The following is a 57671-nucleotide window of genomic DNA, read 5'->3' as shown; positions in this document are numbered from 1 at the left end:
ACGGATTATTACTTTTATAAGAAACCATTTACTGAAAACGCGAATCCTGATGAAGTAGTTGGTTTTGAATAAGCCGTCGTTAATTAAATGTTATTTACGTATTATAGTAACAAAAATTAATTAGATTATTTTCTAATCAATCATACCTACCTTTATCGAATGGATCAATTATGGTCCAATCAGAAGAATTACTCTCGTATTCTTTTATGGGCGCACTTGGATCAAAACCGGGTTGATTAAACTCGGTAGTGTTTCCTATGGTATTATTCAGTGCTTTTTCTTGTCCTACTGTTACGTTATCTTCTGTAAATGTCATATTTCCCTTTCCGGGCAAAAAAGATACATCTGCATTGCTGTCTGACTGACTATCAAAAACTCCTCCTGGACCACTAGAAGCGTATACACTCACACCGATTGCTGCAATTAATGGAGCAATTAAAACCAAAAGCAAAATTCTAAACATATTATTGTTTGTGCATAAATTATTAAATAGTTAGGTATTTTGTTGAATGAAAATATTATTGATATAAAGATGGGTTGATACTTTATTGATCTGGATTTGCTTTTTCTTGATAAGGGTTGGAGGGAGAATCTTTACAAATTAATAAATAACATCAGTATAAATTCTTCCGCGATCCAAAGTTTATTTTTGCATAAAGGTATCGATTATCGGTTAAGTTTATCAAAACAAGATGATGTCAAATGCATAATCGCGTTGTATAATTCAGAAATAATAAAGGCTGTTGATCCTTCTGTGATAACCTAATGCGTTTACAAACCACAATATCTGCTCATTCGATTGCCAAATTATGAATCTCTCTTAGAGTCAGAAATACTCAACAATCAAGCAATTTCTTTTTAACAATCGGAATATCGACTAGATCAAAATTTAAAGCTTCATTAATATGAATATACTAGAATGTTATTACATTTTAATACCACTATTATTTTTCTATGACAATAAACTCTGTATCAACTCATATTGTCTCATGAACTCTAATCCTTTTTGAGAAATGGTGTAGTGAGGAACTTCATTATGGTCCATACTTGACAGCAAGGTTCTGTCTGTAACCTTTCTGACCAATTCGCAGGAGAAGAGAATTGATATCACGGTTTTGTTAGTTGTAATCCTGTATTTTGTTAATGGACCGTGGTGGTTATTCAGATAAACAAGTGCATCATAAAGAGAATCATAATAACTTTTATGCTTTTTTAATTTAGTTTTATAATCTCTTATTATCACTGGCATGATTCAATTAATCATATTTATTATAGTCAATAAATTTTAAATCCTTAGTGTAACTAAAATAGACAATAATGTTATGTAGTAATCATACAGAATATTCTTCTATATTGTAAAAGAGAATAAAGTGAAAAGAGCAATAAGTTAAAACCAAACTACAAAGTTCCTAATGATTTGTCAATCAATCTAAAAAGTATGAACAGTTACAAATGCCTTATGGTAGTATGAAGCTACACAAAATAATGTAACAGGATTTTGTAGACTTTGTTGTGAATGATCTACGAACTCTGCTAGATACTATCATCGGTTTAGCTGAACATCTTAGAGACAAAACCACAAATTTTGATCGAAAAAATTTTAGATGCAACTCGAATTGACTGCAAATTTCATACTCTCAAAATAACACAATTTAGTATCAATCAACTAATCCTGTATGTGGTACGGTAGTTCAAAAATAATATTAAAAAATCTGCAAATACCCTGTGCTTTGAGTATTATAATAACTTGGGCAACACAAATTATGCAATAAATGCAGATAGTGTAAAAATTAGGGCATATAATAAGTAGTCTAATTTAAAATACTATAAAGTTTCGATCAGATAAGGTATCTTGTGTATTCAGATGTATTGAGCAGAAGGAATTGATTAGAGGTGCGAGTCGATCCAAAAGGAATAACTCATCTATTGTTGTTCCTATTTTAGACTATGGTAGAGGAATAGATTCTGAAATCCTTCCAAGGATTTTGCCAAATTTGATTCAAAATCCTGTAGTATAACAGGAATAGGATTGTATTTCTCTAAAAATATTATGAAAGCATATGGAGACAAGATTTGGGCAATAAATAATTTAATGGGGAGGAGCTACTTTTAGTTTTAGTTAGGCTAAAGTTAATTTTATATAAATTTGCAGTTGAATTTGGAATTCCTTAAGAAACAGATATGATCAGGTATCATATCCTCATTTTGCTATTATTACATCGACTGCTGATACTACTGCTGGAAGTAGTCAAACTACTTACGATCCTTCTTTTTTGAACTTGGGGAAATCTCTATTTTCCACCTTCATCCTTCTTAAATTGACTCCTTTTTCAGCTAAAATATTAACGTATAAAAACAATTATTCTCAGTATTTAGATATGAGTCAAAAAGATAATGAACAAATTGATGCATCTTTGCGAAACCTCTTTGAAGACAAAAATCTTGCTTTCGTTGCTACGATTATGAAAGACGGATCTCCACAGATAACTCCTACGTGGGTGGACATAGACAACGACAACCAAATTCTTATCAATACCGCAGTCGGGAGAATAAAACAGAAAAACGTGGCACGAGATCCCAGAATTGCTATATCAATTGCAGATAAGAATAACCCCTATCACATGGTCACTGTTAGAGGAGAGGTAGTCGATCAAATTACTGGGGAACTGGCAAATGAGCATATAAATAAAATGGCCAAAAAGTATCTAAACAAAGATAAATATCCCTTTAGCACTCCGGGCGAAAAAAGAATTCTATTTAAAGTGAAACCTACAAAGGTCGGTTCTATGTAAAAAGTTTCAATATCAACAATAAAAAATTTTTTTAATTTTTTCAATCAACTATCCATGTAATTTTTCATACTATTGCTGCAAAATAAATATCATGAATCAGCGTAGTAAAACAGGTTGTGCATTTACACGCGTTCGAAATAACGTATATGGTTTCATACGTAAATCTTTTCCCCTGTTATAGCGGGCTTGACGATGTAACTGATTAGCAGTGACATATAAGTATCCATCAGTTGCAAGAGAAAGAGTATCTGGCCACAACAATCGCGTGTCATACACTATCGTTTCCCACACTTTATTATAGTAATTAAGCCGAAGGATTGCATTATGCTCATAATTGGTTGAGTATATATTCCCTTCAGAGTCTGATTCTAGGCCATCTGATGCACCACCTCTGTCACCATGATGATGGACAGTTTTTGCCACCTCTTCTTCGGAAAAGTCTCGATTGGCCAATGCATCAGTTTCAACACTAAATAAACTACGGCTTCCAAGTGGACAGTAAAATATTCGAGATCCATCCGAACTTATGGCTATGCCGTCTGCACCCATATTAGCACATTGTTGAATAGTTCCATCAGGCTTGTGTTCCAAAAATGGCCTTCCTTCCACTAGGGGAAGAAAAGTTTGAATGTCCTCCGCTTTGGTAGAAACGTGGTCATTTAACCGACGCCAGCTTTCTCCTGTTGCAAGATCAACAACAATTAGTCCATTTGAACCTTTCTGAGAAGAATCTGTGATAAACGCAAATCCTTCGTTTCCTCTTCTGAGATCAAAACGAATATCATTGAGATAGGTAGTTGGAAGTGCAACTGTTTGAGGAAAGAGAATTTTTTTTATTACTTGATTTGTGTCTAAATTTATGCAAATCAATTTCGGACCTCCAAATTCTGTTGGCTTAAATAGCGGACTACCAGTATCAAGTATCCATAAACGATCTGCTGGATCTACTACTACAGATTGTACAGATACTAAGGTTGACGCCTGATCTTGCTCGTCCGTTTCGTTTATTTCTTGATTAGGATAAGCAATGGTTTGGCCATCTCGAATTTCTGCTACTGTAAACTTGACGTCGTCACCCCATTTTGGAAAATTTACAAAAATTCTTCCTGTATGTGATACTGTCACCCCTGTTGGCATGGCATCATCAAAAAAAGCAACCGGTTCTAAAGCACCTTGCGGTCGGGAGGTTGGTAGTTCATGAGCCGGTATGCCATCAGATTTTACCGGTGTTGCAGTTGAGCCGGCTTTTCCTGACGCAACATTGTTTTTCATGCTTATCTAGGGATAACATCCCTGAAATACCCTAGCAAAATAATAAAACTATTGGTAACGCCTTTCATGTTTAATGCCCATTTCAAGTAGATCTGATTTTGTTTGGATAGTCTTATACAAATCCCGGCTCTGTTCATTTAACGATAAGCCTATAGCTTGAAGATGTCCTATTTCTTTTATGATTATCAGAAACAGAACACCTTCAAAATATGTGTATTATGGGTTGCATTTGTATTTTTCAGGTCTATCTTTAAGGAAAACCTCTGAAAGATTATCTGAGCTGTATAAACGAAATCATGTTTCTATTTGGAACTGGATTCAAAAGTACCAGCCCAAAAAGTTGCAGTCAACTAGAAGAAAAGTCCTAGAGTATATAGTAGATGAGACTATGTTAAAGGTAGGTTCCGAGTTAATCTGGCTGTGGGTCGCAATTGAGCCTGACAACAGGCAAATTCTCGCACTATCTGTATCTAAGGAGAGAAACATGTTTGTTGCTGAAAGATTCATTTCAGGTTTAGTCAAGATTCATGGGAAGCATCCAGTTTCTACTGATGGTGGAACATAGTACCCAATGGCTAATAGATTCTTGAATCTTAATCATCATATTCATTCTCCTCTGGAGAAAAGCCTTATTGAAAGAACTATGCAATACATAAAGGATAGGACCGAGATATTTCGATGACTACTTTCCCTGTCAGAGTAAAGAATTGTAAACTGAAACATGTGACGGAATTGGCTACGGTCTCTTTGTCAGATTATCATAACAAGGAGTTAAAATCAGTTAACTGAACACAGCCCAAATCCCCTATTGATCATGTTTTAAGTCTAAAGAAGACAACCTCAAAATGTGTTGTTGATTTATTTGAGTTATTATATGATACATACAATATCGAATATTCTCGGAGACCAGTAGTCGATATTTTGTGACTAGTATCTTCAAAAGATACCACTTAGACTATTTAATATCTAAATCCAAACGAGTGCTCTAATCTTATGTAAGGTTATTTAATGCTTTTTAATAAAAACTGTAATTTTTCCATTTTTGATCAAAGAATAGATCTCTATATCTACTATCAATTAAACAAATGTCATTTAAGCAAGGCAGATAAATGTCATATCAAACTTGATCCAAATCAAAATAATGATGCTTTCTTGAACCATATCTATTGTGGTATACCAAAGCTAAAGGTACATCCCCTCATGTCATGATTATTCTTAGCCCAAATTCTACCTCCATGAGCCTCAATAATTTTTTTACACAAATACAATCCAATACCAGCACCATAGTACCGAATCAGAGGCAAATTTCGTAAATAATCGTGCTAGAATTTCTGGTTTGAGGGATTCTCCGTCATCAGTTACGTTTAATTCTACTACATCTTTAGAATGGATTCTTTTCTCACTCATTGTTAGTATTATTTTTCCTCTGTTCCTAACAAATCTCATAGAATTGTCGATTAGATTTTGGATTACCTGACTCATCCTAAATTTGTCGGCGAATACAAAATACTCTTTGTCAAAATTTCGGTATTCAAAAGTTACAACCCTGTTGTATTCAATGTTGTTAACAAAGTCTATAACGATGTATGTTACTAATTGATTGAGACTAAATTTTTCTTTATTTAGGTAAAGTATATTACCTTCGAGTCGCGTTATATCTAATATGTTTTCAGATAACCTGTGAAGTTTTTTTGCATTAGATATGGCAATACGCAACAAGAAGTTTTGATCGTTATTTTTGATTTCATTCTTTAGAATTTCTGTAATCCCTAAAATCGATTGCAAAGGGGTACGTAACTCATGAGCCACCAAATCCATAAATCTGCTCTGCATTTTGCCTTGGCCTTTTAGTTTTTCATGTGCATCCTTAAGTCGTTTATGTATTTCTGATTGATTCCAAAGGTTATTGAAAATCGCAGTAATAGTTTCAGATGTCTTGATACTTTCAACAAATACGGCCATTCCCAATGCCTGTGTAAATTTTTGTTGATTATCGTCTACTACTTCCCACATAACCGTAGTCTTGTTATCAAAAACTAGGATCCTATTAAACGATGCCATTGTCGGTTCAAGATCCTTGAATACAATATTTTGATATTTAGATTTTATTTTGTTCGTTTCATGTGCATTCTCCGAGTCCGGAATAGTTAAAACTCTTAGTTTAACCCCTTTAAACCCTAGTTCATTTAGCATTCTAAAGCCACCCTCCAGCTCAGAGCGATAAAATCCATTTGTAGAAGGAAGTAGAATGAGAACCTCCTTTTTGGCCAATGCAAATAATTCATAAATTCTGTGCATTACATCACTTGAGTCGTATACTATGTCGATTTTATCGTCTGTTTCATTTTCTATCTCGTTTATCCTTGCCTCAAAATCCATTCCATTTTTCCAAAGTTTTTCAAATATCATGCTATAGAAACTCAGATTTGCTTGATCATCATTTAGAAATAAATTGTCCATTACCATCCTGCCGTCATTAATTCTTTCAATCGTTGATGCAAAAAACCGATCTGATATAGCAAAATCAAAAGCTGGTTTCTCATGGATATGGCGTATCTTTAATCCACTTTTAGCAAGTGATCTTACTAGATCTATATCATTTTTGTTTCTAATCGATGTTAGCCACCTAACCCCTCCATGTTTGCCACTTTTTTCCTTTGCTACAATTGAATTGAAATTTTCAAAGTAATCTTGAAATTCAAATAACATTCCACCAATTGATGAATAAATACAAATGAATTCAGAGTTATCTACAAAATAAGATAGTTTATCTGCAATTTTCTTATCGATTTTAAATCTTGATGCTGATGTAGCAGGAGTAGTAATAGTAACAAGATCATTTAAATCGAGGTCATTGACTGTACCTTCATTTTGAGTTTTATAATAAACACCGTTTGAAAATAATGCTTCAAAAAAAGTATGTGAGGCTGACAAGAGGTCTTCACTATTGCTGTAAGTACCATTTAAGATAATTGTGCCGGATGTGTTGCAATTGAGTTTAATATATTCTGATTCTGAAGTTGCAATTATTCCTCTGATGTTATCGAGTTGTTTTATTTCTGTAAATGAATTAAGAATAGATTGAAAATCAGGATAGTTTTGTATAGGGCTTTTGATAATGCCTCTAATGACACCACCTTGTTTCTTTAGTTGTTCGCAGAGTTCCGAGAATTCTGGGCAAGAACCTAACAGTATTAAACCATCTACGCCCACCACGATGTCTAGTCTTGATTTAACATTTCTAATTAACCCGTACAGGCGATCGAGAGCATTTTCATCGTTTTGAATAGTTTGAACATTATCGCCCATCGTCAAAATTATTCATATTATGGTGAAACTTATATTTATGGAATTCTATTACTAATTTAAGAATCAGACTTTAATGAGTGTCATTAAATCAAATTTAAATCTGATAATCGAAATCTGTTTCTATAATACAAATCCATTTTTAAAATCCAACTCAAAATAGTAATATAATGAACTACTAGAATGAGTTGGCAACTGATGAAAATAAAAAAAATTATTCATATATTTCACAATAAATCAAAGTTCGCTTTGTTGGTGGCACCAAAAGAAGTTCAGATACACAAAGATGTAACTTGGCCTCATTTTACAGAGTTCTTTTTAGATCTCTTGTATGGTTATTTTACGCGGTTGAGTTAGACAATAATTCTACAGATTTGTCTAGATTGGCATTTATCTCATCGATATGATCTTGTAATTCTTCAACTGGCACTCGGTCTAGGATCATCTTGCGCAATTCTTCTCTCATTTGAATTTCAGTAGTTTCCATTAAAGGCCTGTCTATTTCAGCTAATTGACCCTCTACATACTCATAGTTATCTAGATAGGCCGTAGTTGCAAGCTCTTCTGCTCCTGTATAATTCTGATTGGTATATTCTATAACTGTTTGATTCAATAGACCTCTTATTACAGAAATAAATTCAAGTGGAGTTTCTGGTTCGCCTGTTCCACTTGATGTGACATTATTTGCTGCTTGCGCATGAACACTTGGTAAAACCGTTAGTGTGTCCCATATCATAACTATAGATAACAATGAAAATAAAAACAAATTTGTTACGGTCTTTTTTGTAAAATTCATAGTGTATATAACTGAAATATTTTGGTTTATTAAATTATGATGTTCATTATAATATTTGAGAATCAGGTGACTAGTCTAAAAATGTAAGAGAATGATTGGTAACGATAAAACGGTTTCTCATCTGACATTCTTCCAAATCTAATTTGGTTTTGGATAATTTTGATTGATTTGATTATCTAAAGCCTATTTGGATTAATAAACGATATTAGATAACTTGTTTCTGCTAGGTCCATAAATACTTGCGATATATCCCTCTATATTTTTGAGCTTGTCTATTCTTGCTGTAAAGCTATACTTCTAATCTATGGTCCCCTACTTTTTCAAGATCTTCCCTGGAAAATAAAGGAAGGTATCTCTAACTACTTTTGTAATGCACAAGGTGGCGGGTAAATTGTAACCATCATCCAATAAGTCAATATCCGTTAAACTATATGGGCACCAAATATTCAAGCTGAGTTTGTCTTTGTAAAAATTTGTATTGCCTGGTCGTTTATTTGCGCCTAAACAATCAAAGAATAGAAATTGAAAACAACTTGTGTGGACATTAAAGATCGTTTTATTTCGTTCGTTTAGCACAGAATTTTTTTGTCAGCGGGAAGGTCTTCTTCACTGTTCATGTGTTGATGAAATTAATTTTATCTATGGTAAAATACTATGTTTCATAATTTTTAGTGATATGCATGAGTTATGTACGTGACGATAAAAATTATACAGATCCAAGTGAATCAGGGGTAGACTCGTCTGTGCAAAGAGTAGGTGATCTGACAAATGAACCGCCAATTAACGAAGCAACCAACAAAACCATTGTGTCTAAGCTTGCAAACTTGCTTGAAGATCTCAAGTTTCCAGCTACAAAAGAGGAGATTTTGGATCACATTAACAGAAAGTCACCATCTATGGGCAATAGAATAAACGATGTATTTGAAAGTGTTCAAAATAATCTTGAAGAGGGAATTCAATATGAGAATACATACCAAATTGGACTAGCATCAAAATTAGTAGAGGCCAATGAAGTTTGAAAATTTCATGAATTCATAAACTGATTACCAACCGATAGGTTAGACTAGTGATCTAAACTAGTTAGTTTCTCTTTAGAAAACAATCTCAATAGTAACAAAACTATTTTAAAAAATTCTATTTAAGATGAACAATGGTTAATAGTCACTAATAGTTAATTCAAGTCCCTTACATATAGAATAAACGCCCTCTTCCTTAGAACACTGGAAAAAGAAGAGCCTGTTCTACTAGGGTTTGCTTATCTTTTTATTTTTATAGAATCGATATGAAAGTCCTCCTATTATGCCACCTACGACGATAATTGCGACTAGATCAAATACAAAAGAATATTCCTCATATAGGTTGCTCCATACATCGCCTATGAAGAAACCGATTGTTGTTAAAAATGTGCACCATACAAATGAACCTGCAAAAGTAAAAATAACAAACGTAGATAGTTTCATTTTTTCAATTCCAGCGGGAATAGAGACTAGTTCTCGAATTCCTGGAGCCATTCTGCCAAAAAATACAGCAGCTGAACCATGTTTATCAAACCATTTTTCAGATTTTTCTAGCTCTTTTTCTCCAATTCCAATGCGATTACCAAGTTTAAGTATCGCCACTCTCCCTATTCTTCTTGATATATAGTAAATTATTAATGCACCACAGGTTGAACCCCCTGCCCCTGCCATTGACATACCAATAACACCTTCTATAAACCCCAAATGTTTCGTAAATGCGGTAATGCCTGCCAAAGGAAATATCAATTCACTGGGAATGGGTGGGAAAAGATTTTCTACCAATGCAGCAGTAAAAACTCCTACATATCCATACTCTGCTATCCACGATGTAGTAATATTTACTATACTCGGTATCAAAGAAAGATCAGAATAAGGGTTAACATTTTCAATGCCGGACGGGTTGGCATGTAGTAAGCTTGTATCCGTACCGCGCAATTCAGTAACTGCGAAAGTAATGTTGTCTAATAAAGTGACATAGATTAGTAGAGAGAGAGTTAAAATTCCTGCAGAGGCTGAAATATACCGCATTTTGTCTTAGTTGATTGTATGAATTTTGGTTCTTAAATTAAATCTACCAATACAAAATAAATCTGAATCACAATAGTCTCTTATACACACAATGGTCTTTGACTCATACAAAATATTTTCTGGAATCAATATGTTATTCTGTATCTAATATACTATTTAACAATCTTGTCCACTGATTTCTTTCAAAATCTATTCAATGATTTGGATGATTACTTTAGACTACTTCATAAACAAAAAATAAATCTTTATTATCCCGAAATCTATCGGGAATCTACTACATTGAAAATAATATAAAACGGACCTAAGAGTCATTTATGTATATTTGCTGAGCTTAATTATTAAAACAACTGTAGATTCATTGACTAGTTTAAAAAAGAATTATTACCGATCAGTTTATTATTTTATTGGTTAATTACTATTTAACAGGAATAACACTGTAAAAATCCAATAATGAGAAAACAAAAAAAAGATTAGTCGTTTGCTTGAGCTAGGCCGTTACTTCCTGTATTGGCTTGGAATTGGAAGTTTATATTATTTCCAGAAGCTATGGAACTTCCACCTGAAATTACTTGGCTATTTTGTTTTGATTTTTGAGACTGACTAATTATTTGTTTTGCTTTGTTACTCTTTTTTGCTAATGCATCTTCTGAGATTGCAAGTGGAGCCAAAACTAATGCGAGTGCTAGAACAACTGCTGTTGATACTAGTAATGTTTTAGTTGTATTCATACCTGTAAATTTTATTGTTATAATTCAATATATATTAGCTATTTTAGAGTTTTGTGTGAATATGTTCAGGTAATATTGAACAGTAAATAATTCTATTTGATTAGTAGTTGGGGGTAAATCTGCATAAACATCCTCATGCATCTAATTAGAGATTTGTCCATCTCGGACTTGAAATATTATTCTTTGAATCTTAAAGAAGATTCTTAAGTAAAATTTATTTCAAATCAACTTATAGTATTTACAACATATCTTTATCAATAGTATGATGTCAGAAAGAGAAAATCGCTTTGTATTGGTTGAAAAGTGCAAGTATCTGATGTCGAAGCTGCCATTTGGAGAATTTGATATCGAAGATTTAGATATTACAATCATGGTAATAGAAAAGGAATCTGAGCGGTTTAACAGGCCGTTAAAAGAAATACTGATTAACATGGAGCCTTTGGATAATCATGTTCTACAATCACTGTTTACTACACCAGAATTGATCAGCTTGGGAAAAACACTATCCCAGTATATTCAATATAATAGTTATATATGAAAAATTTTACCTGAGTTTTAATCAAGCATTCAACAGAGCTAAGAAAATATCACAGTATCTCAAAGTTCTCTATAGTATGAATATGTCCGTAGGTATGATCGTAACAATAGTACTCCGAGCATACAGAGCATCTTGAAATTGGCTTTATCTTACAGTTAGCAAATGAACAAGACGATTTGGCCCGTGCAGGAGTGCTTGTAGAAGCAAACGAAGATGAGGAAAGGGGGTAGATATTTCTAGCACCCTGCTTAGGAATACAGTTTAAGAAATATGCCATTTAATCTTACACGTGCATTTTAGATATTAATACTTTTTACCCTTAGATTTGTACATAACAATATAACTATATGATTCATATACTTGTGCTTGAAAATCAAATTTTGGCAAAATGTTTCGAGGTTTTATCGCTAGCGACGGTGGTGATATGCAAGTCTGCTGGTGTATGTAACCTTTCCAGGCGGTATCTCTCCTTTTGAATTACAAACGTACCAGCAACTCTTTAAACTCAAAATTTTTACATGATTTGTCCTATATCAGGTACCGGACATCCCTAGCATGCCAATCTTTAAAGCGCTCTGCAATCATTCAATCAATTTTGGATCCTTTTTGCAATCTAAATGCACTAAATATTTATATCTATTTATTGCCAAAGAATGCCTATGAATGCAAATAATCCCAATAATTCTTCCGGATCTCGGAATGACCAGGGAAAAACTTATCAAATTTTTAATATGGATTTACTAGATTTTAAAATAGTTTTATCTGGAGAACAAACAGGAGGGAAATATTCATTACTGGAAATTCAGCTTTTGGGAGAAGAGGATCTAGAAGTTCCTATGCATTCACACAGTAAAGAAAAATTGATCGTATATGTAATGGAGGGAAAATTTCTATTTAAACAGGGAAAAGAGATAATTCATGCAGAAAAAGAAAAAATACTGATCCTTGAAAAAGATATTCCACATTCGTATAGAAAGATTGGTAAGGAAAAGGGCACATTACTAATCATGTTTATTCCAGGTGGATTTGAAAACTTTTTTACCGATCTGGGCTTGACAAATAGAAAACAACAAAAATCTAGTAATGAAGACCAAGTATTGTTGCATTTGTTAGAAAAAAAATATGGTGGAAAATTTGTGTTTGAATAATATTGAACAACAGTAGACTAAATGATACCTAGTTTGGAATAATATATATTAAATCAGACTCTATTGTTAAAAAAAGTCCAAATCACATGAAAGTAATCTGCATTTATATTTGAAAGTATTGCATGTTCAATAAAGTTTCATTTGATCATCATAGGTGTGTTTGACAAGACCCTTCTGAAAATGATTCAATGTATAAACTTAATACATGAATGCAGAGTTTTAAAATCCTGATTTGTTTAAATCAAAAGACAAGGTATATTTTGATCATTTATTTTTTTATATAACTGTGAACACTAGTGCATATTTATCAACTTTTATCGCAAATAAATTGGAAGAGTTAAGATTATGAAGGCCGCAGTTTTTAGAGAGCATGATATAGATCCAGAAAAAGTTGTGAAGATAGAAGATATTGATATTCCAAAGATAAAGCCAAACGAAGTTTTGATCAAAGTACAAGCAGCTGCTTATAACTACAATGATTTGTGGGCAATATGGGGTAAGCCAATTAATGTTCCAATGCCACATATTTCGGGCACTGATATTTCAGGAACAGTAGAAGAAGTAGGTGAAGAAGTCACTTCAGTTGTAAAGGGTGACAGGGTGGTTTCTCACGGTAATTTGAGTTGCCGTATCTGCTATCAGTGCACGTCGGGAAGAGAATTTGATTGCGAGAAAAGACAAGTTTGGGGGTTTCAAACAGGGCCACTTTGGGGAGGCTATTGCCAGTATACACACCTGCCAGAAGTAAACGTGACTAAAATAAGTGACAATGTATCATTTGAAGATGCAGCAGCTATCTCTATGGTAGGAATGACTTCTTGGCACATGCTTGTGGACAGAGCTAGAATGCGACCTGGACAAACGGTACTTGTAATGGGTGGAACAAGCGGGGTAGGAATGGCAGGTATCCAAATTGCAAAACTGTATGACTGCACAGTTATTGCCACCGCCGGAAATCAGCAAAAAATGGACAAGTGTCTGGAACTTGGTGCAGATCACGTGGTAAATCACAGAGAGGAAGATTGGTACAAAAAAGTAAGAGAGTTTACCAACAAGAAAGGAGTAGACATAGTTTTTGAACATATTGGCAAAACTGTATTCCCCCAAGAAGTGGCACTACTCAAAATGGGAGGCACATTGGTATCTACAGGTGCTACCACAGGATATGATTCTAGTATCGATTTACGCTATCTATTTTTTAGGGGGATAAATATAGTTGGAGCCACTCAAGGAACAAAAGCCGAACTAGAAGATGTATTGTTTTGGACTTCAAAGGGAAAAATTAAACCTCTCATAAACGCAGTATTGCCATTTCGCGACATGGTAAAAGGCCATGTCATGATGGCAAAGGGTGACCAGATAGGTAAAACTATTACAACGCCACAAAAGCTTTGACTCGTTAGCAAAAAAAATAGAGTTTGAGTTAATGAATGACTCTAGCAGAAAAGGGAATGCAATCATATTAAATGAAAGAATAATTGGCTTAATACACCTATTTAAGTGGCACATTTGATTCTAATTGTGGCTTTAGGGGTAAGATCAAGATGGCTGATAGATTGTGTTTTGATATCCTCGATCATCATTGGAAAAAGACGGGCAGAAAATTTCACTTTAGCAATGAATAATTTTGTTGCATGAAAAAAAGTACCTATTTCATTGCTTTTCTTTATTTCATATCTGATTCTCCTGATTCCGTTGTTATGTTATTTTTTGGGCGAGTCCTGAAATATGAGTACATTCCTGTCCCAATGACACAGCAATGATATTGTTTTTATTATGAATCGAGTATCGAATATGAAAGATAATGGTTTCAATCAACAATGTGCGCTTGGATCATGTCACTTCCTTTGGTGATGCAATATTTGCCTTTTCTATTACGTTCATTGCGATTTCAATTGAAATTCCACAATTGCCCCCAAATTTATCAGAAGCTGAAGTAACAAATAGATTGTTCCAGCTTATCCCTCAATTTGAAATATACCTCACTAGTTTTGCGGTAATAGGGATTTTTTGGATCAAGTATCATCTCATCTTTAACAAGATAAAAGACTCACACGCGGTTATGTTATGGTTAAACCTGTTGTATTTGTTTTTTGTTACCTTGATATCCTTTGGAACCGCTCTACGATTTGAAAATAATTATGTTTCAACATTTGCGCTCTACGCTCTAATATTAACAATTACTAGCCTCCTGCTTTCCCTGATTTGGATACATGCGCTAAGGTATACCCTGCTAAAGGATGATAACATGACACAACGTCAAAAAAAATTGTATATATTACAGGGAATCTTTCCTGCCATAATATTTGCTGGGTCTATAGGCGTTGCTTTCATAAACATACAGTTTGCGTCATATCTTTGGATTCTCATTATTCCTTTTCAGATAATCTTCAAAAAAAGAACTAAATTGAGTTGATAATCTTCGTCATTATCAATCGACTTGCCCTTATCTTCAAGTGACAGGCAAATCAGTAATCTACAACAGTAGTTTTGTTTAATAAATTAGCCATTATGGTAGGCGAACCTATGATCGATCCGTCAATTATATCCGAATTGTTATATCCTGCAATCTTTAAGCATACTTCACATATAATTACAGTTCCGCCTTTATTCATAAAATTGGAAACATTCTGGATTAATGGATTCAATCCAAGATACTGATGTGGATTCTTAACGCCTAATTGAACTCCTTCTATGCTTAACATTAACGTAACGTTATAACCCATTTTTAACATTGTTTGAGAATCAAGTAGGGCAATTGTAGCCCTCCACGGTTCATCACTGCTTAGGTGATATACTAGCTCAGTTCTATTTTTATCTGGCGATTCTGCATTCTGAGCAAATACCCGTAATTGATCATAGGGTTGGAATAAACTGTTTTGAGAATTTATTGAAAAGGTACTTCCAGTAATAAATGGATAATTCCATAGTCCGAAGCCCAAGATTAAAATAAGAACTGTTAAAGATCTGAAACGTTTTGGAAGGTAAAAAACACGGTTGCTTTTCATGTACTGAATCGATATAATCATGCGAATATTATTCTTTACAAGTTTAATGGGTTTTTCAATGGTCAAATAAAATATGTTTGTGTAGCATTGTATGGGCTTTAATTGTCGAAGATGTAATAAAAGTAAGATTTTTCGCATAAATTAGTGGCCTTATGGCTGGTTGGATAGCAGACAGGCATGCAAATAAACAGGTAGGCAGGTAGGTAGGTAAGTAGCCTAACTATTTAACGTTGCCAAATAGTAGAGCAAACAGATTACTATCATGAACCACAACATTCTAAACAACCCCGGCTAAATTTAGATCTCAAATCAAGATTAAAGTGGAGCGGTTAGCTCTGCGCTAAAGCGTTGTTACCGCTGTTTTCTTGGTTTTGAACGTTGATGTTGTTACCAGAACCTATCGTATCTCCACCGGATACCACTTGACTGTTTTGGCTAGAGGATTGTGATTGACTGATGCCTTGTTTTGCAGAGTTTCCGTCGTCGTCATCGTCTTGTTGAGCTAATGCATTGTTTCCAGTATTCTTTTGGTTTTGGAAACTAACGTTATTGCATGATAGGAATGTTGTTCCACCAGAAGCACATAATGCATTTTGAACTGAAGACTGTGATTGAGAGATTGATTGCTCGGCTACATTACCACCTTTTTTCTTTTTGGTTGCAAAGGCGTGATCTATAGCCACTAGGGGGCTTGCGAAAAGTGCCAAGGCAACCACTATTGCGATTGATGCGACAAAGAGTTTGTTTTTGTTTTGGTTGTGAATATTTTTGGCTTTATTATTCATATCTTTGATACTATAGAAAAAATATATTGGATTTGCTAACTAGTTGCAATACTCTAATATTCTAGCAGTTTTAGAAAAAATTGAAATTCTAAGTAATTATTATTAAAAGTATTCCCTTTAGATCTACAGAAGTAAGATGTCTGAAGGTCCGGAGGTCAGAATAGTTGCAGACAATATAGGAGCTGTCCTATTATCAAATGATACAAAAATAGAGTTCATCTTACAAAACAAGGTTAGCGACGAAATCAAAAGTAAAATAATAGGATCATCAGTAGAGTTTGTTAAAACATTTGGGAAAAATATTGTCATTAAATTTTCATCAAATGTTTATTTACGGAACCACATGATGATGTGGGGGAAGTGGAGAATCTATGATCGAGAAAAATATGACAATGGAAGTGCCAGACCACCTCCACGACGACCAACGAGGCAGATAAATAATCAATCCCCGAGTCTGAAGAAAACAAAAAGCGTATCAAATAGTAATATCCAACTCCAAACCAATAACGTCCTAGATACAAGAAAAGATTCTAGGGTACGGTTAACGATTATAACCGCTGATAAAGTTTTGGTTCAATTCAATGGCCCCGTCATAGAATTTTCGCTGGATGATCCCTCAACTCGACCTCCCATTTCATTATTGGGTCCTGATCCACTGACAAAAAATTTCGACAAAGATCAGGTACTATCTAATTTACTAGAAAAATCTAAAAGAGATAAAAACTTGCTCATTGTTAAAGCACTTTTAGATCAACAAATAATATCGGGCATAGGAAATAAATACAAATCAGAGATCTTGTTTTTACGCAAAATCTATCCTTTTACGAATGTGACTTCCCTATCTGACTCTGATTTAGAGAAACTTGTATCAAATATTCCAAAAATTCTCAACTTTGGCTATATTAACAATGGCAGAACTCGAGCAGTTGACAATCCAAATCACGGCAAGATGACTTGGGACGATACTCATTGGGTTTTTAGAAGAGCGGGCAAGAAATGCTGGAAATGTGGAACAAAGATATTATCTGAGAAAAAAACAACTCTAAGGTCAACATTTTGGTGCCCCCTATGCCAAGTTAACGACAATTAATCTTTTTTCATTACAAATAACCAGATACGAGATAGTAGATATGGTTGTGATGCTGATGGTGGTTATTGCGAAGGGGTGAGAGTGAATGTAGGAGGAAAGAGAAGGCGAAGTTAGAGATGTCTATGATGATTATGACTACAATGATTCAAATACTACTATTGATGAACTAGTTGGCTGTCTTAAAAGAGATAAAGAGTCAATTCCAATCGTTGCTTAGAATAACAACAACTATTGATTGACTTTATTTCTTATATGGAATTGATTGCGATAAATATTTTCAACTTTTTCCAGATTATCAATATCATTAATGCCTTTATCGAATCTTATGTTCTTAATCCTAGGAAAACGCAGTGCATATCCACTATCATGTCGATCACTTTTTTGTATCGTATCAAAGGAGACTTCCAGAACAATTTCTGGTTTTACTATTAGTCTGCTACCCTCATCTTTTACTACTAGTGTTTTTAACTTGTTAGTCATGAAATTAATCTCGTCGTTTGAGAGCCCCGAATAAGCTTTGCCTATGGTCCTCAACATATTCGATTTGTCCTCTTTAATTTTTGATTCTAAAATATTGTTTTTATCGGCTGGTGTTTTGTGTTTAAAATCGTTTATAGCAAGAGTGTAATCAGAAAGCGTCCCTGCTCTTTTTCCATGGCCATATTCAGCCATAACCACTACAGCATCAATCGTGTCTAACTCCTCCTTCAGCTTTATCCAATATCTGCCCCGTTTCCCAGGATGGTAGTTTGATTCAGGATCCTTTATTACAAGTCCCTCATATCCTTCACTCTTACTTTTCTTAAAATTCAGATCTATTTCCTCACCGGCCGCTACAACGGTGCTTGTTGCAATAATTATGTTTTCATTCTTTAACAGCAAGCGACTAAGCAACTTTTTCCTTGTAGCAAGGCTGTCTCTTATTACAGATTTGCGATCATAAAACATGACATCATAAACGATATATTGAACAGGAATTTCCCTCAAAATTTCTCTTGACATTACTTTCTTTCTCAGCCTCTTTTGTAGTTCTTGAAAAGGTAAAGGTTTATTATCCTTATATCCTATCAATTCACCATCCAAAACAAAGTCAACAGGTATAGCATTTTTCGATTCATTCTTTGATCCTTTTTTACATATTTTTATTGCAGATTCTACTATTTCTGGAAATGCGAAAGATATATCGCTCAGGTTTCGAGAAAAAAGTTTACAATCATCTCCGAATCGGTGCAGTTGTAACCTTATACCATCATATTTAAATTCACAGTAAAGAGATTTATTAAAATATTCAACTATCTCATCCCCCGTAAACATGACATCTGCAAGCATGAAATTCATGGGTACAAATGGTTTCAGTGTTACTGATTGCAATTTATCACTCTTTGATAACAAAGCCACATTGGATATATCTCCTGAGATTAACAATGCCTCTCTCACACTTTCAACACTTTTATCAAATGCCTTTGCAATTGCTATTTCTACCAATCCTTCGTACGAACCAATTCTCATTTCATTGGTAATGATTTTTATTAAATATTTTGATTCTATGGGAGTGCATCTAATTAGTAATCCCTTGAGAATATTTTTCTTTTCATTGTTAGAATTAGGTCCACTAAGGTTCGCTATTTTTTTAAATTGCAAATAGATATCATTTAAGGTAAGACTATCTAATTGTTCTCCAGCAAATCTAAAAAGAGTCACTGTTCTTTTTTTAGAAATAGCATATTCTGCAATCCTGCCAAGATCACCATGCTCTAAATGAATCTTACTAACGTCATCTTTGTTGAGATCAGATATTTCAAACAAAGATTGCATTATTGTTCTAAAACCTACATTTAGAAGGTGTGGAGAACCTCGAGAAAATATTCTTCCAGACAGAAATAAAACAGCTTTGTACAGAGATTCCTCATCCAGTGATGAAAGATATGCTGAAATTATATCGACCTTCTTGTTCTTGCTAGACGTATTTCGCACTAACTCACAAATCTCAGTAAACTTTGAGAAGCTAAATGTTTGTTCAATGTTCTCAATCATTCTTCCAAATAACGTTAGGATGATTTATCTAATATACCATATATAATCTGCGTCAAAGAGACATTCAAGTAGTGTAAAAAGAGGATGGTGCTTTTCTTATTTGCGAAACAAAAAATACTAAAATATTAAAACCATAGTCCATTTCGAATTTGTATATGTCACAGTGTTTTAAGATAAAGGCCATCCTCACACAGATATATGTGTGTGTAGAACATGAATAATATTAACAGGTGCGTCAATACAATCTCTAAATTGTCAAGCAATAAAGTGGCCATCATTACAGGTTCTAGCAAAGGAATTGGAAAATCAATCGCGCTTAGATTTGCAAGATCAAAAGAATATTCAGCCCTTGTAATAAATGCAAGAAGACTAAAAGAGGCAGAACAAGTTGTTGAAGAGACCAAAAAAAGTGCCGAATGCGATTCAGTAGCTATTGTTGGCGACGTCTCAAAAGAATCTGATTGTATTAGGTTGATTGAAGAGACAGTAACTAAGTTCCAAAGAATTGATGTACTGGTGAATAACGCGGGTATACAAAAAGACAACCCATTGACAGAGACGACCCTTCAAGACTGGTATAACATAATTTCGGTAGATCTTACAGGCCCTTTTGTATGTAGTAGAGAATCTGTCAAACAAATGAAGACCCAAACTGACCCTGTTGGAGGATGTATAATCAATATCTCCTCGGTTCACCAAATTATTCCAAAACCACATTATGTCCCATATGCAACTTCGAAAGGCGGAATAGACATGATGACAAAAACCATGGCTTTAGAATTGGCGGCTGACAAAATAAGGGTAAATATTGTAGCTCCCGGTGCAATTGATACGGATATGAATATGAGCTTGCGCACAGGTGCATTAGAACTTGAAGAAAATCTAAAGAAAATTCCTATTGGCAGAATAGGAAAAGCACAAGAGATAGCAGACGTAGTAGATTTTCTAACTTCATCAAAAGCATCTTACATTACTGGAAGCACTTTCGTCGTAGACGGTGGAATGACACTCTACCCTTCATTTGGGCTTGATCACAGTCATAGTTCAGATCATTTATTCCCTAAGGATTCAAGCAGGTAGAAAAATAGCAATAGATCATTTATTACATAGAAAGCAAAAGCAGTCTGTAGGTTGACAGATATAAAAAGCTATTGTAAAAGTGTGAAGATGTATTAGATAAGAATTGGAATGGATCATTCACAATATCTGCTGCTACATTATGTCCCCACCAATGGAGTTGGGATGTTGCTTTTATTGCTCTAGGAAATTCTTATGGCAAGACAGACAGAGCAATTCAGGAAATTCAATTTCTGTTTGATGCACAATGGAAAATGGAATGGTCCCACATATTGTATTTAATGATAAAGAAAAAAACCTACTTTCCTGCTGCAGATTTTTACGAAATAAGAAGATCACCTGAACCTCCTATGCATATTGGCACCTCGGGAATGACGCAACCCCCTGTACATGCAAATTCTTGTTACTACATACACGTAAATTCTACCGACAAATCAAAAATCAAGACTTTTCTACGGAACATGGTTCCAAAACTAATGAACTTTCATAGGTACTTGCTGACTGACAGGGATCCTGAAGAGACAGGTCTTGTTACTATTTTACATCCTCGGGAATCCGGTGAAGACGATTCTCCCATTTGGGATCTGCCCCTATCTAAGATTTCATTTACAGAATCAGAATTACCGGTATTCAAAAGGCTAGACGTTGTTGCGGTAGAGGGTGCATCAGAAACGATACCGAGTGATGAGGAATACAACATATTCATATACATGATTGAAATTATGAAAAAATACAACTATGACGAAAAAATAATGTATGAAAAAATGCCCTTTAAAATAAAAGACTTGTTGTTTAGTAGCATTCTGTATATAGCCAATAAACATCTGTTAAAGATTATCAATATTTTGGAAAGTCCTGACAATGTAGAAAATAGTACCCGTGGAAATAAAAGCAACGAGGATGCGAATGAAGAAACCAGTATCGAATATAGTAAAATTAGACAAGTAGTCTTGGGATGGTTGGCAAGAACAGAACGCAATTATTATCGATATTTTCTGCCACCCTATTATTCTAAAATGGGAAAAGATGAACTCAGTCTGTTTTTAGATTAGGATTTAATTGCAAAGGACTGGATAAAAGCCAAAACAGTTTCATCCCTAACACCACTATCAACAGTGCTATCGCTCCAAAATGAAGCTGAAACGATGCAAATGGTTAAGACATTCGTATCATTCTGGACCAGGCAAATATTGTCATGAACCGGCACTTCCAAGTACCGGGTTCCAAGCAAAATATTTTAGCCCTTTAACATATTGTCCAGGACCAGTATGGATAAATATGAACTGGTTGTTTTGGTTGGGATTATTGGAGTATGGATATACAAAAAGGCAGAAGTAATAAGAGAAGGAATGTTTGAGCTGGTTCAAAGACACGGAGTAAGAGAATATTATGACCCTTATACTGGCAAAGGACTAGGTGACAAAGATTTCTCGTGGACGGCAGCTTTGGTGATCGATATGATACAGAATCCTAGAAACAAGGTATAGAAATTCAGTCAGTCATTTTCTACCCAATAAAAAGGATAAACAATAGTTACCCGTTATCCTCTTAGTAAATGATTTAATCACCATGGCAATCCCTGATTTCAAATAAAATAAAATAAAATAAAATAAAATAAAATTCTTTTATAGACCTAAGCTAGGATTTCAAATATTTGTCCAAAAAGCTCAGAGTCCTTTTCCATGCATCTGCAGTTTCATTTGGAGCATAATTATCATTTGATGGGTTTGCAAAAGCGTGACCAACATTTGGATAAATATAAATTTCATTCGTTATCCCAGTCTCATTTAATGCTTTTTGAAATTGGTTCACAGAATCTATTGAAATTGATTGGTCTTGATCTCCAAATATTCCTAGAATAGGCCACGATATATTTGAGAGGACTTGAGTATCATTAGATAACCGACCATAGTATATTACTGTAGCCGCAAGTGGATTGTCTTTGCTATTTAGAGCCAACTGTAGTGATTGCTGTCCTCCAAAACACCATCCCAAAGATGCTATTTTAGACGGATCAACGTTGTCAAGGGTTTGTAAATATGCAACAGCAGCTTTCAAATTATTAATTGCCAAATCAGGATTTTCTCTAATTGCAGTTGTTAGTTGACGTGATCGATCTTGATCAGTGGTAACTTCGCCATTAAAAAGGTCCGCGGCCAAAACTACATAGCCATTACGTGCAAGCAAGCTAGCAGATTCTTTAATGAATTCATTTAGTCCTTTATTTTCGTGGATTAATACCACCGCAGGTAGTTTCTCTGTTTTAGCTGATTGATTTAAAGAAGGATAAACCAAAAAGCCTGTCGAGTTGTCAAAATAACTAACAGTCTTATTTTCTATTGGATAGTCAGTAACAGATGAAGGAGTAGGAATAGAAGGAGTAGGAGTAGGAGTAGGAGATGATATATTATTGTTTTCAAAACTTACCTTAGTCATGACTGATAAACCTGTAATTTCTTGAGCTTTGACTATCGAAGCAGATATCGATAGGATCATCGTCATCAAGCTAATTGACAATATAAATAACAATAAAAATGAAATCAATTTGAATTGTTTCATTAACCATGAAAAGTGCTTGTTTGCTTTTAACTATTGTGTTAACACTCAACATACCATGCAATATAATGCAGTAACTTTCTCTGAAATATCATTAAAGCATTCAAATGTTTCAATCGAATCCACACTAGATTTCTATATTGTTTAGTAAGAAATCTAAATATCTCATTTATACAATGTAATAAAGATTCCCTACATACGGTATTAGAAAATAAATTCCCGTATATATGCCAAAGAAATGAGGATTATAGGTAAAGTCCCATTAGATAATAATCTCATTTCTTGGTTGGCTAAAGAAATAAAGAAACCTTCAAAAATTGTCAAATAATCTCACCTCATCTGTATTATTATTCCATCAATTCAACAGATTATAAAAGTCATCAGATCACAAATATCGGACCACACATATTACGAAAAATTGGTGGACAAAAAGGTATAAACCTAACAAAATTATAGATTTGACATGCATGAAGATTGTAAAAATTTAATTGAATTGTGTAAAAGAGGATATGTTTTTGTAACCGGTCCAAAGGGAGACTTGGTTTCTTTAACTGATTTAACTATTCTTAGTTCGTGTACCAATGTATTTATGGAAATCTCTGATGAAAAGGGAGCCATATATAGAGTTCCTATCAAGTATTGTTTGGATTGTGGAAAAAAATTATTAGCAGAAGACAAAGCCATTCGATAGCATTTTCCTATCCTATTTTATCCTAGGTGAGAGTGTAGTTTTAGAACTGTAAGAAAACAGTTAGCTAGATTTCAAATATCCCAACACAAGACTACTGCGGATGATAAAAAGGAAAAACATGAATCAATATCCTATAGATAAGTTACCAAAATTTTCTCTCATTTTAGCCGGATAAACTACATTTAGAGCAGAAGCGTCAGTCAAGTGTATTATTTTTCAATATGCTAGTCGTTAACGACTAACATGATTTATGAATGTTCAAACAAACACATTTGCTTTAGCAAAGATGAATTAATTATTTGTGGTATGACAGGCTGCGGAAAACAAACAGTCAAGATAAATAATGAGAATATAAATTGGTTCTATCGAATTAACAAAAACGGACTTTGCATTAGCAGACACAATTTGCATATGATAATTGAAGATCCCAATATGCCCAACGATGTAAAGGCCAAAGTACGAAAAATATTTTTCATCTAAACTTAAAAATAATAAAAGAATGTGAAATTTGATTACTTTAAAACTGAAAGCATTTTGAGGAATCCATAAACGGTAAGCCATTATAGAGACTATATATTGAAGGAAATTCACACTGAAATCGATATTGGAGCTCCAGTTGAAAAGGTATGGGATTTACTCACTGATTTTAAGAATTTTGAATTGTGGAACCCGTTTATTCGTAAAATAGAAGGAACTCCAACTCTGGGAACGAAGATCAAAATACATTTACACACTTCTGGTGGCAGAAACAGATCTTATCAGCCAGAGATTACGAAGTTAGAACCCTTTAAAGAACTACGATGGTTTGGGAAATCGACCATTCCAGGGGTATTTAATGGAGAGAGGATATTTATTTTGAAACCGATTGAAAGTAATCAAATAAAGTTTATACATAAAGAAATTTTTACAGGAATTTTGGTGCACCTGGTAGGAAACCGCTTGGACAAAGATATGTATAACAGCTTTATTTCAATGAATGAGGCATTAAAAAACAGAGCAGAAAAATGATTTTTAAACAAATTATAGTTTGGTCGAAGTACGACAGTTTGAATTTATCAAAATAAATTTGTAAAACATGGATTGGACAATTCAACTAATCGACAAGGTTAAAGAAATGGTAAATGGTAAATAACAAATATTTACTCTATGGATACCCAATCCGCATGAGTTTTATCAAATGCAAAGCTTTCTATAAATCGCAAATATTCAAGTAGTAAAAAAAATTCTATAAAACCACTCTTGTACTTCTAGCAAAGTAATGGATCATAGATAGATAGTATATGACATTTACTTCTTTTTAGTAGCCTTTTTGGTGCTTGAAACCTTTGTGGTTTTACTTGCTACCTTTTTTTTGGCCACTTTTGCAGCAGGTTTGACTGCCTTATCGGATTTTACTGCCTTATCGGATTTTACTGCCTTATCGGATTTTACTGCCTTATCGGATTTTACTGGAACTTTTTTATCTTCCTTTGGGTTACCTTTTTTAGATACCATTTAAATGGTTATTGAGACATAGTATTTACAACGTATTCTTAAATGTAATATAAAAAAGACTTTATGAAATTTAATCAAAGATTTAATGTCATGGTGGGTTTATCTATATTTGCACCCACAATAACATAACTTAAAGCCCACTCATCCCTAAAGAAGGTGACTAATCTTTGATCTTGTAGAGAGTCTCAGCTTCTTCTTTAGTTACCTTAAACCACAAATTATGTCCATCATATCGTTCAGCGAGATTCTTAGGAATAGAATATACTTCTTTATCAACAACGCCGGCTTTAGTCACAACATTATCTTGGCGTACCTCTTGTACTTCTCCTAGGTCGGCATCATTTATTCCTCTGGCTTCCTTTTTAATTACCTCAGTCCAATTAATCATATTGTTGCTCATAATCAGTATTATATAAAAAAACATAAATAGATGACTAATATTTGCAATGGACTTGCATCCATGTCAACGCTTTTTAAATGTGTATGATGTTACCTCATTTAGTTATTTATTTTATCAAATGTAAGGTTAAACCGTGCATAGATAAGATTGAAACTGAAAAACGCTACTCTCTATCTAAGCCAGCTATCAGCATAAATGAAATGATAGTCAACAATGGTCACCAAGATAGTTTTAATAACTCAATTCTACAAGCCAGTATCTAATTATTAAGATATTAGACTAATTAGTTGCATCCCTATTTCGTACTATTAATATTTTAAAGCTAGTGCTTGAAATACAATATATATAAATATGAAAGAAGAAATGGCTAAAACAATAATCTCAAAAACAATCAAAGATATAAATGAAAATCCATATGTGATTAAGGAGAATGGATGTGCTGCATGTCACGTTCTATTTACTCTATCAAAAGAAATGAAACTTAATGAACAAGAAGCATCAGATTTGTTATCAGAGATACTGCTTTCTAATCCTGATCTTGATTTTTCTTTTATAGAGATGGTAGAATATGTACATATGAAAAAAAGAATGATGGGAACGGTATTTGCATTAAGAACACGCGAGGCAAAGGACAAGTATATTTTTTCAAATTTCAAGAACACTTTAGCAGAATTACATTCAGATCTAATTAGCCACGGACCAGATATTGTTTTACGAAAATTGCTTTTGACTATGATCTCACTTGAAACTGCAAAAAATATAGGAATAGACCATCATGCGTCAACCGAAGAGCTTTATTATTTTATGAGAAAAAATGAGCTCGAATCGGATGGTAATATAATGAAATTCATCAATCAACTTTATCAAAGAATTGTTAGTAAGGAGAATAGCAAGTAATTCATTCCTAAAGCAACTAAGATAGTCATTTGAATTAGTAACATTAAGTGCAAGGTTTTATTTTATGATTATTAAATAAGAGGTTTTCTTTCGTTTCCAAAAGATATTGTATTACCTTTCTTACTCCCATCCATAATTGACATGTAAGTTTCAAAAATGGAAAGAACAAGAGTATGTGATCCTATCAAATAACATATGAAACTCATATAAACAAATATGATAATTTAAATAATTTTGATGTAAAATTGGTAAAATAATTAGATTTAATCCAATTGAACTTATCGTTTAAATATTTTCATTGTCCAACCATATTATGTCGTCAAGAAGAGAATTTAATGAAAGTCCAAAGCACTTTATGGTATTAGACGCCATTGCGAGAGGTATGAAGAAGATTGATAGTATTGCAAGAGTTACCAAAATATCAAAAGATGAAGTTGAATTGATTGTCAATGATTTAAGAACTCAAAAACTAATAAATGCCAATGAGAAACGAGGTTTTTTTGGCAATAAGAAGATTGAGTTATACATATCAGAAACTGGTTCTAGTGTATTAGAAAGTAAAAAGGAAGAATTATCGTATAAATCTCAGCGCCTTCAACAGCTTTATCAAAGCGGAGATAGAGGACAAATGCAAAGTTACATGGATGACAACAGGATGTGGATGCCTATGATGTTGTTTTCAGGGTTGATGAGTATGGTAATGTTTGCAGGTATGATGTCCTTTATGGGAATGGCTATGAATCCTGCAGAAAGTGCCCAGACGGAAGGACAGGTAGATGAATCAGGGGCATCTGGAGCTGAGGATTCGGGCGCTGCATCAGATGCAGGTGCGTCAGACACTGGGGATACAGGTGGTTTTAGCGATATGGGCGCTGATGGCGGGATGGATATGGGAGGATTTGATTCATTCTAGTCCATCATCTTTATCATCAATATTATTATAATGCTTTGATATTGATATTGCCAAATGCAAGTAGTTTAGTTTATTTTTGGAACAAGTTTTGATTTGCGAATTAGGTAATAAGCAATAACAATCAAAGTGTAACTCGCTGTTCAACCAGGGTTTTAGTTTACTCAGTTTGAATGTTGAGTATTGATCATAAATTAATGTATTTATACTTTGAAACCCTCATCCATAATTATTAAATGCCTATCCACAAAACAACCAAAGTTAGTGAAATAATGACCAAAAAACTTGAAACAATTGGATCCACCTCATCTGCACAGGATGTTGCAATAAAGATGAGAGATAAACAAGTTAGTTCGGTCCTAGTAATGGATGAGAGATATGGTATTCCCCTTGGAATTGTTACCGAAAGAGATCTGGCGAGAAAAGTATGTGTTACTGATAAGAATAGTACGCAATTATTAGCCAGCAAAGTAATGTCATTTCCTCTTATTAAAGTCAATGCAGAGGTATCTACTTTAGAAGCAGCAGATTTGATGTTAGAAAATAAGGTGAGACATCTACTCGTTGTTTCTAATATATCTTCTCAAACTAAAGTTGAGAACGAGAACGACACGGTAGAGAAGGAGGAGGAGGAGGATAAAGATTTGTTAAAACCGGTCGGAATTATAACTCCGATGGATTTTATTAGATTTAATTTAGTTACACCTACTGCAACAGATTTGCCCAAAGATAGTCAAGAAGACAACGACACTGAACGAATTTTAGAATATTATAAAAATGACTCCAATTTTGATTAAATATTGATAATAGTCTTTATTTACTAGTTTTGATTCCAATTTTTCATACCAGTTGAGCCTATTCTACATATGAGAATACTATTTGATGGTACAAAATGTCCCCATAAGAAAAAGTTTTTAGTTCTCAATAACTTCATTAGAGAATTAGGGGTAATTACAGTTTAATATATACAATCTTTTTAGTTACATTGCAGCCATTTCAATTATCCTTCTTTTCTCACTTTTGAGTAGTAATTCTAGCTTCAAAGTTTCCATGGCTTCATCTCCATCGTTTGAACTTCAAGAACTCATAAATGAAAATCGTCAATGGGTACAGACTTATGGAAATAGCACCGAGGGTCTAAAAACAAGCTACACTGATATCCTATCCACTAATTATATTAGTGATGGAAAAACTTTGAACACCACCGTTTGGTTGTATTCGGGCTTTAGTAATTCCTCATCTGCTTATGATGAGATCTATAATGCTTCTGATGCATACAGTAATCTATCTTCTGCAAAGTTAAGCTATGGTATACTGATTGATTCAGATGCGAATACCAGAACAGGATATAATGGGGCAAACTATGATTTTTATGCAGAGTTATATGAAGGCAAACTAAATGTCTATCTTTACCAATTGTCCTCTACTGGAGGCTATAAGTTGGTAGGCTCTAAATCAAACCTTACCTTCTCACATGCTGAATCCCCCGTCGGCCCTGGTTACGTAAATTTAAATTTAGATTTGAGTTCGATAGGCTACCCTAGTGAATATAATTTACTATTTTATTCCGCAGAATCAATTGGGTCTAATGAAGTCAGACAGTTTACAAACTGGGTAACCATTCCTCCACCTAGCTTAGAAATATCCACCTCTCCAAGCGATATATCAGTAAGGCAAGGAGAAGAGCAGATGATCCCGGCTAGAATCAAGTCGACTTCTGGTTTTTCTAATGATGTCATTAATATCACATTGGGAGTTACCAATAATTTTAATGATAATTTCAACGATTACATAATTGGTTCATCATTTAACTCTAGTGAATTTGATGTGCATATACAAAGAAATCAACCACCATTGATAAAAATAGGTGTCCCTAATCAAACCCCTCTCGGTATCTATACAATACCCCTGATTGTGACAATAAGAGAGCCATCGATGGCCACAGCCACAAAACCAACATTTACTGCACCACTAGGCGGAACCGTAGATCCAAAATTTGCACTGTCTGTAAAGTATCCAACTGTTGGTTATTTAACGAAACCAATTAATTTGACAGTAACAGTTATCCCACCAAAAGGAATAGGAGATCAATTTAAAGACTTTTGGGCAACATATGGACAGTTCATTGGCATTTTTGCAGGAGCGTTTGTGGGCGCATTTGCTAAACAAATGTTTGATAAAGCAAAGCAAAGAGAGGAAAAGGAATGAATAAAATCATGTTGTTATATGTTGCAAAGGATTTGACTGTCCATACTACCTCTCGTATATATTGTTGCAATACTAATCAAATATTTGGCCAATAACCATAGACCGCAAAGAGTATGAAGCATAAAATCGGGAAAATAATTGACCATTTCCTCTCGTCAAGAAATATTTAACAGATGTGTGAATTAATTTGTAAAACCAAAGATTACGCGATTTCAAGCATTCTTTCATCCAATCACGGATCCATTGATCAATTTAATCTCCAGTGGAAACTCAACATTGAAGTTCTACTGACTTTACGAATTTATTTCTAGATAAACCGTGATATCCATTTACTGAGATTAATCAAACAGGACCAAAACATCATTGTCCTCAACTTTAATCTTGTAAGTAGACAGTGGCATTTCTGCTGGGGGGTTCTGAGGTATGCCATCGCTTAATTTAAACGCCGACAAGTGCAAAGGACATGTAAGAGTTTTTTCATCTTCATTCATGATTCCACCAGATAGATCAGCATATGCATGAGTACATATTCTATCGGTTGCGTAAATACTATCACCTGCTTTGACAACCATTATTTCTTTACCATCGTGATCAAATGAGACTATATTGTTGTTATCCAATGATTCCAATCCACATACTTTTATCCATGTCATACTAGCAATTATATGTCAAAAACTTGTATTTTGCTTTTTTGAGTACTAGTATTAATTATCTACAAATTAATTATTTAGAGCAAATACGATAAGCCTAAAATATCTAAGTAGGATGCAAGTTTCATTTTATTTATTGGTTTTACATTTGGTTAGAAATTTTAGGTCCATATTAGGGATATGCAACTGCCAGGTATTTGGATTGCATTTCATATAAATAACTTCATAGATGGACATCAAATAATCCATAATTGACTCTAAACCGTAAAATGGTAGATAGCGATTTGCCATCAACTAACCATCTACAAGCACAGACAGCCTGCAGAAATGCTTTTTCCTAAACTTATAGTGCTGTACCACATAGATATCTTAATGGTCACCTTATTAACAGATAGTTTTACCAACAGATTGTTACCATCATCATATCCGACACACGCCCTCCTATGATAGGAAACGATTAATTGAAGGACTGCCTGAAAAATTTCTCCAACCATATGCTTGTACAAAATTGTATTTGGTCTACAAACACCTAAATACTAAATTTTTTTGCTAACATTTTTGTCTATGAGTAGAATAGAAATGAGAATCTATCAAATTATGGTGTAGATCTGAGGCTATCATTACCAGTAAGATAGATCTCCTAAATCGTTACAGATTGCCTAGTCTCTTTTATGGGGAAACTATTATTCCTGATATTATCATTTATGAGAGCATATTGCCTAGATATTATTTATGGCACCAGAGATAGATTAATTTGTAAAACGATCCAAAATAAAAGGGAAAGATGACTAGTCTACCTTGTCTTTTGCTTTTCCTGCGACATCCTTCGTTGTGTCAACCACTTTGTCTTTGACATCACCTAATTTGTCTGTGATAGTATCTAACACTGAATCTCCATCATCTTCCCTTCTCTGTTCAAAAGTTTTAAGTTCAGAATCATTGGTATTCAATATCAATTGTGCGCCATCATAAGCCTCGACTTTAGATTTAGGTACTAGATAGATATTGTCACTCGCACCATCCTTCTCTATTATGATAGAATCGCCTCTTTCCCCAATTATATTCCCTACAACTTGTCTGTCGGATAGAATTACACCCTTTTTTGATACAATTAGTTCTGAAAAATCTATATTATTCATATTTACTTTGGTTCAAATAACTATAAAAGGACTATATAATGATGCGGTAGCCGGGCTATTTAAATATAATTTTGATTCGTTCAGTTAAGAACCTTGGTGCTTTCTAGTTTATTTTATGATGTCAGGAAGAGCAATTGTGACAGGCCCGTCTGTTCTTAAATAAAGATTATATCTAGGTACGCTATTGGCTAATTTACACATGTTGAATGTTTGTCTAACGATGGGATAATAAAAGATAAACAAACTCAAATATTGATATGAAACACTTTAACTAACCTAATATTCAAGTCATATGTGTTACCATATTTATAACTGAAAGCTAATTGATCTTGATTATTGAGAATTCAATGTCAAAATTGGGTATCTTAAATCAAGATCATTATAGGAATAAATTCAGACCATTAAAACAAAATAATGTATACCTATTTGATAAACTTGATACTAACTACCATAGTTAGATAGGGTCGTGTGTGTAATATTAACAATTACTATGTATAAGGTTTAAAAACTACTATATTTATTAAAATTTAATGGATAAAACAATTTTATTCACCATACTTGCAGCATTCACACTCTTGGTGGGAACAACAGGAACCAGCGCTTTTGCTCAAAATGTTACACAGGGTGTTAATGAGACAGGAGAAGGGGCTCAAGTTGCAATGAATGAAACTGGCGAGGCAGCTGGCAATGCTACTGAAGGATTAGGAGTGGCAATGAATGAAACTGGCGAGGCAGCTGGCAATGCTACTGAAGGATTAGGAGTGGCAATGAATGAAACTGGCGAGGCAGCTGGCAATGCTACTGAAGGATTAGGAGTGGCAATGAATGAAACTGGCGAAGCTCTCTCAAATATCAGCGAAAGTGTAACTGAAGGGTTACAAGATATTATGAACGGCTCAAGTAAATAATCCGGTCGTAACTGAGGTAACATTATCTTTTTTATTACTAGTGAAATACAAACGACCTAATCCCTTAATAGCTAGCGTAAGTTCTAATTTTAACTAAGGAAGTTGTAATATAGAAATATCAAAAACTGTCGCTATTTGGTGCACCGTTATAAGACTTGCAATTTGGACACTGCAGTACTACGTCTTTATAATTATAAACCATTATATTTTCTGCTAACACAAATCCACAACTTCCACAAAGGTGTGACTCTAATTCCACTCCTTTTATCAAAACATCTTTGTCGTCTATTGCAAAAATTGTTTTTGTCTCTGCATTAGGAGGGGGGATGACATGCAGTTTAACTATTTTGGTCATGTGACATTGATTTGCATTATCGTATTTAAATCGTCCTCATCATTGTTTATTGTAAAAATAGACTTACAATCTTTTTTCACAGACAATATACCACTTATTTCTACAATAGCAAATGGAAAATCAAAATAGTAATCCAAACTCATGCGAGCATGCAATAAACATATTGATTGAGGATTATAAAATCCGATTTTTATAATAGTTATAATTGAACTAGAGACTAACGGGTTCACTCCTCAATGAATTCATAAATTGAATAGGTTTATGGAGGAAATTTATCACCTTTTAGGTTCTCATGGATATATGTGGAAGGGATAACATTTCTTTATCATAGTAAAATGTAAGAATATTACTAGATAAATATCTAGTTGATAAAGTTTGTATAGACTATGCATGGACCAGAATGGCTTTCAAATCCCTTTTTTTCAATAGTTTTGTTAAGCACAGGGATTTTATTTTTATGGATGACCCTAAAAACGGAAAAAGAACACCGTAGACACCAACACCATACGGCTCATAGCGGAATAGAAATAAAATTCATGGGAAAAATGATTGTTGATACAAGCAGAGGTTGGTTGTTTTTCACGCTATTTATTGGAGGCGTGGCATTAGGAGCACATTTTCTGTCAGAATATACATTTCACCTATATGATACAACCTCAATTGATAGCATTACTCACGGATTGTCTGCTATGGGCATAACGGCAATTGTTCTAAATTTTTTCTTGACAAGAAAAAAAAGATACTATTTTCCGATCAGTATAGGGGCCGCATGGATAGGATTTATCCTGTGGGAAGTTTATGAATGGATTAGTTTGAGTATGCATGGTCCAACTGGTTTTATTCAGACTGACCCTTTAGACATGTTTGTTGACTTGTGGGTTGATACGTTGGGAAGTCTTGCAATTTGTTTTCTTTATAGGGAACTTACAGATTAAGTAGTCTTTAATCTGCTGGATATCTAAACATAGTAACAATACTGGTTATCTAGTGCCGTTTTAATTGTCAATTCTTGGGGCAAAGAATTGCAATCCATAAGAGCTTCTCAAATATTGTCTTTGGTATCGTCAGCTTAATGGAATAACTTTGTAGCTAGTTCTGGTTAGGAACATTAATTTCACTCAAGAATTCCTCTATCGCCTTATTTAATTCAACTGGATTATGAAGCACAAGCCAATGACCTTCCCCGTAAATGACTCTAAATTCAAAATTTGGAATTTCTTTTTTCATAGTTTTTTTGAGATTCAAAAATACATCATCTTCACTTCCTACAATTCCAAACAATTTACAGTCAGAATTTCTCAAAAATTTATTTATGTTTTGGGGCATGGTACGCAAGGCTTTCCTAGAAGCTATGAATCCATCCACAGAGGTTTTTGTAAATATTTCCTTGAAGTGATTCCAGTGTCTGTCATCTTGTAACGCTTTTTCTTTGCTATATTTTTTTTGACGTTCGTAATATGCCACTGCAGCCATTCCCTTTGTAGATGCTAGTCTTATTGCGGTAGAATCTTCAAGATCATCTTCCTTAATGGGTATGGAAGAACCACTTATGAACATTATTGCATCCACCATTGATATGTTGTGTTTAGCAAAAACGGCTGCTATTTTTCCGCCTATCGAGTGACCTATCAAAGTACATCTAGATATTTGAAGTTGATTTAGTAAAATATACAAATCATTAGCCAGGTCTTCCATAGTAAAATCGAGGTTGTCTCCTATAGTGGATCTATTATGGCCTCTCAATTCGTAGGCTATTATTCTATATTTCTGAGATTTTAAAATTAAAGATATTTCTTCCTGCCAAATCTCTATGTTTCCACCCAGTGGATGAATTAAGATTATGGGGTATGATTTTTCAGCTCCATAAATTTCATAATATATTTTCAGATGACCCCTCAAATAGATATACGGCATTTCTTATATGTCTAATTTAGTAACAATTGATAATTATTTTGGGATGTGTGAAGCGCTGTTGCACCTACATAGAAAAATTCAGAAAGATATTGATGACTTGCAAAAAAAATTGATTGACAAATTAGTTGATTTTTAATCAACTAACTATTACTGAACGGCTGTGGTATTTGTAGCGTTAATTGCGGTATTAGTTGAATTTGCACTGGAGGCGTTTGCACTGGTGGCATTTGAACTGGTAGCGTTATCGTCGGAAGCATAATCTAATTCACCAGGAGGAGCAGATGAACCACTTATGTTAGCTACCTGTTCGCTTACATCCTCTGGAGTTGTCGCATTTACAAACTCCGTAACGTTTGCTGCAACTTCTTCTGCTGAATCATTAGTACCAGTTAAAGGATTAACGTTTACGTCTGCATTTTCGCTATTTGCATCATTATCATTATTATTGTCGTTGTCATCATCCCCATTGCCCTGTGCATAAACACTTCCGCTGACTGAAAAAATACCGGAAGCTAACACAAAGGCTAATAGAATAGCTAAATTCATGTTAATGATTTTCTTCATTAATATTAATTAATGCAAAAAAGGTTATAACCTTCCAATGAATATTCAACGTTCGCTATCTCAAATAAAAAGTAAAATATGGTTCAATGGGTTGTAAGAAGATATGAAATAAGAAACAAAGCGATATTTCGCCAATTACTATAGAAATAAACTGGTCAGTTGTTAAATTATACTAAATTTAGGAGATATTATGACTATCTAAGTAAATTTTAAAAGTAAACAGGGATCCTTTTGTTCTGAAAGTTTTTTTATGTCTTTACAGTTATTTAAATATGTCTACTTCAAAAAATGTTGATAAGTTTTTTCCATCAAAAACATCAACTAGAAAGGGAACGGGCTTTCAAATTATAATAGGGGCAATAATTCTCATAATTTCGATCATTCTTTACTCGGTGGTATTTACAGAAATAATTTTTTATATATTACTTTTCATTGGCACGGTTTTAATACTATCCTCATTTTTTATTATTATTAATCAGTACGAACGAGCTATTATTTTGAGAGTAGGGGTATACAGAGGTCAAGTCGATCCTGGAATTCGCACTAGGTTACCCTTAATAGACAACATTTTAGTAATCGACATAAGAGAGAAAGTTCGAGAATTTAATGCAGAAAAGATGCTCACAAAAGACAATGTGCCAGTCACAATAGATGCTATACTGAGATACAAGATAATTGAGGAGAAATCTAACGACGCGTTGTTAAACGTTGAGAATTTTAATGAAATGATAAAACAAGTTTCGCAAACTACACTACGAAATAATATAGGATCTTCAAATTTTCAAGAAATACTTTCAAGAAGAGAGGAGATAAACCAAAACATCAAATCCATAATATCAAAGGAAGCAGAAAATTGGGGAGTAATGGTAACCGGTGTTGAAATTAGACAGGTAATAATACCCCAAGAATTAGAGGCTGCTATGTCTATGCAAGCTCAGGCAGAACGTGAGAAGCAAGCTAGGGTAACTTATGGCGATTCAGAAATACTCGTGGCCCAAAAGTTTCTAGATGCCTCCAAGATCTATTCCAATAACCCTGTTGCGTATGCTCTCAGACAGTCCAATATGCTCTATGAAACAATGAAGATTCATGGAAATACAATAATAATGGTACCCTCTGAAACTCTTAATTCTATGGGTTTTGGAAATTTGGGAACTACTATAGCATACCTTAATAGTTTAGAAAGTGGGATAAAGAACAGCTACAGCAACAAGAAAGATAAAGATAATTTAGATTCAACTGTATCGAAATAATAATTACTAAAAAGAACCTGAATTCAATCCCGGTTATTTTCACAGATCATCTTCTCTTTTTAGAGGTAATGATTCTGGATTTATTAATGATCTTGATGCAATGATTTTGGGATTGTCTATGTGCAACACACAAATTGCTCAAAAGCGCTTAATACACCCCGAACCACAATGAAGATTATTCATAGATTATGTCTTCCAATCTGCCCAAAACTTTTTTTGCAGATTCATTTAGAACATTATTTAGGATTTGAAATCAATTTATCAATCACTAAATAAATGATATTTTTTCTTGATAATTTGTAAATACATATTGATCAATTTCAATCACGATATAAGGATATAAAGTTTACTGCCATACTAATAGTGTGAGATTAAATGAAAAGTGAGAAAGAATCATCGTTAGTTTTTGGAATGATATTAATTTTTGGTATAATGCTAGTAGTGTCAATTTCTGCGTCGGATAGTGCGTACGGACAGACAAACTCAACATTAAACCAAGGCCAGACAAACTCAACATTAAACCAAGGCCAGACAAACTCAACATTAAACCAAGGCCAGACAAACTCAACATTAAACCAAGGCCAGACAAACTCAACATTAAACCAGACTAGTATATCTACTAGTGCACCGACCACAACAACATCGGCGCAGAAAGAAGCTTCCGAATCAATCAAAGGTGCCATTACGGAAACCGGAGAATTTGTTGGTAACGTTACACAAAAAATTATTACATCAAAATCGGCTGGAACAATCCTTAATGAAACTTCTGAAGTTTTAGGTGATGCTTATATCGAAGTTAAAAAGTACTTTAGTCCCTAACTAACCATAACTTCTCAGATCTTCTTGGTCTTTTTATAGATAATACGATGCTATACTTTTGATCCCCTGTGGATTTTTATATCATACATATAGTACATTTACAATGAGCGAAGCAACAATTGTAGAAACAGCTGGAAATAAAATAGAGAATAACCAAAAAATAGTTCCGTGTTTATGGTTTGACAACCAAGCTGAAGATGCAGTAAAATTCTACGTTTCTATTTTTAAGAATTCAAGCATTGATGGGGTTGTTAGATATGGGAATGAAGGTTTTGAAATCCACCACATGAAAGAAGGAACAGTAATGACAATGGATTTCAAAATTGAAGGACAGAGATTCATTGCCCTTAATGGCGGGCCGGTATTCAAATTTAACGAAGCCATTTCATTCCAAGTCTACTGCGAAACTCAACAAAAGGTAGATTATTACTGGGAAAAATTATCAGAGGGAGGTGATCCAAATGCTCAGCAATGTGGTTGGCTAAAGGACAAATATGGAGTATCGTGGCAAGTTATACCCACGATATTAATTAAAATGCTAAAAGACCAAGACAGTAACAAATCACAAAAAGTTATGAAGACAATGCTCCAGATGAAAAAGATAGACATACAATCTTTATCCCATGCCTATGAACAGGCCTAAATACATAATATTGTTTTGCTGAAGAGAAGTCCTTTAAGGATGTAATGAAAGTATTCAATCTAGAAGTTTGCCTTCAATGTAACCATTTATCTAAAATATCACCATAGTCACCACAGTATCGTTTAAGCTTTGATCGTAAAATTCTTTTTCAAAACATCACATATTGGAAAACGATATAGGCCCGGAGCTATCGACTAGAGCAGATCTATGGAGTCTATTAACCTCTTTTCTAACTCTTGTATCTCAGGCGAATCAAATTCTGTATATAATGCTGTGAATTTGATAATGATATGTAAGTTATTGTAAGGGACGTAGACCATTTCATTAGTTGTCACAACACCAGTATGTGCATGCTCACCACTTGCAAAAATAAATGATTCAGTACTTTGGTCATCAACTCTCCATTTAGTCAAATTAATATTTTCGACTATGAAATCATCATATCCCATTACTTTTTCTTGGATTTGAGTTACAATAGTTGTATTGTTGTCATTTGAAAAGTTCATGTCCAAATCGTTACAATCAACAGAGACTAAAAGATAAGGTTCATTTGAATATAATTTAAAGTCTGCTTTATATTCAAAGTCATTTGTGGTGCTTCCAGTTTCAAAGTTATTTGGATATTTCATATTCATATCGCATTCATCAAGTCTAAGGGTATTCCAATCGTTAGAATACTCATATGCAATCAAGGCCGGCGGGTATTCATAGCCTGATAGGATTACAAGTACAGCTATTGTGCCAAAAACAAACTTCATCATCTTTACCACAAGAATGTCTAACTATCTTACCATTCTAAGTCTATTTATCATTCTCATAATGGACAGGGGAATAACATTTTGGAGTAAGAAGAGCATACATAATTGAAATAAACCTACTCGCAGATGAAATTGGTTTTTAAAGCTGATAAAGTTGTTAAATTGAAATTGATTTTAGTAATTGAAGTCTTTAATTAGTCGATAACAAAATTAAGATAATCGAATCTTTACTCTCTTAAAACGGATGAGAGGAATATTCTTTGATATGGATGGAGTACTGCTTGATTCAATGCCACATCATGCAGAAGCAATGTATCAAGCACTTAAATTAGAAATTGATTACGATTTGGACAAAAAGTGGATTTATTTACTCGAGGGTATGCCCGCCGAGCAGTTTTTGTACGAGATCTTTAAGAGAAATCCACCAAAGTCAACAGTAGATAAAAACATGATCATAAAAATAGTAAACTTAAAGAAAAAAATCTTCAATAAGATTGAAAATATAACTCTGATCGATGGAGCAAAAGAGCTGTTAGAAGAGTTGAACAAGACCAACTGCGTTAAAGCCATAGTTAGTGGATCTTCAAGAAAAGAAGCATATCACATGATTGAGGAAAAGATAGGAATGTTGAATTTTGATATCGTAATTACAGGAGATGATGTAACAAAGGGTAAACCAGATCCACAGCCGTTTATATCAGCGTTAGAGAAAACCAATCTGACAAAAGAAGATGTATTAATTGTTGAAAATTCACCATTCGGGGTAATGTCGGCCTATCATGCAAATATGAATTACATCATTACCTTAAACAGTACGCCCTTGACAACATTGGATTTTTTTAATTTTCTGCCATTGCCAATCAAGCACGAATTCAATAAATATGTTTTTAGAGACATCAGGTCGGCCAAAGATTTTATTTTAGATTGGATTTACAAATTGTAATTACAGAACTTACCTTTAATCATATTTTGAAATCAAGATATGAATTTCATAAATAATTATTTTGGGCCCAGCTAATTAAATACTAATTTAAATATCAGTATGAATTAGTATGATAAGCCTTTAGATTCAAATATGCGGAACTCCAACGGAATTGAATATTGTGATCGTCAATTTAATTATTCAAAGATTATGGTCGGTGAAAAGAAGCAGGGCATTCACCATGATCATAGTAATCACGGTAATGAGATCGTGCGGTACCTCCTAAATTGATGATAATTTAGCGGCGAATTGCACTGGCATGTATGATCAGTAAAAGGTATTTCTAATATATTCTGAATTTTAGTAAAGGTATCCCAGGATATTGTCGACCTTGTCTTATAAAATTAATCAGAACAGGACATTTAGATGTAATAGTAACACATAAGCACTTGGCAATACCAGGTGGTCTTGATTACATAGTTCTTTCACAAGAGATTAATCTTGGCGATCATAGATACTCGGATTCCTATGAATGCGCAGAGCACATATTTCAATCCAAGGATAGAACTACTTATGAGTAACTTATTAAGTTTTCCATTACTGTCCCAAAAACTGCTAACACCATAGAGGGCGCGATTTGTTTCATATACTTTATTTTATCCCAAAAATGGTTCCAAAGTATTAGGAAACTTCGTATTTACCTCTATTAATTTTCCTTATAAGGGAAGTAGTGACATATTTCGCTAAGCATGAAAGAAGATCTGCAGTGAAACAATTTCTGGTCTGACATTTATCGGATACAAATAATCTTTTAGTGATTTTCCAAAAGTTAGCAGATTGTTGGTTGTACTTGTTTGAATCTATTACCCGTACAAATCGATCTTTGCGTACTTATATATTTTCTTTCTACTGTATAACCATCAGTACTTTACTCCCTAAATCTCCCATTGTTTTTTATTTACTACCCTTCGCAGCCTATCCCATCCCCATCAGCATCAAGGTTATGCGGATCATTGTTTTCAACTGGAATATTTTTTCGTCAAAGTCTTTACAATCTAAATCATCGTCACCTTTAGCATTGTCATTTTGATCATTGTCGATCTCACTAGATCTCTCTTCTTCAGAGTCTTTGTCATCATCATTCTCTCGATTAGTTTCACTATTAGAACAACCATGTTCTTGTGCCCAGCTGGTATTTGCAAATTCAGATATATCACAGAAATCCTTGTACAACTCGGCAAAACCTTCATCAAGTATATCTTCAGTTACATTTACACCATCACAGTAGACTACTGCCACAGTTCTACCATATGTAAGTCCTTGATTATTATCTGGATCTACCTGGGCATCCTTATCCAAACACTGCTAAGCTAAAAAATCTCGCCCTTCATCATATCCTGACTCTTTGGTCTCTGGTGCATCTATCAATGCAAGTCTTATTGTTATTTTTTCTCCATCTGATGTCATAATATCAAGGGTTTCTCCATCAGTAACTTTTGATACTAACCCACTAAAGTTTGATGAGGATATGGTAACAGAATCGGGATTCAACAAAGAGGTTGCTCCAACTTGATTTGAAATTGTAACTGTTCCAAAAAAATACAAGAGAAGTGAATATTTTGGTATACATTATAAGGTTATTCAACATTATTAGTCATTGATATTTTCAATATATAAGTATACAAAAATTAAATAGGCATGTTATTATGATATTGTCAATAAATGCAATGCCTTATCAAAGCCTTTATAACGAGTCTTGATAAATTAGATAGTGTATAAACGGAAAATGAGGATGATGGTAAATGGTTAATGGAACGGGTCCTTACTAAACCGGCAATAAACAAAGAGCATTAATTTTTCAAGGCGGAGGCGCATTTGGGGCCTATGAAGCAGGGATTTTTAAGGCTCTGCATGATGATTTTTTCAAATTTAATGATCCCAATAACTATACTATGTTTGATATAGTTGCAGGGACTTCCGCAGGAGCGATTAACGCTGTGTTGTTAGTAAATTATGTTATTCAGAGAGGAACATGGAAGGGCTCAGCAGACATCCTTTTAGAATTTTGGAAATCGGTATCTACTTCAACATGGTATTTTGAAAATCCTTTCGTAGATTATGGACAGGATATCGCAAACACTTTTAGAGATCAATCAAACAGTTTATGGAATAAAATTTTTGGGTCAAATGAGGATATATATGGTAATTGGAGAGAGAAATGGCCATATTTACCATTTTATTTCTATTGGCCTGACAAATATGGTCCACTGGCAACTGCGGAGGCAACAAGAAGATATCGATCATGGCTCCAATTTTCGTTAGGTCCGCTAGGAACTCCAAATGTTCTCTCCCCTGCCATTCTTCAGCCCGATTTTAGGTTTCTTAATCCTTTCAGCTTCATGCTAAGGTATGATAATTCTCCAATAATCCAGGCAATTCTAAAATACTAGAACAAGAACAGTGATGGCAAAGAAAACCCTATAAAAACTACCATAGGACAACCAAGACTTCTTATAGTTGGAGTGGATGTGCAGGATGCTACCACTGTTACTTTTGATAGCTATCCCTAGGAGAATGGACACCTGATGTCTGTATATGGAGACGAGGGTAAGGTAAAGCATGAGATCTATTATGACGATGGAATTGAAATGAAACATTTGCTTGCAACAATGTCCTCGCATTTGAGGTATAGGCTTCCTGAACTTATAGTAAGAACGACATATGAGGATGGAACTATTGAGGAAAAATTCCGTCCATTTATGGATGGAATTTATCTAAGTAATACGCCATTGAGAGAAGTATTGCAAGCACACAGAGACTTTTATGATAAGACGACTATTGAAAAAGGAAAAAGCGTTCCGTCTTTAGATATAATAATAGCGGACTTGTATCCTACATTGCAAAAAGGCACGCCCTTGGATCCAGACTCCCTAACCAATCGAGTCCAGGATATTCTATTCCATGATAAATCCAAATATGATGAGAAATCAGCAATTCTGGTCTCCGATTACATAGGAATTAGCAAGATTCTTTGGAACCATATTGAAAAAGGAGATAAAAATGTAGCCGAACAGTTAAAGAAAGAAATAAACAAGATAATTAGAAGCAAAGATAGGAAAGGAGATCATAGAAAGTTTAATGACTTGATCGATGGAAGATTTACAATCGATAACATAGTTAGAATTGAATATGGTAACAACCTAGATGTTAATGAAAGTGACGATATAAATGGAAAAGCATTTGAGTTTTCAACACACACAATCGAAGAATTGGTAGAGTCAGGCAAAAAGGATGCGCTTTATTATAGAGACAACTGGAAAAACTGGCTCAAATAGGTAACTAGTTAACATGTCAACCAGTATGGCCCAAAACGATTTCTCATTCGGTAAAACAAGATTTCCTAGATAGATTAGAATTTTTTGTGATATCCTTATATGTAGTAGGCACAAGTCCACCCCTATGTCTGAACAAATGACACCCGAAGAGGTGCTAAATTCAGTAGTCAAAGGTATTAACAATGGCGACTTAGATTCTCTCATGAAGCTCTACGAACCTGATGCATGTTTTGCCTCAGAACCAGGACAACTTGCGAAGAGTCCGGAATCGGTTCGCCAGTGTCTGAGCGGTTTTATCGACCTAAAAGGCAAGCTAGATCTAAAGGTAAAAAGAGTACTCCAAACAAGTGATCTTGCCCTGGTAACAACTGAATGGTCATATAAGGGAACAGGACCTGATGGCAATCCTGTCAATATCGCTGCCAAATCTGCAGATGTTTTGCGCCAACAGGCCGATGGCAAATGGAAGTTTGTAATAGATAATCCGTGGGGTACAGACTAGGAAGGTAACCAAATCCGAATAAATGATAACGCAGATGGTGATGGTGATAAAATCACCTATCAATCATCGAAAACATTTACTTGTTATAAGACTGCCCTACCGAATTAATCCAAGTTACGCCATCATCATTTGCCATTCAAGAATTGGATAGATAAAGTAACTATTAATATCACATTTCTTTTCGTTTGTGAATTTGTATATAGTCGTAGATCAAAATAAGGAAACCAATTTTATACTGATCAGAATTAAGTTGTTCTTTCGGTCAATCCATTCGTCTATACTGCATTAGTATGCCAATAGAAAAAGTTTCCTGCAACCGTGCTACAATAATAATTAGTTAACTATGAATTTTACCTATTCTGATATTAATATTCCATTTTACAACTTTTTGATCCTCATGATTTCCCCATAATTTTTCCAGTTCATCTATTATTAGGTTTAGGGGGTTGAACTTTTTTTCGTTGTTAAACCTTTTTACAGCAGACCATGTTTGCATGTAGCTAATTAAATCATCAAGGCTCCAGTAAACATTCATTTCAAATTTTGGAGCGAGGATCTCTTTGAAAGGAAAAGGAATAGTTTTGTAATCATCTTGGACATAATTCGTTTCTGGAGGCCAATATTTTCCAAGAATATCTCCATTAACGTTTAATCTTGCACTAATCTTATCAATATCTTTATCAATTTGATGCATGCCATAGGACCATATAGCCAGAATGCCGTTACTTTTCCCTACACGTATTACCTCTTTATAGAACTTGTCGAGATCAAACCAGTGTGCAGCCTGTGCAACAGTTATCAAGTCAACACTATTATCACCGATATCTGCTTTTTCTGCAGGAAACATTTCATAGCGTATGTTAGTTCTCTCGAATTGATAGTCCAGCTGACCCTTACTTGCATCACTAGCAATTACATTCTTAAAGTGTTTGCAAAGCCCTATAGCAGCTTGCCCATTGCCGGTAGCACAATCCCATGCCACATTTTTGTTCGGTGTTACATCGCTCAAATATTTGTAAAGGGTATCGGGGTAAAGGGGTCTGGAAAATGAATACTCTTTAGAGGTAGATGAAAAATGGTCTATTGAACTACTAGTCACCATATCACTACGTTAATAATCTAAAAAAGGTTTCTTTGTAATTTGGGATTCTTTTTACAAATGAGATTGAAGAAAATAAACCTCCAAGAAGTATGATAGTGTTGAGTCTTTTCAAATGACAATTTATTCACAAAAATGGTAACACAAATTAGATTAGGTCTAACTTGGATAATTCATCTTTATATATTTTCAGAAAATAAAACTTTTGAGGATATTGATTGTCTTCACCAAATAAGATCTGCGGCATGACTCGGATATAACCTCGACATTTAGTCTTACACAATATAGGCCAAGAGATCCTAAAGTTTGATGACTCCAAATTTATTATTAAATGAACTAAAGCGACTATACTTACAGATACAAGCTCATGTGCAAGTTTGATCTAGGATTATCGTTGACCATTAATAATACGAAATGGGACCGTAGCTTTATCTAAGATGTGAAAGGGATGAAATTGGATGGGGTTGGAAGACAACAAAGTAGAGCGGGTTCCTTCTTTTCAAGTGTTGTAGACAAACCTATTTACTTTCCAAAATACTCTTTGACATTTGGTTGGTAAAGATAGTAAATGACAATTCCATTAATAATAATTAGAAAAAGTGAGCCAACATGTCCAATTACAATAGACCCTATCCCCACAATAATTGCTATTCCACTTAGTATCAATGTGACAATCCATGCCCAGCTCGATCCAATCCATAGTCCATATGCAACGGCAAAATAGGCTAATCCAATTATAAAGAAAACTCCTGCGAGGATTATGCCAAGTATTGGTATTAAAGCTAAAACGGTTAATCCGCTTAACAAGGATCCTATACCCCCAATAGCGAGAAGTATCGCAATTATTGTAACACCAAAAGGTCTATAATTTTGCATTTATATGATTAGAAGCCTTCGCCTTTTAAACATGACCTTATATTTGATGAGACTTTATAAATGAGAATAGTGTAATTTCATTGCATAACTAAATTTATTCTGAAGCGCGTTTAGGATCCCGGATTTCAATATCTAATAATGCAGGATTCTGTTGTTGGGCCCCTTTTAACATTGGAAGCCACTGTAGAAAATGGATGGTTATACATATTATTTTGGTCTATTCGAAATCCATACTATCAAAGAACTAAGACTTCAAAATCATAGACTAGGTATCAGATTTTAATTAATTAGCAGGAATCTATACTAAGTGATATTTTTGGTAAAAAGATAGCCTTTCTCTTGAAAATAATTTCTAATTACTATTGGTTTATGAAGTTCTATTTAAATACATACATCATGGTTATATACAATGTCAAATAATAAAAAATATGTCCACGCCGCCAATAGTAATGGTAGTGGATGATGATGAAGAACTTGCAAGTTTATTTAAGAGACTGCTAGAAGGGAATGGTTTTAGTTCTGTTTCTTTTAACGATCCATTATTAGCACTCAAACATTTCAAAGATGATCCACATGGATATTGGTTAGTTATTGCAGATTTGAAAATGCCTAACCTGAACGGAATAGATCTTGCTAAAAATATAAGAAATATTAGTCCATCAGTCAAAATTCTCTTAATTACCGGATTTTTTGATGATGAATATCTCAATAAACCGGATTTTAAAGCAGCTCGTATATCAGAAGTATTGCACAAACCCGTAAAATTAGGCGAACTTCTAGGATGCGTACACGAACTATTTTATTCTAAGGTAACAACTAAATAGTATAACAAATCTCCAGGCAGGTGAAAAGATACATATTTGTTTATATGAACGTTTTTGTATTATGGTAAAATAAATGTAGTTTATCAGCAATTGATATAAACGCATTCCAATGAATAAAACAAGTAGTGAAATTGGTACAATTACAATTTTCAAGTCTGTAGATACCTAGGAAGATGCCTTAGTAATACAGGATATTTATCAGAGTATGAGTCCCACCCATTGTATATAATGAAAAGTGATCCTAAGGTGTAACCTCCATAGAATCATGGAACCACCCTTCCGTCAGCAACTGTAGCTCTCCTTGCCCTAACTGTATAATAGATTGCTCCAAATCCCATACTAATTACGATGACTTGGATGATTTGACCAAAGTATGGAATAGGAACCATGTACAAAAGGTTGAGTATGATAAACCCAATTACAAAAGAAATGATGTTGTGAATATCTCTAGATGATCGTCGTCCCAATAACTCGAGAATTTTTTTTCCTAAAGCAAATGAAACCATCAATGATGACAAGATTAGTCCAGTAAGAAGAACTAACAATCCAAAAGCCGACATAGGCATTCCGACTACGGTTATTGCTAGTAACACTATTATGATCACAAACAATATGATTAACAGAAATCCCACCACAGTATTCTTGATTATGGATTTTTTCATTACAAGCTGAACCGAATTGAATTGAGTCGGCAACAATTTCACAAGTATTACACCTAAAATACCAAATCCTATTACAATCAGAATACCAAAGAGGTTTAGCCATCCCTGCATGTCTGGCATCATTGCTTCTTGGCTTGTTATCTGCAGGTCACCTACGGTGCCATTGTTTTGGAAATTATCAGTCATAGCTACTAGTTTCCCCGATATGTTGCCGTTGTTGATGATAGTTCCACCTGCAACATATGCATCATTGATTATTGTAGAGGTTGGATCAAAGTTTATGCTATTCGCTGCCAATATGACATTAGTTGATTTTCCGCCCAGATCTATGAAATTTCCGGCGGCTACGATTTTTCCTGAAACATCCGTATTTACCGTTACTTGCGCTCCAGCAACAAAAAGGTCGCCATCTATCGGTGCATTTACATAAATATTATTAGCAAAAACAATAGCTCCTCGGACTGTGGAGTCAATATATACTGTTTCACCAAAGATCAAGACTTCGTCCTCAACAGGTTCATTAATTGTAATCATGTCACCCGAAATAACTTGCAAAGCAAATGTACTATCGGGCATAATTAACGGTACTAAAACTAAGGATAGCATACAAAGAATAAATAAAGATCTTGTTCTGACAGTCTTGTTATTTTGAAATATTTTGCTGTCCGACCAATTTCGAGTCAATTTCAAATCCATAAAGTAATCCCAGATCATATATTACCACCTTGTCACCATTTTATTAATACTTTAATTTATTAGAATGTCTATTGAAAAATCACTTATTCTAATTTGAACAAGCTTGTAATTTTTAATCACATATGACTATTCAAATTACTAGAGAAATTATTTTGATAAGATTAAATAAATTAAAAATCGAGTGAATAGGAGTAATATTTTTTTGTGTATCCTTTGATATCTTATATAGATACTGAAACCAAAATTTACTATATGCTCGTAGATGATCTGGATATTACTATATATCAGATAATCAGAACAATTTAGTCGATATAAATATCTAAATTAAATAAACAACAACATTGGCCAAAGTAGGATTTTAATACTGACAAAAGTTCATGAAAAGAGGCTCCCACTCAACGAGTGTAACAAAAAATGTGCAAAAACATATAGACTAGATTGGTTCGGCATGAAGACATCATTAACTACAAGACTAATCGAAAGAAGAGTAGTTTTAGCAATTTTGCAATAAATTATGTTAATTCAATTGACTCCATTGTTGCAGTAAAAAGCTTGAAATAAATTGTAAACATATACAATTAGCGACAAAAAGAAGATAAAATCGGATCATACCTTTAATCTTGAAACTATCAAACCCCAAGCAGTTTGTACCGGGAGGGGTACTCGAACTAGGGTCAATAAAAATAATTTCTCCTTATTGAAAGGGATGGCATTTTACTTATTGAGAATAGACATCGAATGTGTAAGGGAGCCACATTGGCACCCAAATGCGGCTGAATTAGACTATGTTATCAGCGGAAGGACCCTGATGACCATTTTCAGTCCAGGCGATAAGGTAGATACATTTGAAGTTGGTACTAATGAAATCGTGTTTATTCCACCCGGATATTTTCATTACATAGAAAATTTAGATCCTAATGAAGATATGCAATTTGCAGTGTTCTTTAACGATGAACGACCAGAAGACATTGGTATTTCGGGTGGCTTAGGAGCATATTCAAACGATGGCTTGGGATCTTTATTTGGTGTAGAGACTAAAGTCCTTAATTCATTACCAAAATACCAAGAAGACTTTTTTGTCGTGGCTGGAGGTTAGGGCATCAAAATAGTACTCATTTAGATAAAATTCCATAAGAGCACATTTTACACTTTTGGAGATAACACCCGACGACCCATGTCTAAGGTTACAAGTCTGCCGAATTATCCAACAATAGGAAAAATATTACTTTCAATTTTTTTATCAGTATAGAGAATAACTGCAATGCATACATTATGTTATATAGGATTGAAGTATTTTGATAGATCACTTCTAATAGTTAAATATTTTTATACAAGTCTAATATTACAGGATATATGAAAATTACTTTTGAAATGATTGTAGTAACACTTGTTGTAACATCATTGACACTAGCACCGACACTGTTGATGAGTAACTCTGTAAATGCCGCAACACAGCCCCATTATTGTAGAGACTACCCTGGAAAGTCACAGTCATGGATTAACGGATGTCAACAAGGATGGTTCGATCACAATCGATGTTACTCATACGATGCAGGAACAGGTTCAAGTGCCTATAATGCTGGTTATAAAGTTGGATGGAACAAAGGTGTTTGCAAATCCTCACCCCATTACTGTACTGAATACCAAGGAAAATCAAGTAGTTGGAAATTTGGTTGCCAAAACGGATGGTACAATCATGATCATTGTCAAGGTTACTATCCAGAAACAGGACAGTATGCCAAAGGATACGAGGTTGGTTGGGCAAAAGGCCACTGCAAGCAATAACAAAACATCCTAGTTTTTTTTCTTTTTGGTTTGAACTTTGACTTGGATAATTGCCACCATTTTGTTACTCAATGAGGAATAAAAAATAATATTTTTTATATAATTATTTTTGTTTTGAAGTTGTTGTTATTATTGGTAATAGAAATATCTTACAAATTTCATAGGTATTGTTTATGGCTGTTAGGATGATGACTTGTTAAATACTGCTCTGAATTTCAGTTTCATATACGTTTATGACAAGAAAATTACTATATAATATAAACCTGTAGGTAAAAAAAATTTGTGATGGAATTATGGTTATTGGTGTACTAATCCTGCAGAAGTTGTAACATCTGAAACGTTACTATAAGATTTAGTTTGCAAATTATTTAAAGCATTTATTATTTTTTCTTTATTTTGAATTGTATTGTGGCTTTGTACTAACTCAAGAATTTTATTTTTATCTGCGGGAAAGTCTAAATTCTTTAACAATTGCCCAATTTCTGATACCACACTATAGTTTTCAACATTGACTTCTTTTCTTTGACCTTCTGTTGCATTTTGTTCATTTATCATCTTTCCTGTTTGGCTTTCTGGTCCCTCACTCTTTGGAATCTGATCTCTATTTTTTTGCTCCATGTAAAATATTTGCATCAAGTTATTTAACTATGGACATTTGTCCATGTTTTTCATTAAAAATTCAGGATTGTGTTAGGATCAAAAGCTCTTCTAATATTAAAGTTACCTATTCTTGCCGATCTACTTAATAATCAATCAACAATTTTCATATGTAATAAGGTATCAATAAAGGTCTTGTTTCTTATGATGTTGAACTTGACATTTCTATTACCTAGAATGCCTCAGACCTTCCCATGTTTTTGTTTTCCATCTAACTATCAGGCGGGTTGCATAATAGTTTTTATTGGATAACCAATTTGATGTCAAACTTATGACATGACTGTAGCCTTATTACCCTCTTATTTGTTCTATCTAAACTCCGTAGAGTTTCAATCCAACAAATAAAAGTATTACATCTTATATAACATAGTATTTAATCCCTGATCATTTTAAGCCTAAGACATCAGGCTAGAATTTGAAAAACATTTTAGCTGACCATAAATAATGAAAAAGAAAAGAAGGCTGGAAGGAATATATATGTATGGAGATATGACCCCTTAAAAGGATCTAGAAAATAAAAAATTGCGAATTTTGCTAAATTTCCATAAACACAATTGAAATCTGTCAAATAACATCATACTCTAGTTTTTGACCAAGAAGCATATTGGTGTACGCAAAACCATTTTTCATGATAGCATCCGCATATTTTCCGAACATAGATCTGTCAATGCACGAACCATGCATCGGAAACACCATATTTGGATCAAGTCCAACAAGCCTCTTGGTAGTTTCTCGCACAGGATTTTCACTAGCAAAAATGCCTACTGCTCTATAAAGTGCAATCATCGCTTCTGACAAATCGTCTGATATTACTGGTTTGTTCATACCAGGCTGGATAAATAGATCTGAAGTGAATAGGGATTTTGTAGTTTCCTCAAAAATCATCATGCTATCCCAATGGTGAACATGAGGGGTCATTATGAACCTTAATGATTTTTTCCCCGTTTTGAGGACTTCACCATCCCAAAAGGAAAGATGGTCCACTGGCATGTTATACCAACCAGTAAGATTCAACTTTGAACTAAGGTCGCTACAAACTAGTCTAGCATTCGGACTACTTAGGAATTGCATCCCTCCCCATTCATCGCTTTCAAAGTGAAGAAATGCAACATTTTCGAGTTTACCCAATGGAATCACTTCCTTTACCTTTTCTTCAATTTTTGGATACATACCCATGGGTCCCGTGTGAATCAAAGTTGGACTTTTGTCTGCTATTAAGAATTGGTTAAAAGTTATACCATATGTATCTACTAAACCACAAATTCGATAGATCCCATCGCTGATTTCATGGATAGATACATCTACATTTTTTGGATTCAAAGTTGTTTTGCTGACTTCAGGCATATTTTCTATTGTTATAGCATCTAGAAAAGCTTAATCGTCAATTATTGTAATAAATTAATTTATTACAAAAAATTGAATCTATGTAAGCCCGTATTTTAAACCATGCAAATCAGTGTAATCAAGGGAGACATAGTATTATTAAGAGCAAATATCCTTTAGAGTAGATCAAATGATCAAAGACATGCCAAAATAGATTGTATTCTGATAATTCAAAAACAAAAAAATAAATTCGGTCCTTCAAAGAAAACTAATAAAATATCAACTTGAAGTACACTTACCCATGTCCTGATACTTTATATGATTATCTAAATTGTTGAGTCGAGTCTTATTACTTAGTTGTCTAACCCCACTCCTACAACATCGAACTTTACTCCACAGAAAGGACAAAACTTTATCTGTTCGACCACTGGATTAGGGCTGTTTTCAAAATGATAAAAAAGCTTTCTTCTAACCTCAAACATTCTTGGATTTTTATCAATATATAATTCTTCATTTGAGAATTCTTTAAAGCCTTCACAGCAAAACATCTGTTTTTTGTTCTTTACTGCAGTTGTCGATGTTCCCTTCTCATTTCTCTCGTTAACACCACAGTTATCACAACTGATCAAATACACCTTCTCGTTTTTATCAAACCATAGGAAAGCCTTATCATTAGTACATTTTTCACAAGATACGTTCAAATTCTCATAAAACTCATAATCATTCATGTCATTTCCCACCAACTATTTAATGACCTCATGATTAATAGTCTTCATTAAAACATCCAATAAATTTGTTAGTGGTCACAAATAGTATTAATCAATTTTCTTTTGGATCCTATCTATAACCGGCGTTCGTTTCAATACATGACGAATTGTGAGTTGACTAGATATCTCTGCTTTTAAATAAATTAGTTATACAAAAAAAGAGAATAAGATATGGATTGATTTATTATATATGATAAGTAGATTGCATCTAAATAGAATATTACCCAATGCTGATCCTTTGGATATTATCAAACCTTAATTATATCAAATCTTGACACATAAATCGATCCATTAAGTTTTCAGAACTACCCCACGTTAACCACTGCTTATAGTGATTTACAAGGATTGTAATAATAGCGGGGTTTAATATAGACATTAAAAATAATTTACAATAGTACGATTGAAACAATCAGACTAGAGATAGGGTTCTGTGATGGTGTAGTTATATGTTAGTTTATTAATTATTAATTAATGAAAACAATAAACTGTAGAGAAGCAGGATTTGATTGTGACTTGATTGTTAAAGGGGAAACTGAAGAAGAAGTATTGAAGAATGGAATGGAACATGCCAAAAAAGATCACAACATGAAAGAAGAAGACATGACCCCTGAGCTGAAAGAGAAAATAAGAAGCATAATTCGTAGTTCTTAGTCACAATTTTTTTTGGATATGACGGTAATTGATTGATTCATTGCTTCATTTTTTATTTATAAAATGTCCACAGCAATTCTTGTGAATCCAAGGTTTACTTCATCTTGAACGTCACTTCTCCAACCAAGAATGTTTGATTATCAGTCTCATGAGAAATTTTACTACGACGAAGAATATTTTGAATCTAATTCCAATACTTCTACCACCTTTGCAAAAATGGATAGATAGATAGAAAGAAAAAAGATTTAATATTTAGAATATAATATTTTTTGACATGGGTTCAGATCCAGGATCAGATTTACCTAAAATAGACCAAAATTATGCATCCAAAGGAAATTCAGAACACAAGTACGCGAGTGACGAAGAAAGGTGTAACATATGTGGATTGGTTGCACGCAATAAGGCTGAGCTGGAAGAGCACATTAAACATGCCCACACACAAGAAGATCCTAACAAATCAGGCACGATATATTCAGATGAGCAAAGAATTGATCCATTTGTAAAAACAGAAGATTAAGTTTTTTGTTTGTTTAATCTATTGGAGATATTCCATTAGTTACCTGTTTTATTAATATATAACTAATAAGAGAGAATACTACCAGAAAAAGTTTTAAATAATTTTTTTAAAGTTGAATGAATTTGGGAAACAAAGCTCCTAATCGCAATGTAGTAATCCTTAGATCAATTTTTGAGTATAGAAGGTAAAAAAGTAAAGATTTACTTGACTTTGAATACCTAAGACAAATGAGAGCTGTAACTTATATCATGAATTAGTATTATATTTATTAATAAATAGTATGGGTTGACTTAACATGCTCTTTTCAAATGGAACAAAAAATTTCTAATTCTCACGATTATGAATCTGCCAGGATCGATATCTTCTAGTTGGGTTATTTACAAACATCCAAATAAAATATTGTTCACACAGATGTACAAGAAGTAGCAAATAATCAAACGATTAATCCTTCAATTGCAGAGGAAATCAGATATTTAATTATTTGATCTGCTTATAAATGGAATCATGTATAGATATATTAAGGGAAATTAATTAAATGAGTGTGTTGCAAGTGACACAGGTTAATTCTTCTTCCAAAGAAAAATAAAATAAAATTCTAATGATAATATTCACAATCATTCGATTGTGTAGTATATATTAAGAGATATAGATGAAAGGAGTTATAAAAGAAAGAGAACTCCCATCTTGGTTCCCAGGGTAAATATGATATGTTAAAGCCGGTTAAAACCTCAAACTCAATTGACCGATTTTCAACCAAATAGTCAGTTTAAATACAATTTTTTTTAGAAGGAATAGACCATTTAGCAAAAATGAAATGCCAATTCAACAGACCATCGATCTTAATCCCTGCTAGCAAGTTCCTTTATTCGTTTTGATTGCTGTATTCCAGTTATAGGAAGAGTTTGCTTATCTAGTAATCCTAACTGAACCAAAACAGAAGCTTGATCCCAATAAATATGCTCATGTGCTATTTTACCTTTGGCAAATTTCATAATTACGACATGAGGTATTTCAACATACTTTCCTGTAGGTGCAACACCGGGGAGCATATAGTAAATCTCTCTGTCATGAGTAAAGCTAATTATAACTTCATCTACTACCTGATCCTGACCTACTATTCTTGAGATTGGAGTTATTTTTAAATCCTTTGGCATCTTACCGATAAAATGATTTTTGTAGAATGAATTAACTTCGCTATAACCGGTTCCACCAGTCAAGGTAGGAACGTGATGGACGTAGGGATCTTTTGTCATAGTAGACATAGTTGCTTTCAAGTCTTTGTTTTCAAATTCGTATTCGATGTGTTTGTCAAACACTTTGTCGATTCTATTTGATTCATCCATCATGAAAGAATAGGTTGAATTTCTTTTTATATTCTATATCTTTTACTAGTTTTAACTTTGAGCATATTATTTTCTGATCACTCTAATAGGTGTTTTATTGGTCAGAAAACCATGAAGAAGACCAGATCCTCAAATCAAAGGATGGGAGATTCCCTAAGGTATTCTTTTGATCTACTTTTGATTATTCAAGTTAAGGAATTATTTTACATGTGTTTGTAACTATTCATAGAAAAATATCGAAAAAGAGTTTGTAATATCAAGTGAGAGTAATTAATTTTTAAAAAACAGTGATTGGAATCTATAAATCTACATCTATCCATAATGCCGCATGGTCTGAAGCTGCATCCTTTGCAGATTTTATTTCTGGAAAGTGAGCGAAAAGATCACCGTTTTTCCCTCCCCAAACTCCTCTTCTCTCAATGCCGCCTAGTTTTGTCTTCTTTCCAACTTCTGGTGACATCAAAATGTAATCAAGTTTTCCTCCTTTTGCTCCATTGCTATGGGTTCCTGGTCGACCATCGCCGACAAATTTGTCGTGATTCATCACATCCACCAAATTCGATCCATTCCCCAATAGAGGTTTAAGGGGAGCACTATCTGGAGTATCATTTAGATCTCCCGCAACTATTACACAGTCAAAATCCTTGGCTAATTCATCGTATATATCTTTGACCCTCTTTGCTTGTCGTCTTCGTTTCTTATTATTATCTTGTTGATTGCCAAAGCCTTTGCTCTTAAAGTGGTTAATCAAAATTACCAAGTCCTTTCCTGATCCAGTAGATAAATGATATTCTGCACAATCTCTACTAAAAATTTGTCCATCGTTATCATTATCATCGATATGGCTTACCATTGATTTAATTACAAAGGGTTTTCTAGTTGCTATGCCTACATCTATACCTCGGTCATCATTACCATCTACAAGCATTATATGATCAAACGGCTGTCCGTTTAATTTTGGTAACATCATTTCATTAAAGCGCTTTAGTGAAATCCTATTCTCGGCTTCGACTACGCACAATACATCAGCTTTCAACTCATTGATAACTCTAGCAGTATTTTCAATAGCCACTTCCTTGATAGTGTCCTTTTTGAGCTCAAACCAGCCTACCCACTTATCTCTACCACTGGGAACAACTACATACTCTCCCTTTAGCTTCTTTACTAACTTTTCTCTTACCTCTACAAGAGAAATAAATTTGCTTGAATGGTTTGCCATCAATCCTTTATGCTGTCCCATTATTTTTAGAATTTCTTGTTTTATCTGATCCGTATATAATTTATTTTGAATCAGGTTAGTCAAATCATCAAAATCTTTAAGAATCTTTTTACCATCCTCCCATGACGATAAGTTCATCGCTAACGGTCTTTCAAACATATTCTCAACGTTAAACGTTGCTATCCGCACAAATATTAACATTTGACGTTGAATATATACTTTTTATATATTTGGCAATAAACAACATTATTAACAACTTATCCCATATATCTCTAAATTAGTAATTATTACGAACAATGATTCAAAGAGCTTCTAGGTTATTAATAGATAGACCAATAAGTTGTATATATGATCCGATGGACATTTGTCCATCGGAAATTAAATGTAGCTCAGATAAACTTAAAATATGTCAAAAATAGTCCTATTTAGAACAATCAGATAAACTTGATTGATCAGTACCCTTAGGTTGAATGTGAAATTATAAGTATCTAATTCACTCTTCCAATCTAATTCGGGAAGATTCAAGAGATCTAGAAAATCGTTAATCTATGGAGGACCGAATCCAGCAAAGTGGTTGTTAAATACAATCAATATATCACATGTATTGGATTTTTCATCCTGTGCTTCTTTCATCTTTTTTAGGTATCGGTCAATTCTCTTTTTTCTATTTTTGTACTATTCTGTCAAATTTATGAATTCGTATATATTTGTGAAAACAAAATTTAGAGATACTTGTTTAACCAAAAATTATATTTATGTTTATTTTTGTCGACTTTGATTATGTTACCTCTTGTTACACCTCCAAAAACTTTGCAAAATCAGTTTCAGGAGGCCAAAGGACAACATACTCAAGTCTTTCCATCGAAAAATCCTCCACATTACTCTCAAAGTAATATATCAGAGGTATTTTGGAAAAGTTGAGAAATATAGTATATGACAATGCATTGTTCAATGATTCTTCTTTTCGCACAATAATAATAAGTCAAACCGCGGCAAATCGATACCAGTTGTTGTTGGTATTGTATATCCTAATGGTATTCAAGTCTCAGGATACGGAAACATGTCAAAATTAAAATCTGTAGTGGTTGAAGGAAATATTGTTTTTGATATAGCATCCATATCGAAAACCTTTGTTGTTGTTACTCTAAATATTAATGATAAGTTCTAAGTAACAAGAACAAATAAGATGGGTCTAAGAATATATATTAGGAGAAAAATGCGAGTATTTTACTTTTCTTAGGATAGTTTAAAGTTGTTTTATCATATTATGAAACTCTTCATCGGTCATTTTCTTCTTGGCCTCTATCCATTGTTCAACATCCTTGCCCACTAAATATCTCAGTCTTGATTTATCAGACGATATAGCTTCGAATGTTATATTTGCTACCAGTTGTGAAGAAGACGCGTTTTCAAGCAATTGTTTTATTCCTTTTTCCATGTTTTTCATGATCGGTACATATGGCGAATTAGGATCAAGAGATTTCTTTGCAAGAACAGAAGCGCTAGAAAAGTTTGTCCTTATCATGCCGGGTTCGATCAAAATGACTTTAATACCAAAAGGTTCTACCTCAAATGATAATGATTCACTTAACCCCTCTATTGCAAATTTGGTACTGACATACGCAGAACCCATTGGATAACCAAATCTACCAGCGCCTGAACTGATATTAACAATGATACCTGATCGTTGTTTTCGCATGATAGGAAGGACCGCT

The 57671-nt window shown here is 33.9% G+C and carries 64 protein-coding genes and 1 pseudogene (2 of these 65 running past the window's edge); 33 read left to right on the top strand and 32 right to left on the bottom strand.

Going from position 1 to position 57671, the window contains the following annotated elements:
- Positions 1–72, top strand: partial view of a zf-TFIIB domain-containing protein gene (locus ACMT7R_RS01225; protein WP_415309619.1) — the end only. The gene continues 198 nt to the left of window position 1, outside the view; only the last 72 of its 270 coding nucleotides appear in the window; the start codon falls outside the window, past its left edge; it ends in the stop codon at positions 70–72.
- A gap of 64 nt (positions 73–136) precedes the next feature.
- Here the strand turns inward: ACMT7R_RS01225 and ACMT7R_RS01220 are convergent, their stop codons facing one another.
- Positions 137–463, bottom strand: a complete 327-nt coding sequence (locus ACMT7R_RS01220; RefSeq protein ID WP_415309618.1) for a hypothetical protein — start codon at positions 461–463, stop codon at positions 137–139.
- A gap of 489 nt (positions 464–952) precedes the next feature.
- Positions 953–1249 carry a hypothetical protein gene (locus ACMT7R_RS01215; protein WP_415309617.1) on the bottom strand — a complete coding sequence of 99 codons (297 nt, stop codon included), beginning with the start codon at positions 1247–1249 and terminating at the stop codon, positions 953–955.
- Between the two features lie 634 nt (positions 1250–1883).
- Between ACMT7R_RS01215 and ACMT7R_RS01210 the strand changes: the two genes are divergently transcribed.
- The gene (locus ACMT7R_RS01210; protein WP_415309616.1) at positions 1884–2018 is read left to right on the top strand and encodes a hypothetical protein; all 135 of its coding nucleotides are present in this window, start codon (positions 1884–1886) and stop codon (positions 2016–2018) included.
- 360 nt (positions 2019–2378) lie between these two features.
- On the top strand, positions 2379–2792 hold the full coding sequence (locus ACMT7R_RS01205) for a PPOX class F420-dependent oxidoreductase (RefSeq protein WP_415309615.1): 414 nt from the start codon (positions 2379–2381) through the stop codon (positions 2790–2792).
- 96 nt (positions 2793–2888) lie between these two features.
- Here ACMT7R_RS01205 and ACMT7R_RS01200 read toward each other — a convergent pair whose 3' ends face one another.
- Entirely contained in the window at positions 2889–4064 is a 1176-nt protein-coding gene (locus ACMT7R_RS01200) for an L-dopachrome tautomerase-related protein (protein ID WP_415309614.1), read from the bottom strand.
- Between the two features lie 178 nt (positions 4065–4242).
- On the opposite strand from ACMT7R_RS01200, the gene ACMT7R_RS01195 reads away from it, so the two are divergent.
- On the top strand, positions 4243–4629 hold the full coding sequence (locus tag ACMT7R_RS01195; protein WP_415309613.1) for a DDE-type integrase/transposase/recombinase: 387 nt from the start codon (positions 4243–4245) through the stop codon (positions 4627–4629).
- A gap of 598 nt (positions 4630–5227) precedes the next feature.
- Here the strand turns inward: ACMT7R_RS01195 and ACMT7R_RS01190 are convergent.
- The 3 genes from ACMT7R_RS01190 to ACMT7R_RS01180 form a co-directional block, all read right to left on the bottom strand.
- Positions 5228–5326, bottom strand: a complete 99-nt coding sequence (locus ACMT7R_RS01190) for a hypothetical protein (RefSeq protein WP_415309612.1) — start codon at positions 5324–5326, stop codon at positions 5228–5230.
- Positions 5319–7373 carry a histidine kinase dimerization/phospho-acceptor domain-containing protein gene (locus tag ACMT7R_RS01185; protein WP_415309611.1) on the bottom strand — a complete coding sequence of 685 codons (2055 nt, stop codon included), beginning with the start codon at positions 7371–7373 and terminating at the stop codon, positions 5319–5321. Before ACMT7R_RS01185 ends, ACMT7R_RS01190 begins: the two co-directional genes overlap by 8 nt.
- A 337-nt stretch (positions 7374–7710) precedes the next feature.
- A complete protein-coding gene (locus tag ACMT7R_RS01180) occupies positions 7711–8166 on the bottom strand; it encodes a hypothetical protein (RefSeq protein WP_415309610.1) in 456 nt (151 codons plus the stop codon).
- Positions 8167–8846: 680 nt separating this feature from the next.
- Here ACMT7R_RS01180 and ACMT7R_RS01175 point away from each other — a divergent pair.
- The gene (locus ACMT7R_RS01175) at positions 8847–9185 is read left to right on the top strand and encodes a hypothetical protein (RefSeq protein ID WP_415309609.1); all 339 of its coding nucleotides are present in this window, start codon (positions 8847–8849) and stop codon (positions 9183–9185) included.
- A 225-nt stretch (positions 9186–9410) separates the two neighbouring features.
- Here the strand turns inward: ACMT7R_RS01175 and ACMT7R_RS01170 are convergent, their stop codons facing one another.
- Together ACMT7R_RS01170 and ACMT7R_RS01165 are read right to left on the bottom strand one after the other, a co-directional pair.
- On the bottom strand, positions 9411–10211 hold the full coding sequence (locus ACMT7R_RS01170) for a DedA family protein (protein ID WP_415309608.1): 801 nt from the start codon (positions 10209–10211) through the stop codon (positions 9411–9413).
- Positions 10212–10681: 470 nt separating this feature from the next.
- Positions 10682–10939 (bottom strand): hypothetical protein, encoded by a 258-nt coding sequence (locus ACMT7R_RS01165; RefSeq protein WP_415309607.1) that lies wholly within the window; start codon positions 10937–10939, stop codon positions 10682–10684.
- A gap of 262 nt (positions 10940–11201) precedes the next feature.
- On the opposite strand from ACMT7R_RS01165, the gene ACMT7R_RS01160 reads away from it, so the two are divergent.
- The 4 genes from ACMT7R_RS01160 to ACMT7R_RS01145 all read left to right on the top strand — a co-directional run bounded on the left by ACMT7R_RS01160 (position 11202) and on the right by ACMT7R_RS01145 (position 15041).
- Complete coding sequence (locus tag ACMT7R_RS01160; protein ID WP_415309606.1) at positions 11202–11477, top strand: hypothetical protein; 276 nt, start codon at positions 11202–11204, stop codon at positions 11475–11477.
- A gap of 659 nt (positions 11478–12136) precedes the next feature.
- Positions 12137–12625, top strand: coding sequence for a cupin domain-containing protein (locus ACMT7R_RS01155; protein WP_415309605.1), 489 nt, complete (start codon positions 12137–12139; stop codon positions 12623–12625).
- Positions 12626–12970: 345 nt separating this feature from the next.
- Entirely contained in the window at positions 12971–14020 is a 1050-nt protein-coding gene (locus ACMT7R_RS01150; protein WP_415309604.1) for a zinc-binding dehydrogenase, read from the top strand.
- 409 nt (positions 14021–14429) lie between these two features.
- Entirely contained in the window at positions 14430–15041 is a 612-nt protein-coding gene (locus tag ACMT7R_RS01145; RefSeq protein ID WP_415309603.1) for a TMEM175 family protein, read from the top strand.
- Between the two features lie 52 nt (positions 15042–15093).
- Here the strand turns inward: ACMT7R_RS01145 and ACMT7R_RS01140 are convergent, their stop codons facing one another.
- Together ACMT7R_RS01140 and ACMT7R_RS01135 are read right to left on the bottom strand one after the other, a co-directional pair.
- Positions 15094–15567, bottom strand: a complete 474-nt coding sequence (locus tag ACMT7R_RS01140) for a DsrE family protein (protein WP_415309602.1) — start codon at positions 15565–15567, stop codon at positions 15094–15096.
- Between the two features lie 395 nt (positions 15568–15962).
- Entirely contained in the window at positions 15963–16418 is a 456-nt protein-coding gene (locus ACMT7R_RS01135; RefSeq protein WP_415309601.1) for a hypothetical protein, read from the bottom strand.
- 136 nt (positions 16419–16554) lie between these two features.
- Between ACMT7R_RS01135 and ACMT7R_RS01130 the strand changes: the two genes are divergently transcribed.
- On the top strand, positions 16555–17508 hold the full coding sequence (locus ACMT7R_RS01130) for a DNA-formamidopyrimidine glycosylase family protein (protein ID WP_415309600.1): 954 nt from the start codon (positions 16555–16557) through the stop codon (positions 17506–17508).
- Positions 17509–17736: 228 nt separating this feature from the next.
- On the opposite strand, the gene ACMT7R_RS01125 is transcribed toward ACMT7R_RS01130, so the two are convergent.
- A complete protein-coding gene (locus tag ACMT7R_RS01125; RefSeq protein WP_415309599.1) occupies positions 17737–19542 on the bottom strand; it encodes an ATP-dependent DNA ligase in 1806 nt (601 codons plus the stop codon).
- 213 nt (positions 19543–19755) lie between these two features.
- On the opposite strand from ACMT7R_RS01125, the gene ACMT7R_RS01120 reads away from it, so the two are divergent.
- The 3 genes and pseudogenes from ACMT7R_RS01120 to ACMT7R_RS01110 all read left to right on the top strand — a co-directional run bounded on the left by ACMT7R_RS01120 (position 19756) and on the right by ACMT7R_RS01110 (position 22106).
- Positions 19756–20622, top strand: coding sequence for a glucose 1-dehydrogenase (locus tag ACMT7R_RS01120; RefSeq protein WP_415309598.1), 867 nt, complete (start codon positions 19756–19758; stop codon positions 20620–20622).
- Positions 20623–20744: 122 nt separating this feature from the next.
- A complete protein-coding gene (locus ACMT7R_RS01115; RefSeq protein ID WP_415310534.1) occupies positions 20745–21671 on the top strand; it encodes an MGH1-like glycoside hydrolase domain-containing protein in 927 nt (308 codons plus the stop codon).
- A gap of 79 nt (positions 21672–21750) precedes the next feature.
- Positions 21751–22106, top strand: a pseudogene (locus ACMT7R_RS01110) (MGH1-like glycoside hydrolase domain-containing protein).
- Positions 22107–22257: 151 nt separating this feature from the next.
- On the opposite strand, the gene ACMT7R_RS01105 reads toward ACMT7R_RS01110, so the two are convergent.
- Positions 22258–23115, bottom strand: coding sequence for a dienelactone hydrolase family protein (locus ACMT7R_RS01105; protein ID WP_415309597.1), 858 nt, complete (start codon positions 23113–23115; stop codon positions 22258–22260).
- 523 nt (positions 23116–23638) lie between these two features.
- On the opposite strand from ACMT7R_RS01105, the gene ACMT7R_RS01100 reads away from it, so the two are divergent.
- A complete protein-coding gene (locus tag ACMT7R_RS01100; RefSeq protein ID WP_415309596.1) occupies positions 23639–23866 on the top strand; it encodes a hypothetical protein in 228 nt (75 codons plus the stop codon).
- A gap of 576 nt (positions 23867–24442) precedes the next feature.
- Positions 24443–24874: an SRPBCC family protein gene (locus ACMT7R_RS01095; RefSeq protein ID WP_415309595.1), complete on the top strand. Its 432-nt coding sequence runs from the start codon at positions 24443–24445 to the stop codon at positions 24872–24874.
- A gap of 279 nt (positions 24875–25153) precedes the next feature.
- Here ACMT7R_RS01095 and ACMT7R_RS01090 read toward each other — a convergent pair whose 3' ends face one another.
- Positions 25154–25360, bottom strand: a complete 207-nt coding sequence (locus ACMT7R_RS01090) for a hypothetical protein (RefSeq protein WP_415309594.1) — start codon at positions 25358–25360, stop codon at positions 25154–25156.
- A 160-nt stretch (positions 25361–25520) separates the two neighbouring features.
- The gene (locus ACMT7R_RS01085) at positions 25521–25748 is read right to left on the bottom strand and encodes a hypothetical protein (protein ID WP_415309593.1); all 228 of its coding nucleotides are present in this window, start codon (positions 25746–25748) and stop codon (positions 25521–25523) included.
- 375 nt (positions 25749–26123) lie between these two features.
- On the opposite strand from ACMT7R_RS01085, the gene ACMT7R_RS01080 reads away from it, so the two are divergent.
- The 4 genes from ACMT7R_RS01080 (at position 26124) to ACMT7R_RS01065 (ending at position 29775) form a co-directional block, all read left to right on the top strand.
- Complete coding sequence (locus ACMT7R_RS01080; protein WP_415309592.1) at positions 26124–26657, top strand: hypothetical protein; 534 nt, start codon at positions 26124–26126, stop codon at positions 26655–26657.
- Between the two features lie 313 nt (positions 26658–26970).
- Positions 26971–27570 carry a MarR family transcriptional regulator gene (locus tag ACMT7R_RS01075; protein WP_415309591.1) on the top strand — a complete coding sequence of 200 codons (600 nt, stop codon included), beginning with the start codon at positions 26971–26973 and terminating at the stop codon, positions 27568–27570.
- Between the two features lie 269 nt (positions 27571–27839).
- Entirely contained in the window at positions 27840–28364 is a 525-nt protein-coding gene (locus tag ACMT7R_RS01070; protein WP_415309590.1) for a cyclic nucleotide-binding/CBS domain-containing protein, read from the top strand.
- Between the two features lie 253 nt (positions 28365–28617).
- Positions 28618–29775, top strand: a complete 1158-nt coding sequence (locus ACMT7R_RS01065) for a hypothetical protein (protein ID WP_415309589.1) — start codon at positions 28618–28620, stop codon at positions 29773–29775.
- 338 nt (positions 29776–30113) lie between these two features.
- Here ACMT7R_RS01065 and ACMT7R_RS01060 read toward each other — a convergent pair whose 3' ends face one another.
- The 3 genes from ACMT7R_RS01060 to ACMT7R_RS01050 form a co-directional block, all read right to left on the bottom strand.
- A complete protein-coding gene (locus ACMT7R_RS01060; RefSeq protein WP_415309588.1) occupies positions 30114–30428 on the bottom strand; it encodes a Rieske (2Fe-2S) protein in 315 nt (104 codons plus the stop codon).
- A gap of 299 nt (positions 30429–30727) precedes the next feature.
- Positions 30728–30919: a hypothetical protein gene (locus ACMT7R_RS01055; protein WP_415309587.1), complete on the bottom strand. Its 192-nt coding sequence runs from the start codon at positions 30917–30919 to the stop codon at positions 30728–30730.
- Between the two features lie 294 nt (positions 30920–31213).
- Positions 31214–31564 carry a hypothetical protein gene (locus ACMT7R_RS01050; RefSeq protein WP_415309586.1) on the bottom strand — a complete coding sequence of 117 codons (351 nt, stop codon included), beginning with the start codon at positions 31562–31564 and terminating at the stop codon, positions 31214–31216.
- 530 nt (positions 31565–32094) lie between these two features.
- On the opposite strand from ACMT7R_RS01050, the gene ACMT7R_RS01045 reads away from it, so the two are divergent.
- The gene (locus ACMT7R_RS01045) at positions 32095–32472 is read left to right on the top strand and encodes a hypothetical protein (RefSeq protein ID WP_415309585.1); all 378 of its coding nucleotides are present in this window, start codon (positions 32095–32097) and stop codon (positions 32470–32472) included.
- A gap of 118 nt (positions 32473–32590) precedes the next feature.
- Here ACMT7R_RS01045 and ACMT7R_RS01040 read toward each other — a convergent pair whose 3' ends face one another.
- Positions 32591–32827 (bottom strand): hypothetical protein, encoded by a 237-nt coding sequence (locus ACMT7R_RS01040; RefSeq protein ID WP_415309584.1) that lies wholly within the window; start codon positions 32825–32827, stop codon positions 32591–32593.
- Positions 32828–33213: 386 nt separating this feature from the next.
- On the opposite strand from ACMT7R_RS01040, the gene ACMT7R_RS01035 reads away from it, so the two are divergent.
- Positions 33214–33762: a hypothetical protein gene (locus ACMT7R_RS01035; RefSeq protein ID WP_415309583.1), complete on the top strand. Its 549-nt coding sequence runs from the start codon at positions 33214–33216 to the stop codon at positions 33760–33762.
- 154 nt (positions 33763–33916) lie between these two features.
- Here ACMT7R_RS01035 and ACMT7R_RS01030 read toward each other — a convergent pair whose 3' ends face one another.
- Together ACMT7R_RS01030 and ACMT7R_RS01025 are read right to left on the bottom strand one after the other, a co-directional pair.
- Positions 33917–34741 carry an alpha/beta fold hydrolase gene (locus ACMT7R_RS01030; RefSeq protein ID WP_415309582.1) on the bottom strand — a complete coding sequence of 275 codons (825 nt, stop codon included), beginning with the start codon at positions 34739–34741 and terminating at the stop codon, positions 33917–33919.
- A 147-nt stretch (positions 34742–34888) separates the two neighbouring features.
- Positions 34889–35305, bottom strand: coding sequence for a hypothetical protein (locus tag ACMT7R_RS01025; RefSeq protein ID WP_415309581.1), 417 nt, complete (start codon positions 35303–35305; stop codon positions 34889–34891).
- A 272-nt stretch (positions 35306–35577) separates the two neighbouring features.
- On the opposite strand from ACMT7R_RS01025, the gene ACMT7R_RS01020 reads away from it, so the two are divergent.
- The 3 genes from ACMT7R_RS01020 (at position 35578) to ACMT7R_RS01010 (ending at position 38020) form a co-directional block, all read left to right on the top strand.
- A complete protein-coding gene (locus ACMT7R_RS01020) occupies positions 35578–36558 on the top strand; it encodes an SPFH domain-containing protein (RefSeq protein WP_415309580.1) in 981 nt (326 codons plus the stop codon).
- 375 nt (positions 36559–36933) lie between these two features.
- The gene (locus ACMT7R_RS01015; protein ID WP_415309579.1) at positions 36934–37377 is read left to right on the top strand and encodes a hypothetical protein; all 444 of its coding nucleotides are present in this window, start codon (positions 36934–36936) and stop codon (positions 37375–37377) included.
- 103 nt (positions 37378–37480) lie between these two features.
- Complete coding sequence (locus ACMT7R_RS01010) at positions 37481–38020, top strand: VOC family protein (RefSeq protein WP_415309578.1); 540 nt, start codon at positions 37481–37483, stop codon at positions 38018–38020.
- 194 nt (positions 38021–38214) lie between these two features.
- Here ACMT7R_RS01010 and ACMT7R_RS01005 read toward each other — a convergent pair whose 3' ends face one another.
- A complete protein-coding gene (locus ACMT7R_RS01005) occupies positions 38215–38781 on the bottom strand; it encodes a hypothetical protein (protein ID WP_415309577.1) in 567 nt (188 codons plus the stop codon).
- 241 nt (positions 38782–39022) lie between these two features.
- Between ACMT7R_RS01005 and ACMT7R_RS01000 the strand changes: the two genes are divergently transcribed.
- On the top strand, positions 39023–39721 hold the full coding sequence (locus ACMT7R_RS01000; RefSeq protein WP_415309576.1) for an HAD family hydrolase: 699 nt from the start codon (positions 39023–39025) through the stop codon (positions 39719–39721).
- 940 nt (positions 39722–40661) lie between these two features.
- On the opposite strand, the gene ACMT7R_RS00995 is transcribed toward ACMT7R_RS01000, so the two are convergent.
- Positions 40662–40730 (bottom strand): excalibur calcium-binding domain-containing protein, encoded by a 69-nt coding sequence (locus ACMT7R_RS00995; protein ID WP_415310532.1) that lies wholly within the window; start codon positions 40728–40730, stop codon positions 40662–40664.
- A gap of 335 nt (positions 40731–41065) precedes the next feature.
- On the bottom strand, positions 41066–41305 hold the full coding sequence (locus ACMT7R_RS00990; protein ID WP_415309575.1) for a thermonuclease family protein: 240 nt from the start codon (positions 41303–41305) through the stop codon (positions 41066–41068).
- A gap of 248 nt (positions 41306–41553) precedes the next feature.
- Here ACMT7R_RS00990 and ACMT7R_RS00985 point away from each other — a divergent pair, with 248 nt between their 5' ends.
- The 3 genes from ACMT7R_RS00985 to ACMT7R_RS00975 all read left to right on the top strand — a co-directional run bounded on the left by ACMT7R_RS00985 (position 41554) and on the right by ACMT7R_RS00975 (position 43537).
- Positions 41554–42150, top strand: coding sequence for a patatin-like phospholipase family protein (locus ACMT7R_RS00985; RefSeq protein WP_415310530.1), 597 nt, complete (start codon positions 41554–41556; stop codon positions 42148–42150).
- A gap of 135 nt (positions 42151–42285) precedes the next feature.
- Positions 42286–43035, top strand: a complete 750-nt coding sequence (locus ACMT7R_RS00980; protein ID WP_415309574.1) for a hypothetical protein — start codon at positions 42286–42288, stop codon at positions 43033–43035.
- A 124-nt stretch (positions 43036–43159) separates the two neighbouring features.
- On the top strand, positions 43160–43537 hold the full coding sequence (locus ACMT7R_RS00975; protein WP_415309573.1) for a YybH family protein: 378 nt from the start codon (positions 43160–43162) through the stop codon (positions 43535–43537).
- A gap of 337 nt (positions 43538–43874) precedes the next feature.
- On the opposite strand, the gene ACMT7R_RS00970 is transcribed toward ACMT7R_RS00975, so the two are convergent.
- Both ACMT7R_RS00970 and ACMT7R_RS00965 read right to left on the bottom strand, forming a co-directional pair.
- The gene (locus tag ACMT7R_RS00970; protein WP_415309572.1) at positions 43875–44639 is read right to left on the bottom strand and encodes a class I SAM-dependent methyltransferase; all 765 of its coding nucleotides are present in this window, start codon (positions 44637–44639) and stop codon (positions 43875–43877) included.
- Between the two features lie 519 nt (positions 44640–45158).
- A complete protein-coding gene (locus ACMT7R_RS00965) occupies positions 45159–45512 on the bottom strand; it encodes a hypothetical protein (protein ID WP_415309571.1) in 354 nt (117 codons plus the stop codon).
- A 428-nt stretch (positions 45513–45940) separates the two neighbouring features.
- Here ACMT7R_RS00965 and ACMT7R_RS00960 point away from each other — a divergent pair, with 428 nt between their 5' ends.
- Positions 45941–46336 carry a response regulator gene (locus ACMT7R_RS00960; RefSeq protein ID WP_415309570.1) on the top strand — a complete coding sequence of 132 codons (396 nt, stop codon included), beginning with the start codon at positions 45941–45943 and terminating at the stop codon, positions 46334–46336.
- Positions 46337–46599: 263 nt separating this feature from the next.
- Here the strand turns inward: ACMT7R_RS00960 and ACMT7R_RS00955 are convergent, their stop codons facing one another.
- Positions 46600–47712, bottom strand: a complete 1113-nt coding sequence (locus ACMT7R_RS00955) for a hypothetical protein (RefSeq protein WP_415309569.1) — start codon at positions 47710–47712, stop codon at positions 46600–46602.
- Positions 47713–48271: 559 nt separating this feature from the next.
- Here ACMT7R_RS00955 and ACMT7R_RS00950 point away from each other — a divergent pair.
- On the top strand, positions 48272–48790 hold the full coding sequence (locus tag ACMT7R_RS00950; RefSeq protein ID WP_415310528.1) for a cupin domain-containing protein: 519 nt from the start codon (positions 48272–48274) through the stop codon (positions 48788–48790).
- 345 nt (positions 48791–49135) lie between these two features.
- A complete protein-coding gene (locus ACMT7R_RS00945; RefSeq protein ID WP_415309568.1) occupies positions 49136–49492 on the top strand; it encodes a hypothetical protein in 357 nt (118 codons plus the stop codon).
- Positions 49493–49776: 284 nt separating this feature from the next.
- Here ACMT7R_RS00945 and ACMT7R_RS00940 read toward each other — a convergent pair whose 3' ends face one another.
- The 3 genes from ACMT7R_RS00940 to ACMT7R_RS00930 all read right to left on the bottom strand — a co-directional run bounded on the left by ACMT7R_RS00940 (position 49777) and on the right by ACMT7R_RS00930 (position 52187).
- Positions 49777–50097, bottom strand: a complete 321-nt coding sequence (locus ACMT7R_RS00940; RefSeq protein ID WP_415309567.1) for a DUF2795 domain-containing protein — start codon at positions 50095–50097, stop codon at positions 49777–49779.
- 603 nt (positions 50098–50700) lie between these two features.
- Positions 50701–51480 carry a hypothetical protein gene (locus tag ACMT7R_RS00935; RefSeq protein ID WP_415309566.1) on the bottom strand — a complete coding sequence of 260 codons (780 nt, stop codon included), beginning with the start codon at positions 51478–51480 and terminating at the stop codon, positions 50701–50703.
- 332 nt (positions 51481–51812) lie between these two features.
- Positions 51813–52187: a hypothetical protein gene (locus tag ACMT7R_RS00930; RefSeq protein WP_415309565.1), complete on the bottom strand. Its 375-nt coding sequence runs from the start codon at positions 52185–52187 to the stop codon at positions 51813–51815.
- A gap of 510 nt (positions 52188–52697) precedes the next feature.
- Here ACMT7R_RS00930 and ACMT7R_RS00925 point away from each other — a divergent pair.
- Both ACMT7R_RS00925 and ACMT7R_RS00920 read left to right on the top strand, forming a co-directional pair.
- Positions 52698–52877, top strand: a complete 180-nt coding sequence (locus ACMT7R_RS00925) for a DUF1059 domain-containing protein (RefSeq protein WP_415309564.1) — start codon at positions 52698–52700, stop codon at positions 52875–52877.
- A 274-nt stretch (positions 52878–53151) separates the two neighbouring features.
- Positions 53152–53394: a hypothetical protein gene (locus ACMT7R_RS00920; protein ID WP_415309563.1), complete on the top strand. Its 243-nt coding sequence runs from the start codon at positions 53152–53154 to the stop codon at positions 53392–53394.
- Positions 53395–54233: 839 nt separating this feature from the next.
- Here ACMT7R_RS00920 and ACMT7R_RS00915 read toward each other — a convergent pair.
- From ACMT7R_RS00915 to ACMT7R_RS00905, 3 genes are all read right to left on the bottom strand, one after another.
- The gene (locus ACMT7R_RS00915; protein ID WP_415309562.1) at positions 54234–54740 is read right to left on the bottom strand and encodes an ester cyclase; all 507 of its coding nucleotides are present in this window, start codon (positions 54738–54740) and stop codon (positions 54234–54236) included.
- A gap of 295 nt (positions 54741–55035) precedes the next feature.
- Complete coding sequence (locus tag ACMT7R_RS00910) at positions 55036–56145, bottom strand: endonuclease/exonuclease/phosphatase family protein (RefSeq protein WP_415309561.1); 1110 nt, start codon at positions 56143–56145, stop codon at positions 55036–55038.
- Positions 56146–57202: 1057 nt separating this feature from the next.
- Positions 57203–57671, bottom strand: the 3' portion of a protein-coding gene (locus ACMT7R_RS00905) for an SDR family oxidoreductase (RefSeq protein WP_415309560.1). Its footprint extends 365 nt past the window's final position; only the last 469 of its 834 coding nucleotides appear in the window; the start codon falls outside the window, past its right edge — the gene reads right to left on this strand; its stop codon occupies positions 57203–57205.

Origin of the sequence: Candidatus Nitrosocosmicus sp. FF01 (assembly GCF_047711275.1) — an archaeon.
Classification (GTDB): Archaea; Thermoproteota; Nitrososphaeria; order Nitrososphaerales; family Nitrososphaeraceae; genus Nitrosocosmicus.
Note: the sequence above shows the minus strand (reverse complement) of the source record. Positions and strands in the feature narration are given on the sequence as shown.

Bases quoted from the DNA above. Each gene is read 5' to 3' on its own strand.
- ACMT7R_RS01070 (WP_415309590.1), top strand. From the start codon at position 27,840: ATGACCAAAAAACTTGAAACAATTGGATCCACCTCATCTGCACAGGAT.
- ACMT7R_RS00955 (WP_415309569.1), bottom strand. From the start codon at position 47,712: ATGATCTGGGATTACTTTATGGATTTGAAATTGACTCGAAATTGGTCG.
- ACMT7R_RS00940 (WP_415309567.1), bottom strand. From the start codon at position 50,097: ATGGAGCAAAAAAATAGAGATCAGATTCCAAAGAGTGAGGGACCAGAA.
- ACMT7R_RS01165 (WP_415309607.1), bottom strand. From the start codon at position 10,939: ATGAATACAACTAAAACATTACTAGTATCAACAGCAGTTGTTCTAGCA.
- ACMT7R_RS01085 (WP_415309593.1), bottom strand. From the start codon at position 25,748: ATGATTAATTGGACTGAGGTAATTAAAAAGGAAGCCAGAGGAATAAAT.
- ACMT7R_RS01005 (WP_415309577.1), bottom strand. From the start codon at position 38,781: ATGATGAAGTTTGTTTTTGGCACAATAGCTGTACTTGTAATCCTATCA.
- ACMT7R_RS01000 (WP_415309576.1), top strand. From the start codon at position 39,023: ATGAGAGGAATATTCTTTGATATGGATGGAGTACTGCTTGATTCAATG.
- ACMT7R_RS01145 (WP_415309603.1), top strand. From the start codon at position 14,430: ATGGTTTCAATCAACAATGTGCGCTTGGATCATGTCACTTCCTTTGGT.
- ACMT7R_RS01185 (WP_415309611.1), bottom strand. From the start codon at position 7,373: ATGGGCGATAATGTTCAAACTATTCAAAACGATGAAAATGCTCTCGAT.
- ACMT7R_RS01065 (WP_415309589.1), top strand. From the start codon at position 28,618: ATGGCTTCATCTCCATCGTTTGAACTTCAAGAACTCATAAATGAAAAT.
- ACMT7R_RS00945 (WP_415309568.1), top strand. From the start codon at position 49,136: ATGCCGCAACACAGCCCCATTATTGTAGAGACTACCCTGGAAAGTCAC.
- ACMT7R_RS00970 (WP_415309572.1), bottom strand. From the start codon at position 44,639: ATGGTGACTAGTAGTTCAATAGACCATTTTTCATCTACCTCTAAAGAG.
- ACMT7R_RS01200 (WP_415309614.1), bottom strand. From the start codon at position 4,064: ATGAAAAACAATGTTGCGTCAGGAAAAGCCGGCTCAACTGCAACACCG.
- ACMT7R_RS01220 (WP_415309618.1), bottom strand. From the start codon at position 463: ATGTTTAGAATTTTGCTTTTGGTTTTAATTGCTCCATTAATTGCAGCA.
- ACMT7R_RS01120 (WP_415309598.1), top strand. From the start codon at position 19,756: ATGAATAATATTAACAGGTGCGTCAATACAATCTCTAAATTGTCAAGC.
- ACMT7R_RS01205 (WP_415309615.1), top strand. From the start codon at position 2,379: ATGAGTCAAAAAGATAATGAACAAATTGATGCATCTTTGCGAAACCTC.
- ACMT7R_RS01195 (WP_415309613.1), top strand. From the start codon at position 4,243: ATGATTATCAGAAACAGAACACCTTCAAAATATGTGTATTATGGGTTG.
- ACMT7R_RS01045 (WP_415309585.1), top strand. From the start codon at position 32,095: ATGGATAAAACAATTTTATTCACCATACTTGCAGCATTCACACTCTTG.
- ACMT7R_RS01025 (WP_415309581.1), bottom strand. From the start codon at position 35,305: ATGAAGAAAATCATTAACATGAATTTAGCTATTCTATTAGCCTTTGTG.
- ACMT7R_RS01105 (WP_415309597.1), bottom strand. From the start codon at position 23,115: ATGATCCTATCGATATCTGCTTCGATAGTCAAAGCTCAAGAAATTACA.
- ACMT7R_RS00975 (WP_415309573.1), top strand. From the start codon at position 43,160: ATGTCTGAACAAATGACACCCGAAGAGGTGCTAAATTCAGTAGTCAAA.
- ACMT7R_RS00930 (WP_415309565.1), bottom strand. From the start codon at position 52,187: ATGAATGATTATGAGTTTTATGAGAATTTGAACGTATCTTGTGAAAAA.
- ACMT7R_RS01090 (WP_415309594.1), bottom strand. From the start codon at position 25,360: ATGGTATCTAAAAAAGGTAACCCAAAGGAAGATAAAAAAGTTCCAGTA.
- ACMT7R_RS01175 (WP_415309609.1), top strand. From the start codon at position 8,847: ATGAGTTATGTACGTGACGATAAAAATTATACAGATCCAAGTGAATCA.
- ACMT7R_RS01130 (WP_415309600.1), top strand. From the start codon at position 16,555: ATGTCTGAAGGTCCGGAGGTCAGAATAGTTGCAGACAATATAGGAGCT.
- ACMT7R_RS01060 (WP_415309588.1), bottom strand. From the start codon at position 30,428: ATGACATGGATAAAAGTATGTGGATTGGAATCATTGGATAACAACAAT.
- ACMT7R_RS01035 (WP_415309583.1), top strand. From the start codon at position 33,214: ATGCATGGACCAGAATGGCTTTCAAATCCCTTTTTTTCAATAGTTTTG.
- ACMT7R_RS01215 (WP_415309617.1), bottom strand. From the start codon at position 1,249: ATGCCAGTGATAATAAGAGATTATAAAACTAAATTAAAAAAGCATAAA.
- ACMT7R_RS01125 (WP_415309599.1), bottom strand. From the start codon at position 19,542: ATGATTGAGAACATTGAACAAACATTTAGCTTCTCAAAGTTTACTGAG.
- ACMT7R_RS01030 (WP_415309582.1), bottom strand. From the start codon at position 34,741: ATGCCGTATATCTATTTGAGGGGTCATCTGAAAATATATTATGAAATT.
- ACMT7R_RS01040 (WP_415309584.1), bottom strand. From the start codon at position 32,827: ATGACCAAAATAGTTAAACTGCATGTCATCCCCCCTCCTAATGCAGAG.
- ACMT7R_RS01150 (WP_415309604.1), top strand. From the start codon at position 12,971: ATGAAGGCCGCAGTTTTTAGAGAGCATGATATAGATCCAGAAAAAGTT.
- ACMT7R_RS01160 (WP_415309606.1), top strand. From the start codon at position 11,202: ATGATGTCAGAAAGAGAAAATCGCTTTGTATTGGTTGAAAAGTGCAAG.
- ACMT7R_RS01050 (WP_415309586.1), bottom strand. From the start codon at position 31,564: ATGAATAATATAGATTTTTCAGAACTAATTGTATCAAAAAAGGGTGTA.
- ACMT7R_RS01055 (WP_415309587.1), bottom strand. From the start codon at position 30,919: ATGGTTGGAGAAATTTTTCAGGCAGTCCTTCAATTAATCGTTTCCTAT.
- ACMT7R_RS01080 (WP_415309592.1), top strand. From the start codon at position 26,124: ATGGCTAAAACAATAATCTCAAAAACAATCAAAGATATAAATGAAAAT.
- ACMT7R_RS00960 (WP_415309570.1), top strand. From the start codon at position 45,941: ATGTCCACGCCGCCAATAGTAATGGTAGTGGATGATGATGAAGAACTT.
- ACMT7R_RS01155 (WP_415309605.1), top strand. From the start codon at position 12,137: ATGAATGCAAATAATCCCAATAATTCTTCCGGATCTCGGAATGACCAG.
- ACMT7R_RS00915 (WP_415309562.1), bottom strand. From the start codon at position 54,740: ATGATGGATGAATCAAATAGAATCGACAAAGTGTTTGACAAACACATC.
- ACMT7R_RS01020 (WP_415309580.1), top strand. From the start codon at position 35,578: ATGTCTACTTCAAAAAATGTTGATAAGTTTTTTCCATCAAAAACATCA.
- ACMT7R_RS01075 (WP_415309591.1), top strand. From the start codon at position 26,971: ATGTCGTCAAGAAGAGAATTTAATGAAAGTCCAAAGCACTTTATGGTA.
- ACMT7R_RS01135 (WP_415309601.1), bottom strand. From the start codon at position 16,418: ATGAATAATAAAGCCAAAAATATTCACAACCAAAACAAAAACAAACTC.
- ACMT7R_RS00980 (WP_415309574.1), top strand. From the start codon at position 42,286: ATGTCTGTATATGGAGACGAGGGTAAGGTAAAGCATGAGATCTATTAT.
- ACMT7R_RS01010 (WP_415309578.1), top strand. From the start codon at position 37,481: ATGAGCGAAGCAACAATTGTAGAAACAGCTGGAAATAAAATAGAGAAT.
- ACMT7R_RS00965 (WP_415309571.1), bottom strand. From the start codon at position 45,512: ATGCAAAATTATAGACCTTTTGGTGTTACAATAATTGCGATACTTCTC.
- ACMT7R_RS00920 (WP_415309563.1), top strand. From the start codon at position 53,152: ATGGGTTCAGATCCAGGATCAGATTTACCTAAAATAGACCAAAATTAT.
- ACMT7R_RS01170 (WP_415309608.1), bottom strand. From the start codon at position 10,211: ATGCGGTATATTTCAGCCTCTGCAGGAATTTTAACTCTCTCTCTACTA.
- ACMT7R_RS01100 (WP_415309596.1), top strand. From the start codon at position 23,639: ATGCATGAAGATTGTAAAAATTTAATTGAATTGTGTAAAAGAGGATAT.
- ACMT7R_RS00935 (WP_415309566.1), bottom strand. From the start codon at position 51,480: ATGCCTGAAGTCAGCAAAACAACTTTGAATCCAAAAAATGTAGATGTA.
- ACMT7R_RS01015 (WP_415309579.1), top strand. From the start codon at position 36,934: ATGAAAAGTGAGAAAGAATCATCGTTAGTTTTTGGAATGATATTAATT.
- ACMT7R_RS00925 (WP_415309564.1), top strand. From the start codon at position 52,698: ATGAAAACAATAAACTGTAGAGAAGCAGGATTTGATTGTGACTTGATT.
- ACMT7R_RS01180 (WP_415309610.1), bottom strand. From the start codon at position 8,166: ATGAATTTTACAAAAAAGACCGTAACAAATTTGTTTTTATTTTCATTG.